The sequence below is a fragment of the Streptomyces spongiae genome (genome assembly GCF_009377185.1).
In the GTDB taxonomy this organism is placed as follows: domain Bacteria; phylum Actinomycetota; class Actinomycetes; order Streptomycetales; family Streptomycetaceae; genus Streptomyces; species Streptomyces spongiae.
This window is the reverse complement of record NZ_VJZC01000006.1, coordinates 1-55426: the sequence shown is the minus strand read 5'-3', so window position 1 is coordinate 55426 and position 55426 is coordinate 1. Positions and strand designations below refer to the sequence as shown.

50 protein-coding genes and 11 pseudogenes (1 of these 61 cut by a window edge) are annotated in these 55426 nt (G+C 69.8%); 34 read left to right on the top strand and 27 right to left on the bottom strand.

Going from position 1 to position 55426, the window contains the following annotated elements; all coding sequences use genetic code 11:
- Both FNH08_RS02205 and FNH08_RS02200 read right to left on the bottom strand, forming a co-directional pair.
- Positions 1 to 2067, bottom strand: the 5' portion of a protein-coding gene (locus tag FNH08_RS02205) for a glycoside hydrolase family 65 protein (protein ID WP_152769512.1). 333 nt of this gene lie to the left of the window's left edge; only the first 2067 of its 2400 coding nucleotides appear in the window; it begins with the start codon at positions 2065 to 2067; its stop codon lies beyond the left edge, outside the window.
- Between the two features lie 60 nt (positions 2068 to 2127).
- Complete coding sequence (locus tag FNH08_RS02200; protein WP_152769511.1) at positions 2128 to 3003, bottom strand: universal stress protein; 876 nt, start codon at positions 3001 to 3003, stop codon at positions 2128 to 2130.
- A 416-nt stretch (positions 3004 to 3419) separates the two neighbouring features.
- On the opposite strand from FNH08_RS02200, the gene FNH08_RS02195 reads away from it, so the two are divergent.
- Together FNH08_RS02195 and FNH08_RS02190 are read left to right on the top strand one after the other, a co-directional pair.
- Positions 3420 to 3821 carry a Crp/Fnr family transcriptional regulator gene (locus FNH08_RS02195; protein WP_152769523.1) on the top strand — a complete coding sequence of 134 codons (402 nt, stop codon included), beginning with the start codon at positions 3420 to 3422 and terminating at the stop codon, positions 3819 to 3821.
- Between the two features lie 24 nt (positions 3822 to 3845).
- The gene (locus FNH08_RS02190) at positions 3846 to 4523 is read left to right on the top strand and encodes a CBS domain-containing protein (RefSeq protein ID WP_322723503.1); all 678 of its coding nucleotides are present in this window, start codon (positions 3846 to 3848) and stop codon (positions 4521 to 4523) included.
- Between the two features lie 58 nt (positions 4524 to 4581).
- Here the strand turns inward: FNH08_RS02190 and FNH08_RS02185 are convergent, their stop codons facing one another.
- Positions 4582 to 5532 (bottom strand): pyridoxamine 5'-phosphate oxidase family protein, encoded by a 951-nt coding sequence (locus tag FNH08_RS02185; RefSeq protein ID WP_152769509.1) that lies wholly within the window; start codon positions 5530 to 5532, stop codon positions 4582 to 4584.
- Between the two features lie 162 nt (positions 5533 to 5694).
- Between FNH08_RS02185 and FNH08_RS02180 the strand changes: the two genes are divergently transcribed.
- Positions 5695 to 6369 carry a CBS domain-containing protein gene (locus FNH08_RS02180; protein WP_152769508.1) on the top strand — a complete coding sequence of 225 codons (675 nt, stop codon included), beginning with the start codon at positions 5695 to 5697 and terminating at the stop codon, positions 6367 to 6369.
- A 173-nt stretch (positions 6370 to 6542) separates the two neighbouring features.
- Here FNH08_RS02180 and FNH08_RS02175 read toward each other — a convergent pair whose 3' ends face one another.
- From FNH08_RS02175 to FNH08_RS02155, 5 genes and pseudogenes are all read right to left on the bottom strand, one after another.
- A complete protein-coding gene (locus FNH08_RS02175) occupies positions 6543 to 7001 on the bottom strand; it encodes an Hsp20/alpha crystallin family protein (protein ID WP_152769507.1) in 459 nt (152 codons plus the stop codon).
- A gap of 3 nt (positions 7002 to 7004) precedes the next feature.
- The gene (locus FNH08_RS02170) at positions 7005 to 7316 is read right to left on the bottom strand and encodes a DUF1876 domain-containing protein (protein WP_152769506.1); all 312 of its coding nucleotides are present in this window, start codon (positions 7314 to 7316) and stop codon (positions 7005 to 7007) included.
- An 11-nt stretch (positions 7317 to 7327) separates the two neighbouring features.
- On the bottom strand, positions 7328 to 8728 hold the full coding sequence (locus tag FNH08_RS02165; RefSeq protein ID WP_152769505.1) for a nicotinate phosphoribosyltransferase: 1401 nt from the start codon (positions 8726 to 8728) through the stop codon (positions 7328 to 7330).
- A gap of 40 nt (positions 8729 to 8768) precedes the next feature.
- Entirely contained in the window at positions 8769 to 9386 is a 618-nt protein-coding gene (locus FNH08_RS02160; protein ID WP_152769504.1) for an Rv1733c family protein, read from the bottom strand.
- Positions 9387 to 9539: 153 nt separating this feature from the next.
- Positions 9540 to 10362 (bottom strand): annotated as a pseudogene (locus FNH08_RS02155) (universal stress protein).
- A 224-nt stretch (positions 10363 to 10586) separates the two neighbouring features.
- Here FNH08_RS02155 and FNH08_RS02150 point away from each other — a divergent pair.
- From FNH08_RS02150 to FNH08_RS02125, 6 genes and pseudogenes are all read left to right on the top strand, one after another.
- Entirely contained in the window at positions 10587 to 11465 is an 879-nt protein-coding gene (locus FNH08_RS02150) for a universal stress protein (RefSeq protein ID WP_152769503.1), read from the top strand.
- A 79-nt stretch (positions 11466 to 11544) separates the two neighbouring features.
- Positions 11545 to 13020: a bifunctional aminoglycoside phosphotransferase/ATP-binding protein gene (locus FNH08_RS02145; RefSeq protein WP_322723509.1), complete on the top strand. Its 1476-nt coding sequence runs from the start codon at positions 11545 to 11547 to the stop codon at positions 13018 to 13020.
- Positions 13021 to 13407: 387 nt separating this feature from the next.
- A pseudogene (locus tag FNH08_RS02140) lies at positions 13408 to 14653 on the top strand (PP2C family protein-serine/threonine phosphatase).
- A gap of 133 nt (positions 14654 to 14786) precedes the next feature.
- Positions 14787 to 15815, top strand: a complete 1029-nt coding sequence (locus tag FNH08_RS02135; RefSeq protein ID WP_152769501.1) for an alcohol dehydrogenase catalytic domain-containing protein — start codon at positions 14787 to 14789, stop codon at positions 15813 to 15815.
- Between the two features lie 91 nt (positions 15816 to 15906).
- Positions 15907 to 16953: pseudogene (locus FNH08_RS02130) on the top strand (AMP-binding protein); the annotation flags it as partial.
- Between the two features lie 26 nt (positions 16954 to 16979).
- Complete coding sequence (locus FNH08_RS02125) at positions 16980 to 17753, top strand: hypothetical protein (protein WP_194238334.1); 774 nt, start codon at positions 16980 to 16982, stop codon at positions 17751 to 17753.
- Between the two features lie 337 nt (positions 17754 to 18090).
- Here FNH08_RS02125 and FNH08_RS50545 read toward each other — a convergent pair whose 3' ends face one another.
- The gene (locus FNH08_RS50545; RefSeq protein WP_194238333.1) at positions 18091 to 18228 is read right to left on the bottom strand and encodes a hypothetical protein; all 138 of its coding nucleotides are present in this window, start codon (positions 18226 to 18228) and stop codon (positions 18091 to 18093) included.
- Between the two features lie 191 nt (positions 18229 to 18419).
- On the opposite strand from FNH08_RS50545, the gene FNH08_RS02120 reads away from it, so the two are divergent.
- Entirely contained in the window at positions 18420 to 19229 is an 810-nt protein-coding gene (locus tag FNH08_RS02120; protein WP_152769500.1) for a hypothetical protein, read from the top strand.
- A 362-nt stretch (positions 19230 to 19591) separates the two neighbouring features.
- Here FNH08_RS02120 and FNH08_RS53850 read toward each other — a convergent pair.
- From FNH08_RS53850 to FNH08_RS51490, 6 genes and pseudogenes are all read right to left on the bottom strand, one after another.
- Positions 19592 to 19979 (bottom strand): annotated as a pseudogene (locus FNH08_RS53850) (TetR/AcrR family transcriptional regulator); the annotation flags it as partial.
- A gap of 433 nt (positions 19980 to 20412) precedes the next feature.
- Positions 20413 to 22026 (bottom strand): sodium/solute symporter, encoded by a 1614-nt coding sequence (locus FNH08_RS02115; protein ID WP_152769499.1) that lies wholly within the window; start codon positions 22024 to 22026, stop codon positions 20413 to 20415.
- Positions 22023 to 22376 carry a DUF485 domain-containing protein gene (locus tag FNH08_RS02110; protein WP_152769498.1) on the bottom strand — a complete coding sequence of 118 codons (354 nt, stop codon included), beginning with the start codon at positions 22374 to 22376 and terminating at the stop codon, positions 22023 to 22025. Before FNH08_RS02110 ends, FNH08_RS02115 begins: the two co-directional genes overlap by 4 nt.
- Before the next feature lie 315 nt (positions 22377 to 22691).
- Positions 22692 to 23738, bottom strand: coding sequence for an NAD(P)/FAD-dependent oxidoreductase (locus FNH08_RS02105; RefSeq protein ID WP_322723500.1), 1047 nt, complete (start codon positions 23736 to 23738; stop codon positions 22692 to 22694).
- Entirely contained in the window at positions 23735 to 23932 is a 198-nt protein-coding gene (locus FNH08_RS02100) for a ferredoxin (protein WP_152769497.1), read from the bottom strand. Before FNH08_RS02100 ends, FNH08_RS02105 begins: the two co-directional genes overlap by 4 nt.
- A gap of 10 nt (positions 23933 to 23942) precedes the next feature.
- Complete coding sequence (locus FNH08_RS51490; RefSeq protein ID WP_228033814.1) at positions 23943 to 24548, bottom strand: cytochrome P450; 606 nt, start codon at positions 24546 to 24548, stop codon at positions 23943 to 23945.
- Between FNH08_RS51490 and FNH08_RS51485 the strand changes: the two genes are divergently transcribed.
- On the top strand, positions 24547 to 25176 hold the full coding sequence (locus FNH08_RS51485; protein WP_228033813.1) for a hypothetical protein: 630 nt from the start codon (positions 24547 to 24549) through the stop codon (positions 25174 to 25176). The two genes, FNH08_RS51490 and FNH08_RS51485, sit on opposite strands and share 2 nt — an antisense overlap.
- Before the next feature lie 282 nt (positions 25177 to 25458).
- On the opposite strand, the gene FNH08_RS02090 is transcribed toward FNH08_RS51485, so the two are convergent.
- Positions 25459 to 27615 (bottom strand): SpoIIE family protein phosphatase, encoded by a 2157-nt coding sequence (locus FNH08_RS02090; RefSeq protein ID WP_322723499.1) that lies wholly within the window; start codon positions 27613 to 27615, stop codon positions 25459 to 25461.
- A gap of 86 nt (positions 27616 to 27701) precedes the next feature.
- Positions 27702 to 28055, bottom strand: a complete 354-nt coding sequence (locus FNH08_RS02085) for a DoxX family protein (protein WP_152769496.1) — start codon at positions 28053 to 28055, stop codon at positions 27702 to 27704.
- Positions 28056 to 28157: 102 nt separating this feature from the next.
- On the opposite strand from FNH08_RS02085, the pseudogene FNH08_RS02080 reads away from it, so the two are divergent.
- A pseudogene (locus FNH08_RS02080) lies at positions 28158 to 28499 on the top strand (AMP-binding enzyme); the annotation flags it as partial.
- Here the strand turns inward: FNH08_RS02080 and FNH08_RS02075 are convergent.
- Positions 28487 to 28874 (bottom strand): annotated as a pseudogene (locus tag FNH08_RS02075) (VOC family protein); the annotation flags it as partial. The pseudogenes FNH08_RS02080 and FNH08_RS02075 sit on opposite strands and share 13 nt — an antisense overlap.
- A 134-nt stretch (positions 28875 to 29008) precedes the next feature.
- Here FNH08_RS02075 and FNH08_RS02070 point away from each other — a divergent pair.
- From FNH08_RS02070 to FNH08_RS02045, 6 genes and pseudogenes are all read left to right on the top strand, one after another.
- Positions 29009 to 29689 (top strand): TetR/AcrR family transcriptional regulator, encoded by a 681-nt coding sequence (locus tag FNH08_RS02070; protein ID WP_152769495.1) that lies wholly within the window; start codon positions 29009 to 29011, stop codon positions 29687 to 29689.
- Between the two features lie 46 nt (positions 29690 to 29735).
- A pseudogene (locus FNH08_RS02065) lies at positions 29736 to 30210 on the top strand (response regulator); the annotation flags it as partial.
- 277 nt (positions 30211 to 30487) lie between these two features.
- Positions 30488 to 31636: a tyrosine-type recombinase/integrase gene (locus tag FNH08_RS02060; RefSeq protein ID WP_152769494.1), complete on the top strand. Its 1149-nt coding sequence runs from the start codon at positions 30488 to 30490 to the stop codon at positions 31634 to 31636.
- Positions 31633 to 31959 (top strand): helix-turn-helix domain-containing protein, encoded by a 327-nt coding sequence (locus FNH08_RS02055; RefSeq protein ID WP_250078730.1) that lies wholly within the window; start codon positions 31633 to 31635, stop codon positions 31957 to 31959. The genes FNH08_RS02060 and FNH08_RS02055 overlap by 4 nt, the downstream gene beginning before the upstream one ends.
- Before the next feature lie 179 nt (positions 31960 to 32138).
- On the top strand, positions 32139 to 33452 hold the full coding sequence (locus FNH08_RS02050) for a hypothetical protein (RefSeq protein ID WP_152769493.1): 1314 nt from the start codon (positions 32139 to 32141) through the stop codon (positions 33450 to 33452).
- Positions 33449 to 34357, top strand: coding sequence for a site-specific integrase (locus FNH08_RS02045; protein ID WP_152769492.1), 909 nt, complete (start codon positions 33449 to 33451; stop codon positions 34355 to 34357). The genes FNH08_RS02050 and FNH08_RS02045 overlap by 4 nt, the downstream gene beginning before the upstream one ends.
- A 309-nt stretch (positions 34358 to 34666) precedes the next feature.
- Here the strand turns inward: FNH08_RS02045 and FNH08_RS02040 are convergent, their stop codons facing one another.
- Complete coding sequence (locus FNH08_RS02040; protein ID WP_152769491.1) at positions 34667 to 35650, bottom strand: NADPH:quinone reductase; 984 nt, start codon at positions 35648 to 35650, stop codon at positions 34667 to 34669.
- 20 nt (positions 35651 to 35670) lie between these two features.
- Positions 35671 to 36249: a PadR family transcriptional regulator gene (locus FNH08_RS02035; protein ID WP_152769490.1), complete on the bottom strand. Its 579-nt coding sequence runs from the start codon at positions 36247 to 36249 to the stop codon at positions 35671 to 35673.
- Positions 36250 to 36282: 33 nt separating this feature from the next.
- Here FNH08_RS02035 and FNH08_RS02030 point away from each other — a divergent pair, with 33 nt between their 5' ends.
- Positions 36283 to 36768 carry an ester cyclase gene (locus FNH08_RS02030; RefSeq protein WP_322723496.1) on the top strand — a complete coding sequence of 162 codons (486 nt, stop codon included), beginning with the start codon at positions 36283 to 36285 and terminating at the stop codon, positions 36766 to 36768.
- Positions 36769 to 37009: 241 nt separating this feature from the next.
- On the opposite strand, the pseudogene FNH08_RS02025 reads toward FNH08_RS02030, so the two are convergent.
- Positions 37010 to 37204 (bottom strand): annotated as a pseudogene (locus FNH08_RS02025) (arsenic resistance protein); the annotation flags it as partial.
- A gap of 406 nt (positions 37205 to 37610) precedes the next feature.
- Here FNH08_RS02025 and FNH08_RS02020 point away from each other — a divergent pair.
- Entirely contained in the window at positions 37611 to 37931 is a 321-nt protein-coding gene (locus FNH08_RS02020; protein WP_152769488.1) for a hypothetical protein, read from the top strand.
- Here FNH08_RS02020 and FNH08_RS50540 read toward each other — a convergent pair.
- The 3 genes from FNH08_RS50540 to FNH08_RS02010 all read right to left on the bottom strand — a co-directional run bounded on the left by FNH08_RS50540 (position 37923) and on the right by FNH08_RS02010 (position 39330).
- Positions 37923 to 38156 (bottom strand): DUF6207 family protein, encoded by a 234-nt coding sequence (locus FNH08_RS50540; protein ID WP_322723495.1) that lies wholly within the window; start codon positions 38154 to 38156, stop codon positions 37923 to 37925. The two genes, FNH08_RS02020 and FNH08_RS50540, sit on opposite strands and share 9 nt — an antisense overlap.
- A gap of 98 nt (positions 38157 to 38254) precedes the next feature.
- Complete coding sequence (locus FNH08_RS02015) at positions 38255 to 38494, bottom strand: hypothetical protein (protein WP_152769487.1); 240 nt, start codon at positions 38492 to 38494, stop codon at positions 38255 to 38257.
- Positions 38495 to 38817: 323 nt separating this feature from the next.
- Positions 38818 to 39330, bottom strand: coding sequence for a nuclear transport factor 2-like protein (locus FNH08_RS02010; RefSeq protein ID WP_152769486.1), 513 nt, complete (start codon positions 39328 to 39330; stop codon positions 38818 to 38820).
- Between the two features lie 1058 nt (positions 39331 to 40388).
- On the opposite strand from FNH08_RS02010, the pseudogene FNH08_RS53420 reads away from it, so the two are divergent.
- Positions 40389 to 41162: pseudogene (locus FNH08_RS53420) on the top strand (hypothetical protein); the annotation flags it as partial.
- A gap of 110 nt (positions 41163 to 41272) precedes the next feature.
- Here the strand turns inward: FNH08_RS53420 and FNH08_RS01995 are convergent.
- Positions 41273 to 41788 (bottom strand): annotated as a pseudogene (locus FNH08_RS01995) (transposase family protein); the annotation flags it as partial.
- A gap of 516 nt (positions 41789 to 42304) precedes the next feature.
- Positions 42305 to 42940: a TetR/AcrR family transcriptional regulator gene (locus FNH08_RS01990; RefSeq protein ID WP_152769483.1), complete on the bottom strand. Its 636-nt coding sequence runs from the start codon at positions 42938 to 42940 to the stop codon at positions 42305 to 42307.
- A gap of 137 nt (positions 42941 to 43077) precedes the next feature.
- On the opposite strand from FNH08_RS01990, the gene FNH08_RS01985 reads away from it, so the two are divergent.
- The 8 genes from FNH08_RS01985 (at position 43078) to FNH08_RS01950 (ending at position 51922) form a co-directional block, all read left to right on the top strand.
- A complete protein-coding gene (locus FNH08_RS01985; protein ID WP_152769482.1) occupies positions 43078 to 44232 on the top strand; it encodes a VOC family protein in 1155 nt (384 codons plus the stop codon).
- Positions 44229 to 45167, top strand: coding sequence for a fumarylacetoacetate hydrolase family protein (locus tag FNH08_RS01980; RefSeq protein ID WP_152769481.1), 939 nt, complete (start codon positions 44229 to 44231; stop codon positions 45165 to 45167). The genes FNH08_RS01985 and FNH08_RS01980 overlap by 4 nt, the downstream gene beginning before the upstream one ends.
- Positions 45168 to 45186: 19 nt before the next feature.
- A complete protein-coding gene (gene mhpA, locus FNH08_RS01975; RefSeq protein WP_152769480.1) occupies positions 45187 to 46767 on the top strand; it encodes a bifunctional 3-(3-hydroxy-phenyl)propionate/3-hydroxycinnamic acid hydroxylase MhpA in 1581 nt (526 codons plus the stop codon).
- On the top strand, positions 46764 to 48773 hold the full coding sequence (locus FNH08_RS01970; RefSeq protein WP_152769479.1) for an acetoacetate--CoA ligase: 2010 nt from the start codon (positions 46764 to 46766) through the stop codon (positions 48771 to 48773). The genes mhpA and FNH08_RS01970 overlap by 4 nt, the downstream gene beginning before the upstream one ends.
- Positions 48774 to 48992: 219 nt before the next feature.
- Entirely contained in the window at positions 48993 to 49337 is a 345-nt protein-coding gene (locus FNH08_RS01965; RefSeq protein ID WP_152769478.1) for a DoxX family protein, read from the top strand.
- Positions 49338 to 49359: 22 nt separating this feature from the next.
- Positions 49360 to 50544, top strand: coding sequence for a cytochrome P450 (locus FNH08_RS01960; protein WP_152769477.1), 1185 nt, complete (start codon positions 49360 to 49362; stop codon positions 50542 to 50544).
- Positions 50545 to 50576: 32 nt separating this feature from the next.
- On the top strand, positions 50577 to 50774 hold the full coding sequence (locus FNH08_RS01955; RefSeq protein ID WP_152769476.1) for a ferredoxin: 198 nt from the start codon (positions 50577 to 50579) through the stop codon (positions 50772 to 50774).
- Entirely contained in the window at positions 50771 to 51922 is a 1152-nt protein-coding gene (locus FNH08_RS01950; RefSeq protein WP_152769475.1) for an NAD(P)/FAD-dependent oxidoreductase, read from the top strand. Before FNH08_RS01955 ends, FNH08_RS01950 begins: the two co-directional genes overlap by 4 nt.
- A gap of 55 nt (positions 51923 to 51977) precedes the next feature.
- Here the strand turns inward: FNH08_RS01950 and FNH08_RS01945 are convergent, their stop codons facing one another.
- Positions 51978 to 52634, bottom strand: coding sequence for a TetR/AcrR family transcriptional regulator (locus FNH08_RS01945; protein WP_152769474.1), 657 nt, complete (start codon positions 52632 to 52634; stop codon positions 51978 to 51980).
- Between the two features lie 121 nt (positions 52635 to 52755).
- Between FNH08_RS01945 and FNH08_RS52950 the strand changes: the two are divergent.
- The 5 genes and pseudogenes from FNH08_RS52950 to FNH08_RS01925 form a co-directional block, all read left to right on the top strand.
- Positions 52756 to 52975: pseudogene (locus FNH08_RS52950) on the top strand (VOC family protein); the annotation flags it as partial.
- 30 nt (positions 52976 to 53005) lie between these two features.
- Positions 53006 to 53173, top strand: coding sequence for a hypothetical protein (locus FNH08_RS52945; RefSeq protein WP_322723507.1), 168 nt, complete (start codon positions 53006 to 53008; stop codon positions 53171 to 53173).
- Positions 53170 to 53520, top strand: a complete 351-nt coding sequence (locus tag FNH08_RS01935; RefSeq protein ID WP_152769473.1) for a DoxX family protein — start codon at positions 53170 to 53172, stop codon at positions 53518 to 53520. The genes FNH08_RS52945 and FNH08_RS01935 overlap by 4 nt, the downstream gene beginning before the upstream one ends.
- The gene (locus FNH08_RS51465) at positions 53517 to 53717 is read left to right on the top strand and encodes an FAD-dependent monooxygenase (protein ID WP_322723493.1); all 201 of its coding nucleotides are present in this window, start codon (positions 53517 to 53519) and stop codon (positions 53715 to 53717) included. Before FNH08_RS01935 ends, FNH08_RS51465 begins: the two co-directional genes overlap by 4 nt.
- A gap of 24 nt (positions 53718 to 53741) precedes the next feature.
- Positions 53742 to 55274 carry an amidohydrolase family protein gene (locus FNH08_RS01925; protein WP_152769472.1) on the top strand — a complete coding sequence of 511 codons (1533 nt, stop codon included), beginning with the start codon at positions 53742 to 53744 and terminating at the stop codon, positions 55272 to 55274.
- Positions 55275 to 55426 lie beyond the last annotated feature (152 nt).

Sequence of the window (55426 nt, the reverse complement as noted above, 5' to 3'; positions counted from 1 at the left end):
CGCTTCAAGGGCTTCCTGGCAGTACGTCCAGGCCCCGGTCTGTCTGGCTCGCGCGAGGACCCAGGCGTGGACGAGGCCGCTCAGGGTGGAGCCGTGGCTGGTGCGCCTCAGGTAGTAGTCGGCGGTCCTGCGCCAGATCTCGTCGTCCACCTCGTAGCCGAGACGGCGGAACAGGTCGCGCAGTTCGGCGGGCGAGAAGAGGTAGCCCAGCATCAGGACGTCGGCCTGTTTGGAGGCCTGGTAGCGGTTGACCGTGTCCCCCTCGGCCTCAAGGATCCGGTCCAGTCGCCGGATGCTGTCGTAGCGGGCTCGGTAGCCGTCCCAGTCCAGTTCGGCCAGGTCGCCGTAGCCGTCGAACTGGCTGATGACGCCCTCGTGGAACGGCACCCGCAACCGCCGGGAGATCTCCTCCCATTCCAGGAGTTCGCCGCTGTCCAGCTCGATGCGCTCCAACAGTTCTTCTCGCCTCCATGCGGGCAGGCGCCGCACCAGGTCCAGGGCGCGGCTGATGACCCAGGCGGCGGTGACGTTGGTGTACGCGTTGTCGTCGAGGCCCGGGCGGGCGCTGTCGGGGTAGCTGTCGTGGTACTCGTCGGGGCCCACCACTCCGCGGATGCGGTAGCGGCCGTGCTCGGGGGCGAACTCCGCGCGGTGCGCCCAGAAGCGGGCGATCTGCAGCAGCATCTCCGCGCCCTTGGTGTGCAGGTACTCGGTGTCGCCGGTCGCTTCGCAGTACTGCCACACGTTGTAGGCGATGGCCGAGCCGACGTGGTACTGGAGGCGGGAGTTGTCAGGAAGCCAGCGTCCCGAACGGGGATTGAGGTGCAGCTGCTGGGTCTCCTCGCGCCCGTCGCTGCCGGACTGCCACGGGTACATCGCGCCGGCCAGGCCCGCCTTGCCTGCCGCGCGGCAGGCCTGCGGCAGGCGCCGGTAACGATAGTTCAGCAGCGCCCGCGAGACCTCCGGGAAGTGCAGGTTCAAATACGGCAGCACGAACAGCTCGTCCCAGAAGACGTGGCCCCGGTACGCCTCGCCGTGCAGCCCGCGGGCCGGCACCCCCACGTCCAGCTCCGCTGTGTGCGGCGACAGGGTCTGCAGGACGTGGAACAGGTGCAGGCGCAGGATGCGGCCCGCCTCGCTGGGCACCTGGATGTCCGCGCGTCGCCACAACCTCGCCCAGGCCGCGACGTGGGAGTCCACAAGGGCCGGGAAGTCCGCAGCCGCGGTCACCCGGTCGACGGCCGCGCCGAGCGGGTCGCTGATCGCTGGGTCGCGGGAGGTGTGCAGGGCCACGGTCTTGTCCACGACGGCGGGCCGCCCCGGAGCGACCGGGAGCACCAGCCGCTGTACCGCGCGGTGACGGGTCGGATGAACCTCCGACAGCGTGGGCCGCTGTCCGATGACGACCGTACGGGCTGCCATGGCTATGCCGGTGTCGGAGGCGCTGGTGCGGCAGTGCAGCCACGTTGTGTCGGCCCCGGCCGCACCGGTCCGCACATGCGCCAGGTGGTGTCGGTTGAGGGACCGGTAGCGGTGCACGTTGCCGTTGGTCACGTCCCCGTCGAGGACGGACTCGACCTCGATCTCGCCCGACCACTCGGCCGTGAAGACGGTCCGCAGCGCGGCCAGGTGAGGATCGGTCATGTGCACCAGGCGGATCTGCTCCACCCTCAGCACTCCTGCCGCCGTCTCGTCGCGGTAGCGGAACGTGCGCGTCAGCGTGGCACGGCGCAGGTCCAGGGTGTGCCGGTAGTCGAACGGCTGCCGAGTGTCGGGAGAGAACCACGGGCTCGCCGATCCGTCGGGGAAGCGTGGACGGAACCGCAACAGCAGCCAGTTCGGGAGGTTCACCAGGTCCTCGTTCACCACCTGCCTCCCCGCCATGGCCGACTCCAGGCGGTTGTAGACTCCGGCCGCGTAGGTGGCCGGGTAGTGCACGAGACCCGCCCGGCTCTCGGGCACGGCGCCGCGGGTGGCGAAGTAGCCGTTGCCGAGCGTGCACAGCGCTTCGCGCAGCCGCTCGGCATCGGGGTCGTAGCCCTCGTACTCCCAGGTCCACTCCGACATCCGCCGTCCTCACCCACTTCCTCCACAGGGCGCCCGTATACGGAGCCCGCCCGCCGGAGGTCAAGCTCGCTGCGGGACGACGGCGACCGGGCACGCGGAGTGGTGCAGCAGGGCGTGGGCGATCCTGCCGAGCTGCAGACCGAAGTGGCCGTGCCTCCTCAGAGCACCGACGACGAGCAGGTCGGCGTCGGCCGACGCGTCCAGCAGGACCCTATGGGCGGCGCCGTGGATCGCTTGGCGGTGTACGTCGACCCGGGGATGGTCCCGTGCGGGATGGCGCAGCGCGTCGGCGAGTCGCGTGGAGGCCCTTTCCTCGTGGACACCAACCACTTCGTCCGCGGCCAGATAGTCGTCCGCGGGGTCGTGGGCGGGTCGGCGCCAGGCCCGTACGGCATGCAGGGCGCAGCCGCGCGACTCGGCCTCCCCGAAGGCGAACCGCACGGCGGCCGAGCCCTCGGAGGCGTCGCCGACACCGACGACCACCCGGCCGAAGGAGCCCTGCCGGTTCCGCTCCCCGCCGCGGACCACGACGACCGGGCACACGGCGCGCGCCGCCACCGTGAGGCTGACCGACCCCAGCAGCATCCCGGCGACCTCGCCACGGCCGCGGGAGCCTGTGACCAAGGCGAAGGATTCATGCGCCGCGTGCAGGAGCGTGGACACGGCGTCGTCGGGTAGCACTTCGCCCGACGACTTCACCTCTGGGTTGCGAAGTCGGGCACGTTCCGCGCAGGAGGCGGCGATGTGCTCGGCCATGACCTCCTCGGCAGGACGACCAGTGCTGAAGGACGGACGGCCCCCCTCATACCGCTCCCAGAGGGAGGCGTGGACGAGCCGCAAGGCCAGCCCGTGGCGTGCCGCTTCGTCCACCGCCCAGTCCACGGCTTCAAGACTGGAATCCGATCCGTCGACACCCACCACCAGCGGGAGCTCCATGGTCCCCACCGCCTTCCTGCCCGGCCACGGCCAGTGCGAGAACCTCCTGTGAATACCGTCGCACCGCCCCGGGGCCGTCGCGACATGTGGGCGGGCTCTCGGAGGGGAGACCGCGGCCCAGGTTGCACAGTGCCGATTTGCGACGATCGTGGAGTCATGCGGCCCGGAGCACAGTGCTGGGTGCCACTCGGCATCGCCGCCACGGCCTTCGCGTCGGCCTGGGTCCGTCGTCCTGCCGACCAGAGGCGGCTGGGGGCTCCCGCCGACCAGACCAGGCACCGCGTGGTGAGACGTCCGTGACCTGATACGAGCCCGCCTCCACTTCGAGGTCATGGGGTCATGGAGAAAGGAAGGCCATTGTGGTTGCGAGGAGCGGCGTTTTCGGCGCACTGGCCAAGGAACATCGCGAGCAGCTCATGTCGCTGGCTCGCGAGGTGTCGTTCGAGATCGACGAGCGCATCTTCGACGAGGGCGGCAAGGCCGACCGCTTCTGGGTGATCCACACCGGCACGGTCGCTCTCGACCTGCGCGTGCCCGGTCGGCGCGCAGCGGTCGTCGAGACCCTCGGGGCCGGGGAAGTGCTCGGCTGGTCATGGCTCGTCCCTCCCCATCACTGGCACCTGGGGGCTCAGGCCACCAGCCCAGTGCGCGCCTACGAGTTCGATGCGGCTGCGGTCCGTGACCTGTGCGGGAAGAGCCCGGAGCTGGAGCACGAGCTGTGTACCTATGTCGCCGGGGTGATCGCCGGGCGCCTGAGGTCCGCGCGGGTGCGGTTGCTCGACCTGTACGCGCCCTACGGCGCGGGCGAAGTGCCCTGACGAGGCGAGACGAGGAGGCCCGAAGTGCCTGAGCCCCCGCACATCGTGAGTGATGTGATGACCCAGACCGTTGTGGCCGTCGGGCGCGACGCCCCGTTCAAGGAGATCGTCCGGACCATGGAGCAGTGGAAGGTCAGTGCCATGCCGGTGCTGGAGGGCGAAGGGCGTGTCATCGGCGTCGTCTCCGAGGCCGATCTGCTGCCCAAGGAGGAGTTCCGCGACAGCGACCCGAACCTCTTCGAGCAACGTCGGCGCCTGTCCGACCTCGCCAAGGCGGGAGCGGCGACGGCGGGGGAGCTCATGAGTACGCCCGCGATCACGGTCCACGCCGATGCCACGTTGGCCCAGGCGGCCAGGATCATGGCCGTCGGGCACGTCAAACGGCTGCCCGTGGTCGATGCCCTGGACATGCTCCAGGGCATCGTCAGCCGTGCCGATCTGCTGAAGGTCTTCCTGCGGTCGGACGACGACATCGAAGAGGAAGTGCGCCGGACGGTGGTGTCCTACCTCTTCCCAGCCTTCAGCCACGCCATCCACGTGAACGTGCACGACGGAGTCGTCACCCTCCGCGGACACATCCGCGACAGCTCGCTGATCTCGGTCGCCGTACGCCTCGTACGCGCCGTGGAGGGGGTTGTCGACGTCGAGCCCCATCTCACCGGCGAGTCCACCACCCCGGCCGGACCGGGAGGCGAGCAGTAAGGGAGCCGATCCGGCGCGTACGACGCACAAGGTGAGCCGGCCGGCCAGTGGTCCTCCCTTACCGGCCGGCCGGGGTAATACGACGCCCCGTGATGCGCGTGGGGAGAATCGCCACCCACATCTCGCGTTCGCCCCCTGCCCACGGCTCTGTGTGGGCGCCGTCGACCAGCCTCCGCACAGCGTCAGGCTCGGTAACCGCCCGCGCAGGCCCGACGACGAGCACGCTCCAGCCCTTGCTCATGGCCTCGTCGACATGGTCGACCTCGAAGGCCACGTCCGTTCCCACGGCCGCCGCCGGGACCGAGTCCGGCGCGGTCCGGAACACGATCGCATCCTCGACGACCTCGTAGTTCACCGGAACCACCGCCGGGCCGTTCGGTGTCGACACCGCGATGCGCCCCACACCGTGCGTGGAAAGCAGGACGCGGCACTCATCGGGGCTGAGGTCCCGCAACTGAGGGTGCAGGAGCGCATGACCTTGGCCGGGTGGCAGATCGGTTCCACCGCCACGTAGAACGACAGTGGTGGTGCCCAGGGCGTCGGCCAGGCGGATGAGGGTCGCCACGGTCGGGTCGGCAGGCTGTTCCTCGAGGTATGCCAGGTACTCCGGCGCCATGCGGGCGCGTCGGGCCGTCTCTTCCCGGCTCAGTCCTTGGCGGGTGCGTTCGGTGGCGACACGACGGCCGATGTCACCGGGGTTGGGCGGCCTGCCCGGCCGAGTCCGGCGGGACTCGTCACCCTTCGGACCTCCTTCGGCCCTTCCCAGACCGCCTGTCTGGTCCGTGGTCGGCCGGGAAGGCTCGCGCGGGCTGGCGGGCCCGTGCTCGAAGTGACGGATGTGTGCGTCGGGGCCGGGGAAGACGAGGGTCACCTCGTTCGTGTCCGACCAGCGCACCTCGTAGGGAGGCGTTCCATCCTCATGGTGGAGTGCAACAATCTCGCCGTCGCGCCTGGTGGCGCCGGTGGTAGCGCTCTCGACCACGAGTTGATCGCCGAGTTGAGCTCGCATGATCGCCGCCGTTTCCTCAGAATGCTGCTGTAACCCAACGTCCCACGCGCGGAGTGCCGCCGCACGGGGACGACGACCCTGTGATCCGTTGCCGGACGGCCGGTCCGGGGCCGGATCCAACCCCTTGCCCCTGGCTGTCTCCGCCCGGAAGGGAGAGGCGACATGCACCACCGCACGGTCGCAGAGCTCATGACCCGAGACGTTGTGCGAGCACGGCGCGACATGCCGTTCAAGGAGATCGTCAAACTGCTCGCGGACAACGGCGTCACCGCCGTACCCGTGGTCGACGAACTCGACCGCCCCATCGGGGTGGTGTCCGAGGCCGACCTACTGCGCAAGTCCTCCGCCCAGGCCGATCCGTCCGGCCTGACACCGGTCCCGCATCTGGAGGCGTGGGAGCGCGCCAAGGCCGAGGGTGCCCGGGCCGAGGAACTGATGTCGGCCCCCGCCGTGTGCGCGCGCCCGGAGTGGACCGTCGTCGAGGCGGCCCGTCTCATGGAGGTCCAGAGCGTCAAGCGACTGCCCGTCGTGGACGAGACGGACCGGCTGCAGGGCATCGTCAGCCGCCGTGACCTGCTGCTGATCTTCCTGCGCCGTGACGACGCCGTCCGCGACGAGATCGTGCAGGACGTGCTGCGGCGAACGCTGGGACCTGTCGCCTCGGACGTGACGGTCGAGGTTCGCGAAGGGCACGTGAGCCTCGGTGGATCCGTCCAGGTCAAGAGCCTGATCCCGGTGATCGAGCGGCTGTGCCGGAGCGTTGACGGAGTGGTCTCCGTCGCGGAGCACATCACGCATCGAGCGGACGGCTCCGGGAATTCCGCAACCGGCGGGTGAGGGCAGGGCGCGACCGAGTTCGGACAATGCGATCTCACTCCCTCACCACTTCCCGTGGAGGGTGCCCGGCACCGCTCGGTTGCCCGTTGGGGGCCCGGAACACCCTGCTACGAACCAGTCCCTGAACCCGCACAAGCAGCCTCTGCCCTGCTCCCGCGCCTGGATCAGTCGGTTCAGTCGGTGATCTCGATGCGGTGCGGTGTGGCCTTCTCGGCCTTCGGGACGCGGACGGTGAGCACCCCGTTGGTCAGCTCGGCGCTGATGTGCGCGGTGTCCGAGTTCGGCGGCAGACTCGTACGGTAGTCGAACTCCCCGACATGGCGGGCGCGCCGCCGGACCACGCCGGCACGTTCCTTCTCCTTGATCTCGCCGTGGACGTCGATCTCGGATTCGGTGACCTCCACGGTGATCTCGTCCTTGTCCACACCGGGAAGCTCCAGCTCCACCAGGTACGCGTCCTCAGTGTCCGCTATGTCGGCCGGCGGCGCCCAGGCCCCGGCTGCGCCGAGTTCGGCGCCGCCGGGAAAGGCGGACTGCATGAGCCGGTCCATGCGAGTGTGCAGGTCCTCAAGTTCGCGGAAGGGGTCCCATACCGGAAGTGAACCCCTGGCACGGCGGGCAGGCTGCGTCATCGGTCATCCTCCTTGTATCTGATCCGGCCGCGGCCAGCCGGGCGCCGGGCGCGCCCTCCGCCCGGTCGCCCCTGCGCCGAGGCCTTCGATGTCGCGCTCGGCGATGTCGACCAGTTGCCGGCCGAGGTCGTGCAGAGCTCTGCCGGACGCCAGCTCGTCACCGATCTCCGGTACGTCCGTGTCCACGGGGTTCCTGTGGGCGGTCCCGTGCCCGGTGAGTGACGTGCTCCCGGTGTCCAGCACCACTCGCGCCTTGGTCGTTCCCTCTGCCTCGAAGAGGTAGAGGCGTACCTTCCATTCCACGGTATGCGGCATCACTGTTCTCCTCATCTCGGTACGGAGCGCCGCGATCCGGTGGCGCTCCGCTCGTGGTCGCGCAGGTCGGCGGATGAAGCCAGGACCTCGTCTTCGATACGGCGCCGCACCTGGTCGGCGAGGGCGGTCAGCTGTTCGGAGGTCCTCACCCGGGGTGCGAGGGGGGTCTGGACGCGGCGTGCCGCGGGCTGGAGCGCGGCAAGGTCGGCGGCGAACCTCTCCCCGCTCTCGCCCAGGGTGGGGCGATGGACGGTGCGCCTCCCGTTCCGCATCACCGTTTCCAGCATCGGTACGCCCCCGCTCGGCGGCTGTTCCTCACGGAGCGCGATCACGTCCGCGTGTCCGGGGCGGCGGTACACCTGCTTCTGCCCGGGGGCGGTGACCTTGGCCGAGGAGAGCTTCATCACTGGTCGTCCGTCGTACTCGACCATCTTGTAGGCGGAATCCAGGAACGGGGCGTCGGCGGAGACCCCGACGCGCGTGCCGACGGCGTAGACGTCGATCGGCGCTCCCGAGCGGACCAGTTCGTCCACGGCGTACTCGTCGAGGCCGCCGCTGGCGACGATTCGCACGTCGGGCAGCCCGGCCGCGTCGAGGATGCCGCGCGCCCGCTCTGCCAGGGCCCCCAGGTCGCCGCTGTCCAGCCGCACGGCCGAGCCGGTCCCACGAGCCGCGTGGTCGAGGTCTCGCAGCACGCGGGCCGCGACACGGACCCCCTCCTCGGTGTCGTAGGTGTCCACCAGGAACGTCACGGGGCCGGGGTGGGACCGGGCGAAGGCCCGGAAGGCCGCCTCCTCCGTTCCGAACGCTTCGATGTAGGAGTGGGCCATCGTGCCGACGGCATGCAGCCCCTCGGCGGCGGCCGCAGCGACATTGCTCGTTCCCGAGAATCCGACCATCGCGCTCAGGCGCGCGGCCTCGTAGCCGGCCTGGGGGCCGTGGGTGCGTCGCAGGGAGAAGTCCACGACCGGGTGTCCCGCCGCTGCCAGGACACACCGTGCGGCCTTCGAGGCAATCGCCGTCTGGTGGCTGACTTGGTTGAGCACGTACGTCTCGACGAGCTGCGCCTGCGGAAGGGGCGCGGTCACCTCCAACAGCGGCTCTCCCGCGAGCACGATCCGTCCCTCCGGCACGGCCCGCACCTGGCCGGCGAACTCCAGGCCGAGCAGCGGGGCCAGGTCACGCGGAGGCCGGTGCAATACCGAGGCAAAGGCGTCGACGTCCTCGGGGCCGACCCGGAAGCCGGACAGGAAGTCCAGCGACGACTCCAGGCCGGCGGCGGCCAGGAAGCCGCGGTCGGGTGGCAGGTCGCGGACGAAAAGACTGAACGTCGCCGGGCGGTTCATCCCCTCCCGCAGGTACGACATCGCCATCGTGACCTCGTACAGGTCGGTGGTCGTCGCATCGGACATCAACGTCACCTCCTCGACGCCGCTCGGGGCCCGGGGCCTGTCACATGTGGAACCGCGCGGACCAGAGCGGCTCCACCAGGTCCCATTCGGCGTCCCACTGTGCGTACCTTCTGCGGTCCAGCACCAGGCGCATCCCTTTGCGCGTGGCGACGACGCCGGCGTACACGCCGACCGCTGTCATTCCGCCCATCAGCCAGCCCGCGGCCTTCGCGTTGACCGCGGACATCGGCGGGTCCTGAACGGTCCCTTCCCGGTCCACCCAGATCCGCACGGTCGAGCCTGCGGTCTTGTCCAGCGACACGCGGGCGGTTCCCGTACGCTGCCGTCCGTCCTCGCCGGTCCAGCTGAGCCGCACTCTCTGCTTCTCGACTGAGGCACTGCCCGGTGCTGCTTCAGGGGCCGAGGTCACCCGAGCGGTGACCTGGAACCGCTCCGCGGACTGCGCTTGAACCGTGCGCATCGTGGACGCGTGGACCGCCAGCCCCGCGCTCACCGAAGCCACCGGCAGTCCGAGGACAAGCACCACCAGCAGGAGGCCGGAGCACCAGGCTTCGACCTGATCGGATGTACGCCTCAGTGGGTTCACGCGCTTGGACGAGCGCCGCTCCTGGTGCGGTCGCTGCGGGCCGGATGCGCGCGGCGAGCCTTGTGCGCTCATAATCTGGCCTCCGGCTGTCGCTGGTGCTTTCCCCACACAACGCCTGCTTCCTCTACCATTTTCCGACGGCGGCAGAGCCCGGTCAGGGGGCCCAAGGTCCCTGCTGACCGGCTTCTCGTCCCGTCCTGCTCTTCCCGCTTCGCTCGTCACTGGTCATATCTGTGGGACGACCGCGACAGGACATGGCGCGTGATGCAGCACCGCATGGTTGGTCAGGCCCAACTGCAGGCCGACGTGCCCGTGTCTTCTGCGGGCCCCGACGACGAGCAGATCAGCGTCGGACGCGGCCTCCAGGAGCGCCCGTCGGGCTGAGCCCTCGACCACTTCCCTGCTCACCGGCACGTCCTGACCGATCCCCAGGGCCGAGCAGCGCGTCCGCGAGCACCTGCGCCGGTGGGCGCCGCATGGCCTGGAGCGCGTATCCGGACAGGCCCGGAGGCCCGGGGTTCCCCACCGGGGTGATCCAGGAGTGCACGGCCACCAGTCGACAGCGCCGCACGTGGGCCTCCCGGAACGCGAACTCCACGGCCGTACCGCTGCCCTCCCCGTCCTCGACTCCGACGACGACGTTCCCGAACCGGCCGTTCCTGTGCCCCACGCCTCCGCGCACGACGACGACCGGGCAGTCTGCGTGGGCGGCCACAGCCAGGCTGACCGACCCCAGGAGCAGGCCGGCGAGATCGCCGAGCCCCCTGGAGCCGAGTACCAGTGCGAGGGCGTTGCGCCCTCTGCCGATCAGGGCGGACGCCGCGTCCTCGTGGGGTACCTCACTCGACAGCCGCAGGGCCGGTGCGTTCTTCCTGGCTCGCTCCGAGGCGTCGGCGACCAGGCCGGACGCGGGCGTCTCGTGGTCCGGTGCGGCCGCGTGCACGAGATGGAGCGGCACCTCGTGACGGAGTGCCTCGTCCGCGGCCCAGTCCACCGCCTCAAGGCTCGCCTCGGACCCGTCGATACCGACCACCAGGGGAACCGCCACCGCTCCCACCTCGTTTGTTCCGGACTTCTCGCGAGCGCCGCTTGGCCGGGCACCACATGCGCCGCGAGGAGATCTGCGGTAGTCCTCGACGTAGAAGCGCAGTGCTCGGCGCCGAGCACGCCCCACGGCCGGCCTGCACAGCCACCCATTCACAGGGGGGCGGAGCCCGGACGGTGGCCATGCTCACCGTCCTTCCAGCTTCGTACGAGACAGAGGCAGTCGCCATGGAACGAGTCCTCACCGTCGGCCTCGACGGCTCTCCTGAGAGCCTCGCCGCCGCCCACTGGGCCGCCGACGAGGCCGAGCGGCGAGGCCTCACCCTGCGCCTGCTGCACGCGTGGCCCCTCCTCGCACCGGAACCGACCCGCATCCCCTCGGAAATGGACCAGAACTACTGGGCGAAGCGGCTCGTTCACCATGCCCAAGCGGAACTCCAGGCGCGGCACCCTGGCCTCATCGTCGTCGGCAATCTGGTCGCCGACGACGCCCAGGACGCACTACTCAACGCGGCGTCGGAGTCCGAGATGCTCGTGCTCGGTTCACGGGGCCTGGCCCCCGTGGAAAGCTACTTCCTCGGTGACATCAGCATGATCGTCGTGGGGCGCGCCGAGCGGCCCGTGGTCCTGGTGCGAGCCCGCGGGCAGGCAGAAGGGCTGTCGGCACCGGAACGAGACGCGCCCGGCGAGGTAGTCGTGGCGGTGAAGCCGCATGGCCCGGTCGACGAACTGCTCGAATTCGCCTTCACCACCGCCGCGGCCCGGGACCTGCGTCTGCACGCCGTCCATGGCCGCAGTGTGCCGCTCCACGCCTACGCCCCTTGGGGTGTGGACCACACCGTGACCCAGGAGATCGTCGAGGAGGCGCAGAAGCACCTCCGTCAGGCGCTCCGCCCCTGGTGCGAGAAGTTTCCGAGTGTGGTCGTGGCTGACACGGTCCGCCTCGACAGCCCTGCCAGGGCCATCGCGGGAGCCGCGGAGGGCGCCGAACTGCTGGTTGTCGGCCGTCGCAAGCACCATCCCAACCTGGGATCCCGACTGGGGCCCGTGGCCCAGGCCGCCGTTCACCACGCCCGCTGCCCGGTCGCCGTCGTCCCCCATGACTGAGCCGAGCCGCCGCAGGGAGCCGAGGGAGGCGGCGCGACGGGCCGACGTCCCCGGGACTCCGTCCCTCCCGCGCGCCGAGGTGCGCGAGACCCACACCGCGGTGGTGCTCTTCATCGGGGAACGCGCGTACAAGGTGAAGAAGCCACTCGACCTGACGTTCCTGGACTACACCACGGTGACCGCCCGGCGCGCCGCCTGCGAGAGGGAAGTCGCCCTCAACCGCCGCTTCGCCCCCGACGTCTACCTCGGCGTCGGCGAATTCCGCAGCCCGGACACGGGCGTCTCAGAACCCGTCGTGGTGATGCGGCGGATGCCCACCGAGCGCCGCCTCTCCCGGCTCGTAGGGGAAGGCGCCGCCGTCGACGACGTCCTTCGCGCGGTCGCCCGCCTGCTCGCCTCCCACCACGCGAGCGCACCTCGTAGCCGGGAGGTGGACGAGCAGGGCACGCGCGACGCGCTGTCCTCGCGCTGGGAAGCAAGCTTCACCCAGGTCCATGCCCTGTCCGACGACGACACCGCGCCCGACGGCGTGGAGGAGACCGAGCGCCTGGTGCGCCGCTATCTCGCCGGCCGCGAGCCCCTGTTCGCCACGCGGATCGAGCAGGGCCGGGTGGTCGACGGCCACGGAGACCTGCTCACCGAGGACATCTTCTGCCTCGACGACGGCCCTCGCGTCCTGGACTGCCTGGAGTTCGACGACCACCTTCGCTACGTCGACGGCCTCGACGACGCCGCGTTCCTCGCCATGGACCTGGAACAACTCGGCGCCCCGGAGGCCGCAGCGTTCTTCCTCGCCGAGTACAGCGAGTACTCCGGCGACCCGGCACCGTCCTCCCTGCGCCACCACTACGTCGCCTACCGCGCGTTCGTCCGCGCCAAGGTCTCCCTGATCCAGGCACGCCAGGGCACGCCGGGTGGGGAGGGGGCAGCACGCCGACTGATCAGCACTGCCCTGCGCCACCTGCGCGCCTCCGCCGTCGGCCTGACCCTCGTCGGCGGCCTCCCGGGCAGCGGCAAGTCGACGCTCTCCGGCGCGCTCGCCGACCGCCTCGGGGTCACTCTGCTCAGCAGCGACCGTCTCCGCAAGGAGCTGGCGGGCATCCCCGCGGAGCAGCCGTCAGCAGCTGCCTACGGCGAGGGCCTGTACTCGACCGAATGGACCAGCAGGACGTACGCCGCACTGCTCGACCGCGCGTCTACGCTTCTGTCCCAGGGTGAGTCCGTCGTCCTGGATGCCACCTGGCACGACGCCGCACAGCGCGAAGCCGCCCTGCGCCTGGCCGAACGCACGCACACCGACCTCGTCGCCCTCCACTGCCAGGTTCCGGGCGAGGTGACCACGACCCGCCTCGCCACCCGCGCGCCCGGTGCGTCCGACGCCGGCCTCGACGTGGCCACCGCCATGGCTGTCACGGAACCGCCATGGCCCGAGGCTGTCAGGGTCGATACGAGCGGCTCCCTGGAAGCCGCGGTGGTCCAGGCGCTGGCAGCGATTCGCCCGCGCGCCGACAGCCCGGCCCCGCTCTTCCGCCGCCCCTACATGGAGCCGGACTAGACGAGTTGGTACGCCACGCCGGCATGGCCGGGCTGAGCGGCTGGCTGTCTCTGATCGGCGCAACAGCGTCCCCATCCGGCCGACCACGACCGCTGGGTGACGGTGTCCGATTGTTTCTCGGTCCTCCCGGTGATCAGACATCGTTGATCTCGGCGTGGGTGGCCAGTTATGCCTGGTGAGGGCTGGGAGACGGGCCCGAACTGCCATCAGCGCGGACGCGTGTACGCACATTCGCGGGATCACGCGTGCACGTCGTTACGTCTGCGGCTACGAGAGGCTCCCGAGGGTGCCGGACCCGCTTCCTGGTCCCCGTCAGGTGAGCCAGGACGTGGTCGCTTCTAGATTGGAAGTGCAGGCAGTCGCGCTCGCAGGTCACGGGAGCGGGTTATGACAACGGACATCGATTTCACGGCTTTCTTCGAAGCCACATCAAGCCCGTACCTGGTACTGGACACGGACCTGGTGATCCGCTACGTCAACCCCGCATGCCTGCAGGCCACTGGACGGAGCAGGGAAGAACTGGTCGGTAACTACTTCTTCGACGCCCTGCCGGAAAACCCCGGCGTCCCGGAGGACGACGCAGAACGGAACCTGAAGACGTCACTGCGCCGGGTCCTGGACACCGGGAAACCGGAAACCCTGGTGCTGCAGCGGTACGACATCCCCGCCCCCGGCCAGCCGGGCGGGTTCGAGGAGCGGTGGTGGTCCGAGATCCACACACCCCTTCCCGGGCCGGACGGCAGGGTGAAATGGATCGTTCAGCGGGCCGAGGACGTTACCGCCTTCGTCCACTCACGCCGGGCACGCCGGCTCACCGAGGAATTCACCGAGCGGGAGAAAGGCATGGCGGCCGAACTGTACGTGCGGGCCCGCGAGTTGCATCGGCTGAACCAGGAACTACGCCAGGCCCACGCCCGCGAACGACAGATCGCCGTCGCCCTGCAGGAAGCCATGCTCTACGTCCCCGCCCTGAACGAGCGCAGAGAGAACATCGCCGTGCGGTACCTGCCCGCGACCACATCACTCAACGTGTGCGGCGACTGGTTCGGCATCGTCGACCTGCCGCCCGGCCGCTACGCCGCGGCAGTCGGAGACGTCGTCGGCCATGGCTTGGACGCCGCGGCCGTCATGGGCATGCTCCGCAGCGCCCTGAGCGCAGCCATACGTGCCGTCCCCAGCCCTGCCCAGGCCCTGGAATTCCTTGGCCTGTACTCCCGCTCCCTGGAAGGCGCCACAGCCGCAACCGCGGTCAAGGTACTCGTCGACTCTCGCACCAGACTGATCATCTACAGCAGCGCCGGACATCCGCCGCCCGTCCTGCTCCACTCCGACGGGGCCTGCGAGCTGCTGGACAAGGCCACCGATCCGCCCGCTCGGCGCACGCCTGCACCATGTCCCCCGCCACCAGGCCAGCCTCACCTACACCCGAGGGGACACCCTCGTGCTGTACACCGACGGCCTCATCGAACGCCGCGGCGAGGACATAGACGTCGGCCTGGAACGCCTGACCACAGCCCTGGCTCAGGAGATCGGCACCCGCGCCCCCGAGCAACTGGCCGACGCACTGCTGGACCGCCTCGACGTCACCGGTGGAGGCCCCGACGACATCGCCTTGGTCGTCATCCGCCTGTAACGGTCCCGCCCGTGGCGAGCGGGGCCGTCGCCGGGCAGCACCCGGTTGCCACCCAGCGGTTCCGAACTTCCCCGGTTGCCCGCACCTTCTGGGAGAGCGACGGTGGAAGGAGGCAGCCAGGGAGTGGGTGACCATGCGAGCACTCGTCTACCACGGCCCCGAACAGATCTCCTGGGACACGGTCGCTGATCCGGCGATCGAGGATCCGACCGATGCGGTCGTGCGCGTTGAAGCCACCACCATCTGTGGCAGTGATCTGCACATCCTGCGTGGCGACCTGCCCGAGGTGAAGCCAGGAACGGTCCTCGGTCACGAGGCCGTGGGCGAGGTGGTGGAAGTGGGCCGCGAGGTGCACTCCATGGCCCCGGGGGACCAAGTGATCGTGTCGTCCGTCTCGGCCTGCGGGCGCTGTGAGTTCTGCCGGGACGGCATGTACGGGCAGTGCCGCGGCGAAGGCGGGTGGATCCTCGGAAACCTGCTCAACGGGACACAGGCCGAGTTCGTACGGGTGCCGTTCGCCGACTACTCCACCCGGCGGCGGCCCGGATCCCTGGCACTCGATGACGCCGTACTGCTCGCCGAAGTGCTCCCCACCGCCTACGAGGTCGGCGTGCGGAACGGACACGTGGGCCCCGGGGACACCGTCGTCGTGGTGGGCGCCGGCCCCGTGGGACTCGCCGCGGTCGTCATCGCTCGGATCTACTCGCCCCGCAGAATCATCGCCGTGGACCGGTCCCCCTCCCGGCTTGAAGCCGCCGCTCGTCTGGGGGCGGATTCCGCCGAGCTTCCCGGGCGACTGATCGCCGATCTGGCCGAGGGACCCGGCGCCGACGTGGCCATCGAGGCCGCCGGAGATCCGGACAGCTTCATCCTCTGCACACGGGTCATCCGCTCGGGCGGCCATATCGCCAACATCGGCACGCACGGCAAGCCGACCACGCTGCACCTAGAGGCCCTGTGGCGCAAGAACATGACGATCAGCACCGGTCAGGTCGACACCTCCTCCCTGCCCTGGCTGCTCGACCTGGTGGCCTCCGGGCGCCTGCACGTCTCCCAGCTCGTCTCCCACACCTTCGGCCTCAGCCGGATGGAACACGCCTACGACGTCTTCTCCCACGGCCCCGACACCGGCGCCCTCAAAGTCGTGCTGCACCGCGAGTGAGCCCGCTCGGGCCTGAGGGAGCCCGAACGGGCCGTCCGGCCCCCAGGCCAGGGCCGTCCGGCCCTACGACTCGCCGGTCAGCGACGGTGGAATGGAAATGAGCCGAGGGCCATCAGGAGACACGGCGAAGCGGAGCGAAACCGCGCACCGTGCAATTCGGGCCCGCAAGAAGCGGGCGGCCCTCGGCCCCCAGATTGCCGGCAGGATGCCGCGGCCCGTCGGGTCGGGCCGTGCCTGCGACCGACATGCGGCCAGGGCTGGGCTCGGCGACTCTGGAGATCAGGGGCAGTGCCGGGATGAGCAACCCATGCACTGGGAAACGATCCACAAGGACACCGCACCGGTCGTCCTTCCCCGTCTCATCGACTACGACCGGGCCCGCTCCGCCTTCACATGGCCGCAGGCGCGCACCGCACTGGCCGGGCTGCCCGGCGGCGGACTCAACATGGCCCACGAGGCGGTTGACCGGCACGCGGCGTCGGACCGCGCGGACAGGGCCGCGTTGCGATGCATCGCCCGGGACAATTCCGTCCACACCGTCACGTACCTGGAACTTGCCCGCCGTACGGCCCGCGTCGCGAACGTCCTGCGATCACTCGGCGTCGGCCCTGGAGACCGGGTGTTCACCCTGCTCGGCCGCTGCCCCGAGCTCTACACGGCAGTGCTCGGCACGCTGAAGAACGCGAGCGTGCTGTGCCCGCTCTTCTCCGCGTTCGGCCCCGATCCGGTGGAGCAGCGCCTGCGGCTCGGCGACGCCCGTGTGCTGGTGACCACCGCGGCCCTGTACCGGCGCAAGATCGCCGACCGGCGGGCGGCGCTCCCCGATCTCGACCACGTCCTCATCGTCGGGCCCGGCGCCGACGAGCATCCCGGCACGCTCTCCTTCGACGAACTGATGTCCGCGGCCTCGGACGCGTTCACCGTCCCGCCGACCTCGCCGGAGGACATGGCGCTGCTGCACTTCACCAGCGGAACCACCGGCACCCCCAAGGGCGCCGTCCACGTCCACGAAGCGGTGGTCGCCCATTGCGCCACGGCGGCGTACGCGCTCGATCTGCACCCCGAGGACGTGTACTGGTGCACGGCCGATCCCGGCTGGGTCACCGGCATGTCGTACGGCATCATCGCCCCGCTCGTGCACGGCGTGACAATGGTCAGCCACCGGTGGAGGCCCTGGAGATCGTCAGTCTCATTCTGGACGCGCACCATGCCAACGACAGCAACCTGCCCAACCTGGAGGCGCTGGCACGTAAACGGAAGAGCGGCGGTGACACACCGTTCGACCGGCAGGTTCTCAGCGTCATCGCGGCCCGCAACAACTGGCGTTCCCAGCTTCTGGCTTGGCACAAGGAGTCCGGCCGTACCAGCTTCCAGCGCAACTTCCTGCTGGCCTGCGCCACCTTGCGCGGGGCGTCCGTTGCGCACGTCTACGCCAGCACAGCCGACCTGGCATCCGTCTTCGGGGACGGTGACCCATCCCTGAGGGGACAGCAGGAACCCGGCGTCATCGAGATGGTCGACTCGATCGAGGCCGAACTGCTGGCCGACGACACCGTCACCTTCAACCGCCCCGAATGGGACGACGCGGCACTGGAGTACTTCTGGGTCGATCGGCCCCTGTCCCGGGTGAAGTTCCTGGAGTGGCTGGCCGACGCCCCCTTGAAGAAGCCCAAGGCCGCGCTCGAAACGCTCACTGACGCAGAACGGCAGACGATGGCCGAGCGCATCGGGAGCTTCGCCCTGCGGTGGGCGGTACGTCATCGTCGACAAGAACCACTGCGCCAGCTGGTCTGGCGTTGGCACAACACCCCGCTGTGGCCATCGGCCGTGGAACTCCTCACGTCAGCCTGTCTACAGACGGCCAGCGCCTCCTACATCCACGAAATGCTGCTGCAGTGGGCCAGGACCGGCAACGCCGTTCGTCGGCAGGCTCACTGAAGACAACGCGCAGGACTTCCTGAAAATCCTGCGCAGCGCGATGACCACACTCGGCCACCGGCACCTGGCCGAGGAGATCGCGGCCGTCGAGGAAGCGGAGTGAGTCTAAGCCTGCTGCGCTGGGTACTGGCCCCGCGCACGAGCCTGCTCGCGCGCCGCATCCGCAAGAACAGGGATCACGAAATGTCCCCGGACACAGCCTGGCGGCCGGCCCGTTTACGGCTGCACCCCGACGAGGTGCCACCGCAACCATGGCCACGGTCCGCCGTCTTGACCGTCGCCGGCTGACCGGGCTCAGCGCCTTCACTCGCACCTTGCTGACGGCTTGAGCTCCGAATCACACGGCGGGGATCGGATTGCGCGCGTGGATCTCGTGGACAGACCAGCCGCGGGCCGTCATCGCCTCGACGTACGGTTCGGCTCGTGTGCGGTGCGCGGCGAAGGCGAGCAGGTGAGTGGGGCGGGTGGCGCCCACGAAGACGAGTTGCGCCGCGCGCTGGATCGTGACCAGGGCCTTGGAGGCATCCTGCTGTCGGCTCAGCAGTCCGAGGACCTCGTGTACGTCGTGCTTTTTACCGCTGCGTTCCAGGCATTCGAGGATGAGTGTGGCCGTGTGGGTTTCGCCCTTGGCGCTCTGGATCGATCCCGCACCGACGCCACCACACCGTGGTCCGCATCAGCCGACGCCTCGGGCACGGGCGCCGGCTGGGCGATGTACGGGATGTGGGCGAGGGGATCTGCGAGACGGGCGACACCTTTCAGGGGGCTCTTAGTCAGGTCGGGCAGCAGCCGCAGAAGGCGGGCGGTGAGGACTGCCCATTCGAGGTGGCTGTCGAGTGGGCTCGTCAGCAGATCGTGCAGGAGCAGGCGTGCCCGGCCTCCGGCGGTGGCCGGGTCTCGGTCCAGTCGCCTCAGCGGGGGCAGGCCGCCGACACTGGCGAGTCGGGCTACGTCACGGATTGCGTTCCACAGGAGTGTGATCGCTGCGTGGTTGTCGCCGGATTGCCGCTGGGCCTGGGCGGTGCGTGTCGTCGTGCTGAGACTGCCGGTTGTCTGGACCGGCGTGGTGGTGAAGCCGGGTACGTAGCAGGAGAGGGATTGTGGAAAGGCCTTGGCGCTTCCCCGTGTGAGGCGGGCGCCCAGGACGCGAGGTGGGCTGTCCAGCAGCAGTTGGCGGGGGACCGTGGCCGCTGCCATCCGTTCGAAGGCCGGTACGACCTCGGCGACGGTGTCGTCGTCGAAGAGCAGGAGGGCGACGGTCCCCTCATGGCCGGCGCCGTCGATGCGTTGGTTGCGGTGGACCGTGAGGTCGCTGGCGAGTGCTGCAATCTTGCTGCCGAACCGGCGGCTGACGGGGAGTTGGGCGGCGTGCGGCAGCGGGAACGACGAGGGCTGTGCGGCATCCGGTGCGTCGGCGAAGATGCGCTGGTTGAACTAGCTGACGGGCCTCATGCATCGCGGTCGGAATCTGGCTGACAGTGAGGTGCAGCATCGGATGCTCCGCTTCCCCCTCGGTGATCAGTAACACCAAGGACAGGTCGGCGCCGGGTCGGGCGGAGGGCCTTCGAGGAAGCGGCGAACGGCCGGACGGCTCCGGAGCAGGCTTGTGGCTCCATGGGTTCGCGCGGGCGGCGCGGTGACGCTCATCAGTCCCGTCGGGTGACGAAACGGGCTCGACGGCAGGCATGGGGAGATCTGCGGATTGGTGCCTGCCGGCGGGGGCTGTGTGGGGTAGCACTGGGCCCTATGCCTGTTCTCGGCGCTGCAATCCCGCGAGCTGTGCCGCCGCGTCCTCCGCGCCCTGGATGCCGCCGTGGACCGGCAAGCCATGGTCGACAAGCCGACGCCAGCACCTCCGCCACCCGCTCCGCACCGAGGTCCCGCTTGACCAGCGCCAGGAGCGGCCGGCATCGGTCACCTACGGACCGCATCGACAGCACGAGGCCGGCCCTACCCGCTCGACCGGCGCCGCCTGTGCGCGTTCGGCACCGGCGACCACCGCGGACCGAAGCCTCTCGGAGGCTTCGTCGGCGAGGGCCTCCGGCAGTGCGGCACGACCGGGGAAGTGGCCGAACTTTGTGCGCCGCACGACACCCGCAGCGCGAGCCGGCTCCTCCGACGTCACATCCGGGTGGGGCCCGAGGTCCCGACGGGCCGTGACCAGGATGCACGCTCGGTTCGCCTGGAATCGTGGCCCAACGGTTCACGGACGACTGGCGCGGACACGGAGACCTCGATGGATCAATGCTGAGATGACGGCTCCGCCCGGACAGGGAGCGCACGCATTCTCGCTCGGAGGCGCATCACGCTGCCGAACGGCCTTCTCAGGCGCCCACACCGCCGCGCCGCTGCTCAGCCTGCGGGCGCGGAGGACCGTTCCAATGCGAAGCGCTGATCCGGATCGTCGGCCTCCTCGCCCCAGAGGCGACGTATCTGGCGAAGTCGATAGGGGAGGTGAATCGCCCAGCCGCTCCGCGACCTCAGGGACGCCGGCACGGGGGGGCCGATACCGAGATCGTGTGCCGCTCCTGCCTGATGGCCTCACCAAGGCCATCAGGCAGAGGCCTCGCTCCCGAACATCCCGGCGACGCCCGGCCCAGTGAACTGCTGCTCCGACGTGAACCGCGCGATGTCCGGGTCTTGCCACGGCACGGGAACCTCACGGGGAGCCGGGCGGCTTGCCACCGATCAGCAGTGCGGTCTGCGTCTCGACGTAGCGGTCATGATCGGCGTCGGACCGACGGCTGAGCAGACTGCCCGCCCAGCCGAGGAAGAACCCGACGGGGACGGTTACCAGCGCGATGTTCTGCAGCGGAAACCAGTGGAAGTCCCGGTGGGGGAAGAGGGCTAGGGGGCCACCGGAGACAGCAGGGCCGAATGCTTCGAGGACAACGCAGCAGGCCAGTGATCCGTAGAGCGTCCACAGAAGTCCGGTTCTGGTGAGGCCCTTCCAGAAGAGGCTGTACACCAGTGCGGGGAGAATCACTGAAGCGGTCAGTGCGGCGGCGAACAAACTCAGGGCCACGATGCTCCAGTGGTGCAGCACAACAGCCAGGTACACGCTGACCAGGCCGAAAGTCATCACCGCTGCACGCGCCACGTTCAGTTCGCTCCGTTCACCACCGCCACCTCGACTGCACACCCGGGCGTACAGGTCGTGCGCCAGCGACGCGGAGGCGGCCATGGTGAGCCCGGCGACGGTGCCGAGGACGGTGACGAACGCGGCGCAGGCGACCATGGTGAACAACAGCCCGGTGCCGCTTCCGGCAAGGGCATTGGCGAGCAGGAACAGCGCTGTGTTTCCCTGCGGGTCGTGCGAGGCGATGACCGCGGCGCCCAACGTCGCCGTCGCGCTCAGCCCGGTGAGAACCATGGCGCCATAAAACAGCGTGATCATGACGACGGCGGCAGTGGAGGCCCGTCTGGCCGACGTCCCGTTACGGGAAGCGCTCACCCTCAAGAGGATGTGCGGAAACACGGCGGACCCCAGGACGATGGTGACGCACAGCGAGACCAGATCCAGTCGGCCCGTCATCGTGTCCCCATACAGCAGGCCGGGGGCATAGAAGGATTGCGCCCTGCCGCTGTGTCCGGCGGCGGTCTCCAACAGGATGCCCAGATCCCAGTGGAAACGGCTGAGGGCGGCCCAGCTCACCGCCACAACCGTGCCGAAGACGACGATCACCTTGACGATCTCGATCATGCTGCTCCCCCGCATCCCGCCGAACGCGGCGAAGGAGACGATCAACGCTCCGATGAGAGCCGTGCAGACCTCGGCTGCACCGGGTCTGTTCAACCCGAGGACGTATGCCGTCACATCACCTGCCACCGTGAGCTGTACGACCATCACCGGCATGCATACGGCCAACGTGATCACGGTGCCCGCGACCCTGGTCGCCGTGCCGGTCACACGGCTTTCCAGGATGGCACCGAGGGTGAAACGCCCGGTGTTGCGCAGGGGTTCGGCCAGCAGAAGAAGCACGCCGAGTGAGGCGATGGCGCTGATGGCGACGAACATGCCGTCGTAGCCCGCGAGGGAAACGGCGCCGACAGCGCTGAGCAGCGCGGTGGTGAAGATGAAGTCGCCGGACAGAGCCAGAGCGTTTTTCGTCACGGACAGGGACCGGTTGGCGGTGAAGAAGTCGGCGACCGTGTCGTTGTCCATACCCGCGACCAGGCAGAGCAGGAATGAGACGATGACGACCAGCAGAAATGCCATCAAGGGTGCGAACAGGCCGGAATCGCCGGCCGCGAGGATTGCGCCGGACGTCATGATCTCCCCCAGAGAGCCGACTCGGACGCCGCTGCCCGGCCACGCAGTTCCTCGGCCCTCGGATCGCAGTGGACGCGACAGGCGCGCTCGTACCACAGGGCCGCGACCACCAGGGTCAGCGCAGCGGTGCCGAGCACCAGCATTCCGAGGGTGAACGGGCCGAACACAGGGGCGGCTAGGCGGATCCCAGGGATCAGGTCCAGCAGGAGGGGAACGCCGACAGCGGACAGGTTGAGCACGAGCAGGCGGACCCTGAGCTTCCCCGAGGTCCGTCGCAGGTGCTGCAGAGCAAGGTGGTCAGTGGCTGCTTGCGGTGGTCTGGAACCGGGCGGACGGTCGTGGATGTACATGATGCGCGCTCTCTGGATGGAGGGAGGTGGAACTTCCGGGCTGTCCGGGCCTCTGAGCGCAGCGTTCGACGCTCCGAGGCAGGCGTGGTACTCGATCAGGGAGGGCTTGTCCCCAGGGGCTGGGTTGATCGGCCGGGTGCGCCGTGGAAGAGAACCCCGGCGATTACCGCGCCCCGTGGCTCCCTTACGCCGCGACGCTCATCGCCGCCGTCAGGTGACGGCGGCAAAGACGTGGCGGCCAAGGCCCGTAGCGCGGCGACCGGCTTGCGCAGTCCGTAGGCGACGCCGTCGACGTTCCGTCGGCATGGCTCCAGGTCAGCAGTGCGCGTCCGTCGGGCACACTGCCCTGCACTGTGGTCGGTTCACCGAGGAGCGGCAGACGGCCGACGATCTTGACGGTGAGATCAGCGACCTCGGTCCAGAAGTAGTCGTCCTGCGCTGATCCCGGCGGAGGAAGACCGAGTGCCGAGGCCGCCGCGGTCCTGCCCTGGGCGACGGCGTTGGACCAGAAGGGCGCACGCCGGTCGGGCTGTGTGCCTTGCCACGGAGGTAGGTGACGTCGCCGACGGCGAACACGCCGGGTGCGGTGGTGGCGCAGGCACCGTCAATGCCGACGCCGAGGCGGTCGGCGAGGCCGGTCCCCGTCAGCCAGCCGACGCACGGTACTTCTCCGGCACAGGTGACCACGAGGTCCGCGGTGAGTTCGGTGCCGTCCGGGAGCGCCGCGCCGCCCACGGGGTCGCCGGTCAGGGTGGCGAAGCCGGTGGCCTGTACGAAGCGGATGCCGTGTGAGACGGCACGTGCGGTGATCTCGGCGGACAGGTGGTCGCCGAGGATGCGTTCCAGCGGCCGGTCGGCGTCCACGACGGTGACCGGGATGCCACGGGCCGCGCAGGCGCTGGCCACCTCCATGCCGAGGAAGCCGGCGCCGACCACGATCGCCGACTCGGCGTCCGCCAGGCGGGTGCGAAGCAGGCGGGCGTCGTCCAGGGTGCGCAGGACGAGTTCGCCCCGCTGCCGGGGGGCGGCGAGCCGGCGGGCGTCCGCGCCGGTGGCGACGATCAGCGCGTCGTAGCCGACCTGGCGGCCGTCGGCGGTCGTGACGGTACGTCGGCGGGTGTCGGCGGCGACGGCGGGCGAGCGGATGATGTCGGCGTCGAGGCCGTCGCGGGCCAGGCCCAGGGGCTGGTCCGCTGCCGGGCCCTTCAGGACCACCTTGGAATGGGGCAGGCGAGAGTACGCGCCGTGCTCCTCGGCGCCGATGAGCGTGACCGGTCCGGTGTGGCCAGTGCGCAGGTGGCGGGCGGCGGTGGTGCCGGCGAGTGACTCGCCGACGATGAGCACCGAGCGCGGTGCGCTCACGACAGGACTCGCAGGACGGCGACCGGGCAGGCGTTGAGGGCCGCGCGGGCGGCGAGCTGATGCTCGTCGGGGACTTCGGTGCCCTCGAAGCGGTAGGTGAGTTCGGCGTCATCGTCCAGGCTGAAGACGTCAGGGGCCTGGTCGGCGCACAGGCCGTGGCCTTCGCAGCGTGGATAGTCGACGGAGATCTTCATGGTGCTGTCCTCAGCTGTCCTGGAACGGGCGAGCGGCGGGGTTCAGGCGCGGATGAGTTCGAGTGGCAGGCGCTCGAGGCGGTGGATGACGTTGTTCAGGGCCCACTCGGGTGGGCCGGTCACCTCGATGCGGTCGACGCGTTCGACCAGGGCGCGCAGGATCGCGGAGGTCTCCAGGCTGGCCAGGCCCTGGCCGGCCCAGCCGCTGGGTGCCCTGTCCGAAGCCGAGTTGGCGGGCGGCGTCGCGGCGGATGCCGAAGGTGTCCGGGTCGTCCCACTCGAGCGGGTCGCGGTTGGCGGAGCCGTACAGGACCAGCACCCGGGAGCCCTTGGGGAGGGGGGTGCCCGCGAGTTCCGTGTCCTGGGCGGCGGTCCTGGAGAAGGCCCGGATCGGGGATTCGTAGCGGACGACCTCGTTGACCGCTTTCGGGACATGGTCCGGGTCCGCCTTCAGCATGCGCCACTGTTCGGGGTGAACGGCGAACAAGTACAGGGCACTTGAGATGGCGCTGATGGTGGTGTCCAGGGAGAGCGCCAGGTAGTCGATCATCATGGTGGCGCACTCCGCGGGCATGATCCGGCCCTCGTCGGCGGCGCGGAGCAGGTCGTGGCCCATGCTGCCCTCCAACACGGACCGGTCGCGCACGGACACCGCGCGCGTAGCGCAACATGCCGAGGGACGCGGGAAGTGTGCGTACCGCCTGGCAGTTGAGCGGGCCCAGCGCGTCGAAGGTGGCACCGGCCCAGCGCAGCAGGTGCTCACGGCCCTGCTGGGGCCAGCCGACCAGGTCGGGGACGACGGACATCGGCAGGGCCGTGGCGACCTCGACGGCATCCGCCGTCCGGCGGGCGACGGCGGCGGCGACCACGGCGGCGGCCTGCTGGTCGACGGTGTCCTTCATCGTGCGCAGCGCCCTGGGGGTGAGGCGGTGCGCGAGGAGGGAGCGGCGGCGGGCGTGGTCGTCGCCGTCACTGAACAGGGTGGTGCCCTGGCCCACACGGTTGGCGACGGGGTTCAGGGCGACGCCGTCCGAGGAGCCGAAGGTCTCGTCGTCCAGCAGCACCTGCTTGCATTCGGCGTAGCGCGGCAGGGCGTGGACCTTGTGCTTGCTCAGCCAGACCACGGGGCCGAGTTCACGGAGCGCGGCGTAGTGCGGATACGTGTCGCGAATGGCCGACGCCGAGTACAGGTCGGGGTGGTAAACGGGAATCTCCTTACGCATGGGCAGGAAGAGCCCTCCTGAGTGAACCGTGCGAGAGCGAGGGGGCATGACGGTGCATGTGGGGCGGGCTGGTCTGTGGACAGCCGTTAAGAGCGCAGCCTCGGTGAGTTCCCGCTCCTCGTCCCGTTGCACAGACGGGCGCCGTCAGCGCTACAACGCCGTAATGACGAAATAATCAAGCGTGATGAATTGCGCCGTCAAGGGTTACGGCAGAGGAAACGATGAACTCATCAGATCTGCGGGAGCTCCCCTTGCATGCCGCGGCCAGTGGCTGGTCACGCAGCTCACCCCACCAGGCGCCGACTAAAGGACGGAAGCCGGCTCCGAGTGCTCGGCGTGGTGCTCCTCGACCAGCTCGGCCCAGACCGTCTTGCCGTGCCGGACGTGGCGCGTTCCCCAACGCTCGGCGAGCTGGGCGACGAGGAGCAGGCCGCGTCCGCCCTCGTCGGAGGCGCGGGCCCGGCGCAGGTGGGGGGTGGTGCTGCCGGCGTCGGACACCTCGCACAAGAGGGAGCGGTCACGGATGAGGCGCAGGCGGATGGGTGGCCGGCCGTAGCGGATGGCGTTGGTGACCAGTTCGCTGACCACCAGCTCGGTGATGAAGTCGAGGTCCTGCAGTCCCCAGGTGGACAGCTGCCGGACAGCGCTCGAACGGGCCCGGGCGACGGCTGCCGGGGCGGCGTCCACGTCCCAGGCTGCGACTTGGTGGTCCCCGAGGGCGCGGGTGTGGGCGAGCAGCAGGGCGGCGTCGTCGTGGGGTCGGCCTGTGGGCAGCAGGGCTTGGAGCACGGTGTCGCAGGCGGCCTCCAGGGAGGCGGAGGGTTGTGCGAGGGCGCGGCGCAGGAGGGTGAGGCCCGCCTCGATATCACGGTCGCGGGCTTCGACCAGGCCGTCGGTGTAGAGGGCGAGCAGGCTGCCTTCGGGTAGGTCGACCTCCGCCGCTTCGAACGGCAGTCCGCCCAGGCCCAGCGGGGGGCCGGGCGGCAGATCCAGGAGTTCGACGGTTCCGTCGGCGCTCACCACGACGGGCAGCACGTGCCCCGCGCGGGCCAGGGAGCAGCGGCCGTCGACGGGGTCGTAGACGGCGTACAGGCAGGTGGCGCCGACGTCTCCGGCCGTTTCCGTGTCCGGGTCGGCCGAGGCTTCGGCGGAAAGCCGGATGACGACGTCGTCCAGGTGTGTCAGCAGCTCCTCCGGAGGCAGGTCGATGTCAGCGAGGGTGCGCACAGCGGTCCGCAGGCGCCCCATCGTGGCGGCGGCGTGGATGCCGTGGCCGACCACGTCGCCCACGACCAGGGCGACCCGGCCTCCGGACAGCGGGATGACGTCGTACCAGTCACCGCCCACACCGGTCTGGGCACTGGCGGGCAGGTAACGGCAGGCGACATCGACAGCGGACTGCTCCGCCGTGCGCCGTGGCAGCAGACTGCGCTGGAGAGTGAGGGCTGTGGCCCGGGCGTGTGTGTAGCGGCGGGCGTTGTCGATGGCCACGGCCGCCCTGGCCGCGATCTCCTGGGCAAGGAGCAGATCCTCGTCATCGAAGGGAACCGGGTTGCGGTGACGGCAGAACCGCGCGACGCCAAGAGTGGCGTCGCGGGCGCTCAGCGGCACCACGAGTGTCGAGCGGGCAGGGTGGGCGCCGACGGCGTCGGCCGGATCCGGCGGCGTCGCCGTGTGCCGGGAGGGCCGGCCGGTGGTCAGGGCGCGAGCCGTGACCGATCCGTCCGGGCAGGTGTGAACCGCCCCCAACTCGACCGTCGACTCGGGGCCGCCTTGCGCCGACGACGCCTGGGCGACCCGGTGCAGTACGAGGGGGCCGGGCACCGAAGTGCTGTGCTCGTGGACCACGGAGTCGAGCAGGTCGACGGTGACCACGTCGGCGAAGTGGCCGAGGGCGAGGTCCGCCAGCTCCTGGGCGGTGCGGGCGATGTCCAGGGTGGTCCCGATGCGCAGGCCGGCCTCGTTCACCAAGGACAGCCGCCACTGCAGTCGCCGGTCCCGCTCCTCCTGGAACGCCGTGACACCCTGCTCGGACGCGTCGTCCACGTATCCGTTCGCCATCGCGAGCAGGAGGCGCGATGCCGCGCTGATCAACTCCGCATCCTTCGTCAGCCCCGGCATTTCAGCGAGCAGTCTGTCCAGGATGACGCCCTGACCGAGCCGGAAGGCCCGCAACAGAACGGTGACCGGCGTGCCATGCCAGGCCAGCCGACGCGCGCGTTCCAGCTCGGCGGCCGGCGGATCCATCTCGCTCGGCTCGATGCCGTATTCGAGGCCGGCCAGCACCCCTACGACATGCTCGGCGACGTTTTCGGACGTCATGCGGACGAGATCCGGGTTGCTCCACAGTTCGGGAACCTCACGCCGCAGGCACCGCACCACATCGGCGATCACCTCGTCCGCAACCGACCCGAGGTCGCCGGCGACACGGGACACAAGGCTGGCGGCCGTGTACTCCACACTGTCGACGGTACGCCGTACAAGAGGCCCGTGAGTTGTCGGGCATCGATACCGTTTCCTGCTCGATGCGGCGCGCACCCGGGCCGTCAGCCGGTCGCGATCGCCGTCCCGGCGTACGCGCCTGCCGTCAGGGCCAGGACGGCGGCGGGCAGGGCCTGCACGGGCGGGTCGCCGTGGCGCAGGTGAACCACCGCGGCTGCCACCATGAGGACAGCCAGCCCGGCAGCGGCGGCCACCCCGAGCGGGGCCGACGCCAGGCCGAGCAACAGCCCGGCGGCTCCCGCGACTTCCAGGGTGCCGATGACGCGGTAGAGGCCCGGCGACATGCCCAGGTGCGCAGCTGCCTGCCGCATGAACGGCACCGCGGCGATCTTCGCCAGCCCCAGTGGAAACAAGACCAGGGACAGCGCGACGGCGAGGGTGCTGTGTGCGGTTGTCATGACGATCGGTCCCTGCGTTCGGCGCCCAGGCGGGCGTAGTAGGCGATGAGTTCGGGGGCATCCACGGAGGCCAGGTTGACGACCTGCTCGACCGGGGCGCCCTGGATCACGGTCACGGGACACGGCTCGGTGATCGTGCACAGCCGCTCCGACAGCACCTTGAACCGCAACGGCGTACGCCTGGGCAGCGCCGACATCCACGACGTCGTCGAACGCCTCCCCGAGGTCACCGAGGCCCTAGTCATCGGCGCAGAGGAACCCGACGGCGGCTACTGGATGCCGCTGTTCGTCGTCCTCGCCGCCGGGGGGACCCTGGACGACCCGCTCCGCGAGAAGATCAAGGAGGCGATCCGGACCGGGGCCTCCCCCCGTCACGTCCCCGACGACATCCTCGAAGTGCCGGGTATCCCGCACACCCACACCGGCAAGAAACGGCCGCCGCCCGGCACGTCCGCGTCCCGCACGTCGGCAGGTGGAGCGCGCCAGCCGGTCCAGGTCGGTCCGCTCCGCCGCGCGGTACGCCGGGCCGATGAAACGGGACGTACGCCCGCACCGGATCACCATGCAAGGCGTACCGGCGAAGGTGCCCCGCAGCCACAGCGCACTCTCCGTGCACGCGGCGACCTGGAAGCCGAAGCCCGGGCGAAGACCTCGGCCCGCTCCAGATCCGGCTTCTCGAACTCCAGCCAGGCCGAGTCCGCCACCTTGATCACGGGATTCCGGGAGCGGCCGGGATGCTCCCCGCAGAGCGCCCTGTTCGCCGTACAGGTCCTGGTGGGCCGTCCTGACATCGGGCTCGTGGACGCGGGTTTCAGACATGGCGCCTCCGAGCAACAACACCGCAATGAGGAAAGCATCAGATTTGACAGGCTCGTCATCAACGTGTTCGCCGCAGGAAATGATGAACTCATCAGAGCTGCTGTCGTCATCGCCCGGGCAGGTAGACTCTGTGCATGTCTACGTCTGCTCCGCCCAGCAACCGGTTCGAACGGCGCCGCGCCGAGACCCGTCGCGCGCTCATCCGTGCCGCCCGCCAGATACTCGCCGAGGCAGGGGACGCCGGTGCCAGCATCCAGGCGATCGCCGAGCGCGCCGACGTCGGCTTCGGCTCCTTCTACAACCACTTCCAGTCGAAGACCGAGCTGTTCGACGCGGCGGTGGTGGACGCTCTCGAGGAGTTCGGCCAGAGCACCGATGAACGCCTGGCAGGCATCGACGACCCGGCCGAGCTCGTCGCGGCGGGCTTCCGGCTCAGCGCCCGTATGGCCGACTCCCACCCCGAGCTGATGCAGGTCCTGCGCCGCCGCGGCCTCGGACACATCCACTCGGACAACGGTCTGTCCCGGCGGGCCCTGCGTGACCTCGGGGTCGGCGTGGCCTCCGGCCGCTTCACCGCCGTCGATCCGGCGGTCGCCCTGACCGCACTCGGCGGAACCCTGCTGTCCCTGGTGGAGCTGAGATTCGCCCGCTCCGACCTGGACGGCGACGAGGCCGCGGTGAACCTCGCCGAGATGGTTCTGCGCATGCTGGGCCTCCTACCGGACGACGCCCACGAGGTCGCCCGGCGCCCCCTCCCCGACCCCGCCTCACCGGCCCCTCCCACGCGGGTAGCGACGAACTCGGCAGGAGAGTGAGCGATCGGCCGGTGAAGCCGGCGCCGATCGCGTCCCCCGGCGGGGCGTGACGGCGCACAGGCGCAGCCCCTCGGGAAGGTTCCGCTCGGGCTTCGAACTCATCCTGGTCTCGGCGGACATCGAGGTCATCGCGACCGCGAGCGGGTGCGACGCCGTGGAGACCGTCCGTCGGGAGCGGCCCGATGTGTTGCTGCTGAATGTCTGGATGCCGGACGTCGACAGGCTCACCCTCCTGCGCGAGCTGCGGGCGAGGCCGGATCCGCCGGTGGTGGCGATGCTGACGACGTTCGACGCCGACGCGTACATCCTGACCGCACTGCACTGCGGCGCTGCCGGTTTCCTGCTCAATGACACCGAGCCGGAGCGGCTCGCCCAGCCGGTGCGCACCCTGGCCGCGCGCGGTGTGGCGCTCTCCCCCCAAGGCGTCGCGGACCTTGCTGCACAGTCACCCCGGGACGGGCCCAGCCGTCGATGAGGAGGCCGCCCGGGTCCGGCTGCTCACCGCGCGGGAGCGTGATGTGCACGAGGAGCAATCCCTGGCCAATCGCGTTGACTGGCTCGGCCGCTTCCCACTCTTTGCGCGACAGACGCGTGCGCCGGGCGGCCTCCCGGGCCTTCCACATTCGCGGACACCGCAGTGGCGCAACTGGAGTACGCACGGGTTCCTGAGTGGGGACCAGGGGCACGATCGGGTGAAGTCAGCAGGTAGGAGACCCATGTTCGAGCCGTCCCTCAGGGGTGTGAGATTCCCGCAATCACTCGCAGATTCTGCGAGTGGCACTCGTAATCTGCGGGTTCATGGGGGAATCCGAAACCCGTTCCCTGCCCCCTGGACGTGATGCGGTGGGTCTGGCGGAGGTCTCCTCTCTCCATACCTACCGGAACCGTTCGGGGCAGCAGGATGAGCGGTCGTACTTCTTCGACACACTCGCGGAGTACCAGTGGGCGCGGGATGCGGCGGGGTTGATGCCGTCGTCGATTGACCAGCTGGTCAAGCCGGTGATCGAGCTGTGCGAGCACTACGACGTCGTGCCGTGGCAGCTCACGCCGGCCGCGTTGGACCGTTACTTCGCGGGTCCGGGCAAGCGTGCCCGGTCGACGGTCCTTGCGAAGATCAGCAAGATCGATGCGTACTTCGCGTTCCTGGAGCAGCGGTACGCCGGGGAGATCCATCGGCTGTTCGGGGCGGTCGTGGAGTCGCCGGTTGACCCGTTCAACCGGCCCCGTCATCGTGGCGACTTCGGGTTGCGGGTGCCTCCTTCGCCGCGGGCGATGCGGGAGTTCTTCACGGCGTGGCGGAGTGCTTTGCCGCAGGCCCGTAAGGAGGCGGTGGCGTGCCGGGACTATGTGATGGCGAAGATCGCCTACGTGTCCGGGGTGCGGGCTGCGGAGCTGTGCGGGGTGGCGCTTGGTGACGTGCACTGGGAGTCGGGCCGGTGGGGCCGGTTCGTGGTCCAGGGCAAGGGAGCCCGCGGGTCCGGTCCGAGGCCGCGGGAGGCATTCCTGTTCGAGGAGGGCCGCGAGCTGCTGTGGTGGTACGTGGAGGAGGTCCGCGGCCTGTTCCAGGATGACCCGGAGCATCCGGCGGCGCCGCTGTTTCCCTCCGAGCGGCTACCGAAGCCGGTGGCGGCGCTGAACCTTCCGATCGCGCCGGCGATCGTCCCGGCGACGTTCCGGCGGGCGTTGAAGTCGGCGTCGCGGCTGTATCTGCCGGGTCCGGTGCCGGAGTTGTTCCCGCATCTGCTGCGCCACGCGTGCGCCACCCACAACTACGAGCGCGGCATGACGTTGTGGGAGGTGCAGCGGATGCTCGGACATATCTGGACGACTACGACGGTCAATTACCTGGCAACGGCCCAGGCCGATCCTGAGCAGGCGGACCGCTGGCGGCAGTCGGCGGCGCGGGCCGGGCAGCGGCTGGTCGCGGATAGGGGGAGTTTGCGGTGAAGTGGAATCTGCGCTGGGCAGCGGCCAAGCGCGACATCTGGCGGCCGGTCGACCTACAGGCGGCGTTCGCGAAGGTGGGGTTCACGCCGTCGCTGAGCAAGGTCGCCGCTCTGTGGGGCGGCACTCCGGTGACGGTGCGGCTGGAGGACCTGGACAAGATCTGTGCGGCGCTGGGGTGCACGGTGGCCGACCTGATGGAGGCCGAGCCGGTGGCTGCCGCCGGGGGCCAGGAGGAGCAGGAGCGGGCGGTTGGCGGCGAGGCGGGGCCGGTGCGGCCGGTGCCGCGCCGGGACGGCCCGCGCCGGCTGCGGCCGCCGAACTGACGGTGGGGGCTGCGGTGGTGGTGCGGCAGTGTGGGCTCTGCCTGGACTGGGGCGTGTCGCGTCTGTGGGAAGGGCTGTGCTGGAGCTGTCGTGGCTGGCTGGAGAACCGGGGGACAGCGCGGTGTCCGCGGTGCTGCCGGGTCGGGGCTGTGGACAGTGACGGACTGTGCCGTCCGTGCGTGATCGCGGTGCGGGAAGAGACCCGGGCAGGTATCGATGCCGTCTTCCCGGGGCCGACCCAGCTGCACGTCTTCGTGCTGGGTCTGGGGCAGCAGGGTGCACGGAACCTGCCGCGTCCCCGAGGTGCTGCTGCTCCCTATCTGGGGCCGCGTGAGGTGCGGCAGCTGGTCGACGACCCGAGGATCTGTCCGGCGGTGATGCGCGGGCAACTGATGTTGTTTCCGGTCCGGCGGCGCCTGGAGCGGAGCGATGCCCGGCGGATCAGTGGCCGTACGTGGCCGGAGGAGGAGGTCCTGCAGGCGCTCGCCGGGCAGCGGGCGGCGAATGCGGGGCTGTCCGGGACGTGGCCGAAGATGGTGCTGCGGCTGATCAGGTGTGCGCTGGCAATCCGGGATGCCGAGGGGGAGGAACTGATCGCGCAGGAGATGCTCGATCAGGTGCAGTTGCCGTTGAAAGCTGCCGCCGCTGAACTGCTGGCGCAGGCAGGGATGTTGAGGCCGCGCACGACCCCGCCCTCGGCGGCTTGGCCGGTGCGGTCCTGCGCGGACTGTGCGTGCTGGGGCGTTACGGCAACCCGGTGCCGTGGGTGTCGCGAATGGCGGAACAACCGTGAGCGCTACCGGGTGGACCGATGTCCGAGATGCCGGCGGGACGATCTGCCGGTGCACGCGGAGGAGGGCTTGTGCCGCGCCTGCCTGGCCTACGTGCGCGAAGTCGGCGCTGAGTCGGCGGCGGTGCCCTTCACGCAACTCGCCTTCGCCGGACCGCTCGCGCACCAGCTCAATCGGCGGGCCGGGGAGCTGGGCTTCGTCGTGCACAACCGGTCCGGCCCAGCCTCTCGTTCACGCGCCCGGCCCCGCACGACGCCCTCCCCGGAGGGACAGACGGTGGCTATGCCGGTAGGCCCGGGGCAGCTTTATCTGTTCTCGATGCCGCGGACCTGGCAGCGCAAGCAGCGCGCCCGCGTCATCGCGCTGCCACCGTTGTCTCCACTGCCGGCTCCGGCGCAGGAGCTGTTGGATACCTTCACTTCCGCCTACCCGCGGTCCTGGCTCGCCGACAAACGCAACGTGCCGGGCGGTGCGGCCGTGGTCTTGCATACTCTGCTGGCCCGGCTGGGGCCGCACGTGCCGATCCCCGAGCGGGACGTACGTTCCCTGGCCGGGACCGTTGCGGCCGGCACCGCTGCCACGCGCCGCGTGATCTCCTTCCTCCTCGCACACGCGCTGCTGGAGGCGGACGAACTCTCCGAGACACCCGCACAGCTGCTCACCGCATTCAGCACCAAGCACCCTCACACGTACCGGACTTGAGCCAGGAACGGCGCGACCGGTACGACGCGAAGGCCCTGCACACGCGGATCGCTCAGCTTCCCGCTCCGATGGCCGACCAGCTGAGCGCCTGGGTGCGGGTGCTGCGCGGTCGCGGCCGCTACGGGCACGCCCCGGCCGGCTTCCGGCGCATCCGTCACTATCTGCGCATCGCCTGGCCGACCCTGACCGCGTGGACGGGGGCCGGGTTGGACCTGCAACAGGTCACCGCCGATCACATCACGAGCGAACTCGCCCGCCATCAGGGCAACGTGGCCCGCGGGCTGCTCAGCGTGCTGCGCAGCATTTTCCGGGCCCTGAAGCAGGAGCGGCTGATCTTCCTCAACCCCACGGCCGGGCTGCAGTTGCCTGCTGGAGTACACCTGCCGCGGCCCTTGTCCGGCGATCGACTGGCCGGAGCCCTGGACCGGCTGGATGGTCCCGCCGCGCGCCTCATCGTCGCCCTGGTCGCCATCCACGCCGTGCGTGCCGTGGAGGTCGCCCGGCTCGACCTGGCCGACCCCGACCTCGCCCGCCGAACACTGGCGGTGCGCCGGGGTGAAGGCATCCACCTCGTCTACCTCGACGACCTGAGCACCGACCTGGTGGCCGACTGGCTGCGCGAGCGCCGCCGCCGCTGGCCCCAGGCCACCAACCCGCACCTGCTCATCACCTCCCAGACCTACCGGCACCCGGCCTCTCCTCAGATCAGCTACTGCGCGATACGGGCCGCGTTCGACCAGATCGGGCTGCTGCCACGGCAGGTATGGGCCGACCTCATCCTGGACGAGGCCCGGGAGACCGCCGACCCGGTCCACCTCGTCCGCCTCTTCGGCATCCACCCCGGCATCGCCGTGAAGTACGTACACGCCGCGCACCCGGACAAGGCCCTGCCCCGGATCCGCTAACCGGGCGACACCGTCCAACCCCACGGCGTGCGGTGGAAGACGTCCACCATGCCTTCGACTTGGTCCCTGCCGGATCATGCGGCGGAGCCCAACTGGGACGGCTACCGGGCACTCGTGGGCCGGCGGGCCGACGGCGTGTGCTGATCCGCTCCCGCGTCGGCGGTGACGTGACCGGTGCCTTCCCAGATCGTTGCCGCCGACCTGCCCGCCGACACCGCGCTCGATGGAGAGCTCATCCGATTACCTGGCAGCGCGACGGGCCGCCCCGTAGGGCTAGGCAGTTGAACAGAGCAGTGTTCCGAGTCTGCGCTACTGGGGGATGGTGAGCAGGATGCGGCCGTGGCCACCGCCAGCGTCGACGTGGCCGTGGGCCTTGGCGATGTCGTCCAACGGGTGACGGTCGCCGACGGCGACGGTGAGGGCGCCGACGGCGGCGGCGGAGGTGAGGTCGCGGGCGGCCTGGCGTTTGGCCTCGGCGGGGAAGTCGTCGCTGCCGAGCAGCCGCAGAGTGACGTTGTTGAACAGCAGCGGCCAGAAGGGGATCTCGGTGCGGTCCGTGCGGGTGGCGTAGGCGGCGATGACGGCGTTGTTGGCGGCGACGGCGTTGTCGAGATCGGCGTTGTCGGACAGCGCGACCTCGATGATCCGGTCGACGCCCCGTGGCGCGTACGAGCGGATGGCCGCGGCGGGGTCGCCGGTATCCAGGGCGACGACGTGGGAGACGACGGCCGGGTCGACGCGGTCGAGGTCCGCGGTGCGGCGGACGGTCGCGATCACAGTCGCGCCGGCCCAATGGGCGAGCTGGGCGGCCAGGGAGCCGACGCCGCCGAGAACTCCGTGGACCAGGACCAGTCGGCCGTCGACCGGGCCGTCGGCGAAGACGGTGCGGTGGGCGGTGATGCCGGGGATGCCGAGGCTCGCGCCCAGATCGTCACTGAGGTGGTCGGGCAGAGGTACGGCTTGGTGGTCGGGTACGACGGTGTACTGAGCAGCTGTGCCGAAGGGGCGGTAGGACTGGGCGCCGTATACCCAGACCCGCTGTCCGACGCGGCGGGCGTCGACTTGGGCGCCCACAGCGTCGATGACTCCGGCGGCGTCGCTGTGCGGGATCACTCGCGGGAAGGGCATGGACGAGCCGAGCCAGCCGCGCCGTTTCTTGGTGTCGCCGGGGTTGATGCCCGAGACGGTGACGCGGACGCGGACCTCGCCGGGGCCGGGGGCGGGATCAGGGAGTTCACCGACATGCAGGACATCGGCGGCGGGGCCCTGGTCGTCGTACCAGGAAGCAAGCATGGGGGTACCTCCGTGGACAGTCAGCCCGCGGGAGCGGCGGGCGCATGCGGATCGCTGTCGGTGCCCGTGGTGTCGGATGCGGGCGGTTCCTCGCCGAGGGTCTCGCGCAGCCAGGTCCGTTCGGCGCGGCTGGTGGCGCGGGCGGTGAGCAGCATGCCCCGCCGGTAGGGGTCGGCGATCTCCTCGGCACGCAGGGGCCGCTCGTTGTCGTAGAAGAAGCTCGCCGGTTCTTCCAGGAACTCCAGCCGCCTGCGCAGCACCGCATGCTGTTCGGCCACGTCGGGCAGGTGGGAGAGGAAGGCCAGGACAACGTAGAACCGGGTGAAGTCGGTGATCTCGTGGTCGGCGGGCTTGCGCAGACGCTGAAGCATCTTAGCCCGCCCGGCCGCGGTCGGGCTAAGCACGTACCGGGCCGCCCCCGCGGCCGGGTCTGAGCGCCGCTCGATCAAGCCCGCCCTGGTCAGGCGATTGATCGCCGGATACAGGCTGCCGTCACTGACCGGCCGCGTATAACCGGTCAGCTGTGAGATACGGCGGCGCAGCTCGTGTCCGGGCAGGGGTCCCTCGGCGAGGAAGCCGAGTATCGCGAGTTCCAGCATGAGTCCATCTTCGCACGCGAACATCGAATCGATGTGAACATCGATTCGATGTTACGCTCGCCGGTACCCGCCCAAACGTCTCCGGAGAGGCACAGCAAGATGCCATCGCAGTCCACCGAGTCAGTGATGAACCGTTTCGTCGAGTTCATCAACACGGGCAACGAGGATCTCGCCCGCGAGGTCATTTCTCCGGACGCGGTGTTCCACGCGCCAAGCCACCCGGAACCACTGCGGGGGCCCGATGGGTACTTGGAAGTCATCGGGATGATGCGCAGCGCCTTCCCCGACGTCCAGTGGACGCTGGAGGAGACGGTCACCGAAGGCGACACCGTGGCCGCGCGGTTCACCATGCGGGGAACCCACGACGGTGAATTCTTCGGGATCCCGGCGAGCGGCAACAAGATCTCGGTGCAGGCCATGAACTTCTACTACCTGGCCGACGGCCGGATCGTCGGTGAACGGGGCCAGCCCGATCTCCTCGGGGTGATGCAGCAGATCGGTGCCGTACCGGTGCCGTGAACCTCGTAGCGCCGGGTGAGCCTTCCGCCGCGCAGGACTGCCGCTGCTGGGAAGGGGCCGTACCGCGCGGTGGCAGAGGGCGACAGCCCGCACCGGAGCGCGGGCGGCCGGCGCGGGTTCACCGCAAGAGGCCGGTCTTCTTCTTGCTCCGGCGTCTTCGCGCCGACAGCGCCCGTTCAGCGAGAGCTCTACACCTTGTCACCGTTGACGTGACCGAGTCGGGTACGGAACTGCTCGCTCTACGGCGAATACTGCAACCCTCGAATACAGACAGGAAGACGACGTAGAACGGGACGACTGCGGCGACATCGGCGAGGCTGTCGCCGAGCTTGGGGACCCTGGAGGCGACCACCACCAGCACAGTGGCGGCCATCAGCGGCACCGTCGTGGTGATCGTCGCGTCGGAGACCTTCTGCCCGGCCGGACGGCGCGCGCTCGACGGGTAGCAGCCCGGCATCCTCGTAGAAGCGCAGCATCCTGGCCGGAACGCCGGAGTTCTCGGCGAACTGCGGCATGTCGTCACACCATCGACGCCACACCTTCAACCCGACTCGAAGGTCAACCCGCATCGGGACAGCCACCAGTCCCTCACCGGCGTACGGGTTCGCACTCGAACTGCTCCAGGATTCCGCGAACCCGCGCGCTTCGGCGTTCGACGTCCTGGCCCATCCTGCGGCGGGCTTTCCTGACCTGCGCCCGCGTCCGTACCTGGAGCGCCGCCAGGTCCTCCTGGACGTGCTCGCCGACGCCGGTCCGTCGATCGCGGCGGTGTGGTCGACCACCGACCTGGACGAGGCCCTGCTCTGGTACGCGGCGCTCGAAGGAACAGGCGTGAAGGGATCGTGGCGAAGCCGCTGCGAGGGGCCTATAAGGCGGGCCGGGTCTGGGCGAAGATCAGGCACGCGGACACAGTCGACGCGGCCGTGGTCGCGTTCACCGGCACCGCCCTGCACCCGAAGGCGCTCGCTGTGCGCCTGCCCGACGGACGGGTGGCGCTGTCCCAACGGCTGACCACGGCCCTGTCCTCGGTCGTGGCCCCGCGCTTGGTCCCCCAGGCCCGGCGGGCGTTCACGAAGGCCGGCGACTCCTACACGCCCGCCGGGGGGGCGGTGCCGGGGTGGAGGTCGTGGCGGGCACGACCCGGCACGCGGTCGTCACTGTGATGCGGCTGCGCTGACCGGCGCGGCGTCGGCCGACGCAGCGGTCAGGTCGGTGGGCTGACGCAGGTCTAGGTAGCAGCTCAGCCGTACACCGGGCTTGCCCGCGTCCCGGGTCGTGTGCTCCGCTTTCGCCGTCGCCCACCGGTCGGCGAGCAGCTGCTGGAAGGGCAGGGCGGTGGCGTCGTCGGCGCCCGCAACGTCGACGACGACCAGGCTCGGCTCACTCACGTGCACCTCGTTGATCGGGTTCATGTATGGCACTACGCCCGGGCGCCCGGGGAGAGTTCCGCCGCTGCGGCGTCTTCACCCGACCGAGCGGCAGGCTGTCAGGGGCTGTCGCCGCCCCGGTCCCAGCAGGCTGGGCCGCCGGGGCGCGGGTCGTAGAGCGCCCGGCCGCCGGAACCGAACCGCCCGAGCTCCGTGAGGAGGGAGACACCGTCGTCGATCTCCTCCGGCCTCCAGCCGGTGATGTCGAGCAGCAGTCCGTCCAGCGGCCCGCCCACCAGTTCGGCGTAGCTGCGTCCCGGCTTCGGGCCCCGGCGGGTGATCGTCGGCGCACTGGCCATGCTCACCGCCCTCGCCGGCAGCAGGCCCCTACTGCGCAAGGTGACAGCGGGCCCGGCACGAGCGGCGGACGGACGCCGTACCGACGGTCGAACCGCCCCTCGACACGGACCCGACGTCATGCCCGCAGGCGTCGGTGGCCCGGGCGTTCGGCGCGCACTCGGGCTCACCGAGCGCGCCGACGACCCCCAGTCCGCGACAGAGCAGCGGACGCGTGACCGACTACTAGAGCACCGGCACGTTCCGCCGCCAGCCTGTCCGCCAGTCCCCTCACTCGGCACTCCTTTCGCCGGAGTCCATTTTGGCGTGTCGGGGCCGGATGGTTTCATCGCTCCAATGTTTGTCCCAGCAAGGTGAGGATCTGAGCATCAGTAAGGCGTGAACCGTCCCACATCGACGTGAGACGGGTGATCTTCTGCTGGGAATCCAGCTCGAATGACACGATCCCGTGCGTGGGTGTCCCGTTGGGACGCATCCACTCGAAGCCGCCGCCCTGATCACTGCCGACCGTATGCCGGATCGCGCCTGATCGGTACGGCACCGATGTCGACGCCCGGTCGAGGTACCCGGTGATCGACTGCCGACCCACGAGCTCGATCCGCAGCGTCAGATCCTCGAACACCGCATCCTCGGCGAACAGGCCGGCGACTTCGCCTGCGATCAGCTTCGCCGCCACCTCCCCGATGATCGGCGCGGACTGGCTCGGAACGACATCCTCGCCGAAAGTGTGCGGGAACTGGTCATCGGGCACCCGCAGCTGGTTGGTTCCCTCCACGGTGGCATGCCTGCCGTCCCAGTAGTCGACCTGCCGAACCACCTTTCCGTCGTAGAAGTCCACAGCGGCCATGATCCGCAACTCGTGACCGCTGGCGTGTCGGTGAACAGCACGATCGCACTGTGCTTGTCTCCGATCAGCCGGGTCGGGTAAGAGCGCGCCGACGCGGGCCAGGCCGACATGAACTGCTCGAACGCCGTGCGCAGACTCTCCCAGGACGGGCTGTACCAGCCCAGGGTGGCGTCGGTGTAGTACATCGGCCGGCGAGCGAAATGCGCCATCGTCCGGTCCACGGAGTGCGCTGACTTGTCCCGGAACAGGCTTGTCACTTGGTTGACCAGACGCTGCGTGGCATGACTCGCGTCCAGGACCGGGTCCGGACGCGTGCTCGCACTCGCCGCGGCTGGCACCGCACTCAGTGTCGCGGTCGCCGCCAACCCACCCAGCACAACCCGCCGTGTCACAGCACTCACGAAAACCTCCATAGTTGAAGCTTCAAGCAAGCAGAGCATGTCGCCTTGACTTAGGAGTCTCAGAGCGACGACTGTCGCACTGAGGAAATCATCATCTTTGACGGAATGCTCCGTCAGCCGACAGAGAAGCACGCGAGCTGATCGGCGTCCTGTTCAAGGTCCCGGCCGTGTTCGACACCGAGATGCGCAACCGGCTGGGCTTTGCCCACTTCGAACGCCTCGCTCTCACGCCTGTCACACGTGATCAGCAGGCTCGAACGTGCTGGCTAGTCACCCGAACCGCCAACCCCTACAACGGCCAGATCACCAACGCGACCCTGACCGACGCCGTTTGCGACACCGTCGTGCACGCGACCCCGATCCATCTCAGGGAATCAAGCCTCCATCTGACCCGGAGCGCTTCATCTTTGGCGTCTGTTGTACTTGTTGACCGAGGGTGCGCTCGGCGGCACGGACTGGTCGCTGTGCTTCGGTCCCGGACGGAGGTGGCGAGGGCCAGTGGGCAACGTGGGCGGATGGATTCGTGAGCTCGCGCCGCGCGGCCAGAATGTGTTGTCCCGGTCGGTGCTGCCCTCGGCCCAGGTCAACCGGCTAGTCGACCGGGTCGGCGCGGGTCCGGTGGCCTGGGCCATCGAACTTGCCCAGGGCATGACTGATCACGTGACCACACAGATCCCGCAGCTCGGCGTGGACGGCCTCGTGCAGGAACTGCGGAAGGGATGCGAGGCCGTCGCGTTGAGCATCGTGGCTGCGCTGGCCGAGAATACCGAGGTCACGCCGGAGCCTCCGGCGGAAGCGCTCACGGGCGCTGTGGAGGCTGTGGGACGGGGAGCCGGTATCGAACACCTGCTGCAAAGCATCCAGCTCGCTCATGCCTACGCCGTCAGGGAGCTCCTTGCCGAGGCCGAACGACACCTGCCTGCCTCCGACCGGTTCGCGGCGGCGGGGCATGTCTCAGAGGTGCTGTTCGCGATCGTCAACCAGCTGTCCGCCGAGATGACTCGCGAGTTCTCCCAGGCGCACGCCGCCTGGGTGACCAGTTCGGCCGCCGTGCGCATGGAGCTGGTGCAGGATGTCCTCGACGGAAAGCCGGTCGCTGCCGATCATGCGCACCGCGTCCTGGGCTACGACCTCACCCGCCGGCACACCGCATTGGTGGTGTGGGCTGACGACCTCGAACAGGCCGATCCCGGCCGGTTGGCAGGGTGCGCCGAGCAGCTGCTGCGGGCGGGCGGAGCGACAGGCACCTTGATCCTGCCTGTCGGCCGGCAACGGGTGTGGGCGTGGGGGTCCAGCGTCCACGGTGCCTCGGCGGGACCGCCGACATCGACGGGCACGCCCCTGTCCGGGATCCGGGTAGCGGTCGGGCTGCCCGAGTCCGGCGTCGAGGGGTTCGCGTCCAGTCACGGTCAGGCCCTCGATGCCGTCCGGGTCGGGATGCTGTCCCGCACCGACCGGTGGCTGTTCGACTACGCCGAGCTCGACCTGATCGCCATGCTCAGCACGCATCTCGATGAGGCGCGCCGGTTCGTGTGCGTGCGGGCGCAGGTGGTGTCGTGCTCGCGCCCGGAACGGACCGGGGAGACCCAGATTCGCCAGCCGTCCGGAGCGGCGATGACCTGCACGTTCCCGCCGGGTTGCTGTGTTTCCCGGACCACCACAGGTCCGCGCCGTCGGGGCCGGCGGCGGCCACGCGGTCGGTGCGGATGGCCGTGCCGTCCAGGTTGAGGTGTGGTGTACCCGGCCGCCGCCGCGCGCTCCAGCGCGGTGGACAGGTCGGGTGCGTGGTCGGCGAGCACGGTCAGCCCCTCGTGCGGGTAGCGGTACGCGGTCGGGGCCGATATGCCTTTGTCCCCGGCGAGTTGGACCAGGCGCGTGCCGTCGATGAACCAGGACAGCACCAGCACCGCCTGCTTGAACGGGCCCAATGGCCGGGTGCCCTTGCGGGTGCCGAGTCGCTCGCGGTGTTCGCCGAGCGGCTTCGCGAGGTGCTGGGCGGTGGCCCTGCTGACATCGAGCACGGCGGTGTAGGTGATACTCGTCCACACGTGAAGCCGTGCGCGAGGGCCGGCGGAGCAGCGGGCAATCGTGCAGCGTCCCAGCCGGTGGCCGGGAGCGGGTGAGAACGGCTGGCGGCTCGGCGGTCCACAGCGCATGCCGGGACATGTGCAAACCGAGGAGGCCGGCACAGCGAGCCAGCGCCTGGGAAAGCACTCCCGGAACCACACCGCATCGACGTGAGCCGAAGCCTTCCGCCGTATGTGCGGCCGGGTCGGCGTTCGCCGACCGGCGACAGGGAACCCGCGAAGCCGATCTGGGCGCTCGGCACGGCGACGATGATCTCGGCACCGGCGCCCTGGGTTGCCCGGAGACCGCCGGGGGCGGGGCCCTGCAGCGCGCCGCCCCGAGGGATGCCCGCCGCGTACTGGGCTCCGACTGCCTACGGGCCGCGCTCGCGCAGCGCAGAAACGAGCCGTACGGAGGGCCGGTAGCGCTGCTGCGTGTGCGCTGTTCGACGTCATCACTTCGCCCGGGGACGCTGCCGAGGGGCGGCCAGAGGGAAGTCAGTTCCTGGGGGCGGGCAGGGGACGCCAGGCAACCTCGTGCGCCTCCTCAAGGGGAACGCCGAGCATGCGCAGGGTTATCTCGGCCAGGTTCGAGGCCGCTTCCTCGCCGTCGAGGTCGGGCCGGGAAAACCGCAGCTCCACCAGGGACAGTAGGGCTCCGCCTGTTCCAGACAGAGCGTAGATCGGGTCGATGGGGGCAAACCGGCCTGCCTCGATCCCACGTTGCACGTCGCGGCGGACGCTCGGGGCGAGGCCGCGATCGGAATGGATCTGGGACAGTCCGCGGTGTCGCAGGATACACATGAGCTCGGGGTGCGAGTCGGCCATACGAGCCACGAGGCGAAACCCCCCTGCCATCAGCTCGGCCGGGTCCTCCGTCCCTGCGAGCTGCTCGTCAATGACCTGGCCGAACTCCTTCAGTGCGTCCGCCACCGCAGCGTCGAACAGCTCCGCCTTCGACTCGAAGTGGTTGTAGAAGGAGCCCAAGCCGACATCTGCCCGATCGGCGATGGCCTGGATGCTGGCGCTGGCGTCACCGGCTTCGGCCAGGAGCTCCCGGGCGGCACAGATGAGCGCCCTGCGCGTCTCGGCACGGCGCCGCTCGAAACGATTACTGGGGCGTACCGAGGACATGCAGCGAGTCTAGCAACAGGAACGATGACTTCCACGTTCTTGATGATCGCATCAGAATTAACGCCTCTGAACTATTGACGACGAGTTCAGCAATGTTGATGATTTCTTCATTAAGGCAGCGTTGCTAGGAGGACGCCATGTCCCAAACCCGTGCCGACGAGATCGGCGGCAGGGATCTCAAGACGGCTCACCAGGACCTCCACAGTGAGCAGGGCGCCGTGCGCGGCGAGCATCCGGGGCGGTCCCGGAATCCTGTGATCAAGGTGGTGGACCTGGCCTGGCTGGAGTTCGAGAAGCCGGACCTGAGTCGGGCCGAGACCTTCGCCCGTGACTTCGGCTTCCAGATCGCCGCCCGCACGGAGCGGGAGCTGTGGCTGCGCGGGACCTTCTCCGGCCCGCCCTGCATGGTCATCCGCAAGGGGCGCGCCTCCCGCTTCATCGGCCCCGCCTTCCGCGCGGCCGAGCGGACCGACCTGGACCGGCTGGCCGGCGCGACCGGCACCTCAGTGCGGGAGTCGGACGTACCCGGAGGAGGTGCGGCGGTCGGCCTGCTCGACCCCTCCGGCCTGCCGGTGCGGGTGGTGCACGGCGGCGAGACGCTGCCCGCCCTGCCCGAACAGAAGCCGCTGCTTTTGAACTTCGGCACCGAGCACGGCCGCAGGAACGCCACGCAGCGCCCGCCGCGCGAGCCCTCCCGTATCCAGCGGCTGGGACATCTGGTCCTGGAGACGAGGGTGTTCGCACGCGCCCTGGACTGGTACCTGGACACCCTCGGCATGATCGTGTCCGACTTCCTGTTCCTGGACGGGCAGCGCGAACGGGGTCCGACCATGGCGTTCCTGCGCTGCGACCAGGGCAGCCTCGCGGTGGACCACCACACGCTGGCGATGCATCTCGGTCCCGGCACCGGCTACGTGCACTCCGCCTACCAGGTCACCGACCTGGACTCGATCGCAGCCGGCGGTGAGTACCTCAAGGAGCGCGGCTACCAGCGCAGCTGGGGCATCGGTCGGCACATCCAGGGCAGTCAGCTCTTCGACTACTGGCGCGATCCCGACCACTTCATGCTGGAGCACTTCGCCGACGGCGACCTGTTCTCCTGCGACGTCGAGCCCGGCTGGGCACCCATGTCCGCGAGCGGTCTGGCGCAGTGGGGGCCGCCGGCCACCCGTGACTTCCTCGGGGTGAATCCGTCCCCGGCCAAGGTCCGCGAGGTGCTGCGCGCGCTGCGCGGTGACAACGAACTCGACCCGGCGCGGCTGCTGGGCCTGATGAAAGCGATGAACTCATGAGCACCAACGTCCTGCGTACTGCCGACGGCTGGTGGGTGGTGCGCGGCCAGCGCGCTGTCCGCGTCGACAGCAAGGCCGTCACCACAGCCGAGTTGCTGGCCGACCGCGCCGCGATCCGGGAGGCGGCCGCCTCCGGCGAGGTCGGCACGGCGGTGACCGACCTGGCACCGCTGTCTCCGGTCACCGCTCCGTGCCGGGTTGTCGCACAGATGGTCAACTACCGCAGCCATGCTCGGGATTCTGGTTTCACCGGCGACATCCCGCCCACCTTCTTCCGCAAGGCCTCCGGGTCCATCAGCGGTCCGCAGGACACCGTCGTCCGGCCCTCCCACGTCAAGTTCCTCGACTACGAGATCGAACTCGGCCTGGTCATGGGCGCACCGCTCCCGGTAGGCACGGTGGTTGAGGAACGAGACCTGTCGTCGTACGTCGCCGGGCTGGTCGTCACCAACGACGTCAGCGCCCGTGACGTGCAGCTGACCAAGACGCAGTTCTACGAGAGCAAGTCGTATCCGACCTTCACTCCCACCGGCCCGTACCTGGCCCTGTTGGAGGAGGAGGACTTCGCCCGTCTGCTGGACCTGCGGCTGAAGCTGAGTGTCAATGGCGACCTGCGGCAGGACCGGACCCTGGCCGACATGATCGTCCGCCCGGCGCAGGCGCTCACCCTGCTGGCCCGCTTCCAGACCCTGGATCCGGGCGACGTGCTGCTGACCGGCACGCCCGGCGGCACCGCTCTGAAGGCCCCGCCGAAGGCCGTCGAGAAGATCGGTGCGCTGCTGCCTCCCGCGGTGAAGTGGAAGGCGTTCTTCAAGAGCCAGGCGAAGAACCCGCACTACCTGAGCCCGGGTGACGTGATCACGGCGACGATCGCGACCCCTGACGGCCGTATCGACCTCGGCGAGCAGCGCACGCCCGTCGCGGGCGCGAACTAATACCCGAGGTGAGCCGCACATGACCGTCGATGAAGCCGCACGTGTGCCCGTCGTGATCGTCGGGGCCGGGCCGGTGGGTGTAACCGCCGCCCTTCTCCTGGCCCGGCATGGGATCCCCAGTGTCGTCCTGGAACGCCACCGGGACATCTATCCGCTCCCGCGCGCCGTCGCAGGCGACGACGAGATCCACCGGATCCTTCAGGCCGCGGGCGTCGGCGAGGAGTTCACCGCGATCTCCCGTCCGGCGGGTGGGCTGCGGCTGCTGGATGCCCGGCACCGGGTGATGGCCGAGTTCCGGCGCTCCCAGCAAGGGCACCATGGCTATGCGCAGTCCAGCATGTTCGACCAGCCCGAGCTGGAACGCGTGCTGCGCGACGCCCTGGCGAAGCGCCCGGAGTGCGAACTGCGGGGCGGCGTCGAGGTCACCGGCGTCGGCCCGGAGACCGCGGGCCCGGTCCGGGTCACCTACCGGGACGACGACGGCGAGCACCATCTGTGGGCCGACGCTGTCCTCGGCTGCGACGGCGCCAACAGCCTCTCCCGCGAGGCGATCGGCGCTGTCTGGGAGGACCTTCACTTCGAGGAACGCTGGACCGTCATCGACGCCGAGACGACGGGCCCCGTTCGTTGCTGGGAGGGCGTCGACCAGGTCTGCGACCCGGAGCGGCCGGGGACCTTCATGCGGGTGAACGAGACACGCTACCGCTGGGAGTTCCGGCTCCGGGACGGGCAGGAGACGGTCCGCGAGCTGATCGCCCCATGGGTGCCGCCCTCGTACGACGGTGACTTCGAGGTCGTCCGCGAGACGCAGTACACCTTCCGGGCACGCCTCGCCGACCGCTGGAGCAGGGGACGGGTCTTCCTCCTCGGCGACGCCGCCCACCTCACCCCGCCGTTCATCGGACAGGGACTGTGCTCGGGCCTGCGGGACGCCTACAACCTCACCTGGAAACTCGCCCGCGTCCTCCGACAGGGCGCCGACGAACGGCTGTTGGGCACCTACGAGAGCGAACGCAGGCCGCACGCACGCCATGTCATACGGCTCGCGGTCATCATGGGCTGGGCCATGACCGGCGGCCAGGACGGCGCCGCCGCGATTCGCCGCCGGGCGCTGGCCGCCGCCTGCCGCATACCCGGCCTGACCGAACGGGCCGGCCGCGACCTCAGCCCGCCCCTCACCGCCGGACCGCTCGTGCGGCGCGGTATCCGCCGACGCCTGGCGGGCACGCACTGCCCACAACCCTGGGTTAGCGGCGACGGACGGCGCACCCGTCTCGACGAGCTGCTCGGCGACTCCTTCACCATCCTGACCACGGCCGTTCCCTCGCCGTCCCTGACCGCGCTCGCCCAAGGCCTCGGCATCAGGACGGTCTCCGTGGCCGACCTCGGCGACGACGGCACCCTGGCCGCCTGGCTGCGCGGCGGACGCGCGGACGCGGTCCTGCTGCGCCCCGACCGTGTCGTCCTGGACGTCGTCCCGACCGGTGGCCGTGACTTCACAGCCACCGCGGCCTGGGCGTCCCTTCTGCACACCACGCGCAGCCCCAACCCTTCCCCTCGGACCGCCGAGCAGAGCCTGCTGAGGAGCGCCGCACGATGACCAGGCCGTACCCGGACCCCTTCACGACGCCCGATCCGCAGGCCGTCGCCGACAGCCGCATCATGGACTTCGCCCGTCACGTCGGGGTGGACGGCACCGACTACGCCGCCCTGCACCGGTGGTCGGTCACCGACCTGGAGGGCTTCTGGGGCGCGGTGTGGGAGTACTTCGACATCGACGCGGACACCCCGTACGAGCAGGTGCTGGCCGAGGAACGCATGCCCGGCGCCCGCTGGTTCACCGGCGCCACCCTCAACTACGCCCACCACGCCCTGCGCAACCTCACCGACGACCGGCCCGCGATCATCGCACTGGACGAGAACGGCTCCGGTTACCAGCTGACCGGCGAACGCCTGCGCCGCCTGGTCGCATCCGTCGCCGCGACCTTCCGCGACCTCGGCGTCGGCCAGGGCGACCGGGTCGTCGGATACCTCCCCAACACCCCGCACGCCATCGTCGCGTTCCTCGCCGCGGCCAGCCTGGGCGCCGTGTGGTCGGTGTGCGGGCAGGACTACGCTCCCAAGGCCGCAGCCGACCGGTTCGCCCAGCTCGAACCCACCGTCCTGATCGCCGCCGACGGCTACCTCTTCAACGGCACCACCCACGACCGCCGCGACGCCACCCTCGAACTCGCCGGATCCCTGCCGACCTTGAAGGCCACCGTGCTGGTCGACCACGTCGGCCTGCCCTGGCCGTCGCAGACCTACCCGTCCCTGGTCGTCCCCTGGGAAGACGCCTCGACCCGTACCGAGGAGCTCGCCTGCCAGCCGGTGCCGTTCGACCACCCCCTGTGGGTCGTCTTCTCCTCCGGCACCACCGGTCTGCCCAAGGGCATCGTCCACGGCCACGGCGGGGTCCTGCTCGAACACCTCAAAACCCTCGCCCTGCACTCCGACCTCGGCCCCGGCGACCGTCTGCTCTGGTACACCACCACCCACTGGATGATGTGGAACCTGGTCGCCTCCACTCTGCTGACCGGCGCCACCACCTGTACCTACGACGGCAGCCCCGCCCCCTCTACCCGCCCGGACGTCCTGTGGGAGCTGGCGGCCCGTCATCGGGTCAGCGTCTTCGGCACCAGCCCCCAATACCTGCTGGGCATGGCCAAGTTCGGCATCGACCCCTCCGCGCACGACCTGTCATCGGTACGCGGCATCGGCTGCACCGGCTCCACGCTGCCGGCCTCCGCCTACCCCTGGACCCGCGACCACGTAGGCCCACGCGTCCAGCTGGCCTCCACCAGCGGCGGTACGGACGTCGTCTCCGGCTTCGCCGGCAGCGCGCCCAACACCGCGGTCTGGCCCGGGGAACTGTCCGCCCCCTACCTGGGTGTCGCGCTGGCCGCCTACGACGAGGAGGGCCTCCCCGTCGTAGGCCGGGTCGGCGAGCTCGTGATCACCCGCCCGATGCCGTCCATGCCGCTGTACTTCTGGAACGACCCCGACGGAAGCCGCTACCGCGACGCCTACTTCTCGACGTATCCCGGTGCGTGGCGGCACGGCGACTGGATCACCGTCACCCCCCACGGGTCGGTGATCGTCCACGGCCGCTCCGACTCCACCCTCAACCGCAACGGCGTCCGCCTCGGCAGCGCCGATATTTATGACGTCGTCGAACGCCTCCCGGAGATCACCGAGGCGCTGGTCATCGGCGCGGAGGAGCCCGACGGCGGTTACTGGATGCCCCTGTTCGTCGCCCTCGCTGACGGGGCCGTCCTGAACGACGCCCTCTGCGAGAAGGTCCGCGAAGCGATCCGCACCGGCGCCTCACCCCGCCACGTGCCCGACGAGATCCTCGCCGTCCCCGGCATCCCTCACACCCGCACCGGCAAAAAGCTCGAAGTCCCCGTCAAGCGCCTCCTGCAAGGCGCCCCCGTCGACCAGGTCGTCAACCCGGCCACGGTCGACATCCCCGACCTCATTGACCACTTCGCCCGCCTGGGAGCCGAACGCCACCGCCTGCTCACCCACGACACGGCCATGGACGCTCCCCGGAGCCAGGCATGACACCACTGACTGCGCGCCCGCCGCCCGAGCGGCCGCCAACACACACGTCACACCCGGCCGCAGTCCCTGCGCAACCCCGCTCGCTGAAACCAGCCGACGCCGGTCCCCCTTCCACGGAGACGCAGCCCCCGACAGCCGGACTTACAGGCCGCCGGAGATCCGCATCGCCGGCCGCGTCAGCACACCCCCCGCAACCATCCCGGCCCCCCAGGACAAACCATGATTCTTTCCATTGTTCTCGCCTGCCTCGTCGCCGTGCCCTTTCTGGCCATCGGTATGACCAAGGTGCTCGCCCTGAAGCCGATGCGTGAGAAGGCCGCCGAATCCGGCCACTCCGTCAGTGCCTATCGCGTCATCGGTGCCCTGGAAGTCGCAGGCGCCGCCGGGGTCGTGCTCGGGCTGGCCGTACCCCTGCTGGGCGGCCTGGCGGGTGCCGGGCTGTTGCTGCTCATGGCCGGAGCCGTGATCACCCATGTGCGCAACGGTGACGCGCGCGGTGCCACACCTGCTCTCGTGTGCGCCGCACTGGTCGCCGCCTACCTCGCAGCCCTGTTCACCGCGTGACCTTCCTCGAAGGGGGAACACGATGCCCACCCGCACGGACATCCCCGCCTACCGGCCCGACCTCTACTCGGCCGCAGCCATCCGCGACACCCATCCGCACTACGTCCGGCTGCGTGCACTCGGGCCCGTGGTCTGGTTGACCAAGCACAAGGTCTACGCTCTGCCGAGATATGAGCAGTGCAAGGCCGTTCTGCTCGACGACGACACCTTCGTTTCCGGCGAAGGCGTCGCTCTCAACCCCATCGCCAACCGCCTGGGGCAGGGCACCACCCTCTACAGCGACGGCGACGACCATGCACGTCGCCGCGCTCTCGTCGCCCACCGTCTCACCCCTCGGGCGCTGCGTTCCTTGACCGCCGCGGTGGAGGAAAAGGCGGCCGAGGTCGTCGAGGCAGCCATCGCGCGCCGGGCCGTCGACGGGGCCGAGATGGCCATGGCACTGCCACTGTCCGTCGTACCCGACCTCGTCGGCTGGCCCCAGGAGGGCCGTGAACACCTGCTGCGCTGGGCCGGCGCCGCCTTCAACGGCCTGGGTCCGTTCAACCGGCAGGCCGTGCGCACCCTTCCGTCGTCCCTCGGCATGATGCGCTACGCCCGCCGCGTCGTCCGGGAACGATCGGTTCTCGAAGGCAGCATGGGGCATGACCTGCTCTGCGCGGCCGACCAGGGCGAGCTCCTGCCGGCCGAATGCGCCACGCTGATGATCGACTACCTGTCGCCGTCGCTGGACACCACCATCAGCGCCATTGCCAGCGCCCTGCACCTGTTCGCCACCCACCCCGAACAGTGGCGGCTGCTCAAGGAGGACCCCGGACGCATCCCCAACGCGGTCAACGAGGTCGTCCGCTACGAGTCCCCGATCCGGGCCTTCACCCGCACTGCCGCCCGCGACACGACCATCGCCGGCCACGCGATCCCCAAGGGCTCCCGGGTGCTCGTCCTCTACGGCTCCGCCAACCGCGACGCGCTGGAGTGGGAGGCCCCGGACACCTTCGACATCCGCCGCGACGCCGCCCGCCAACTCGGCTTCGGACAGGGCACCCACGGCTGCGCCGGCCAAGGACTGGCCCGCCTGGAGACTTCCGCGATACTGCGCGCTCTGGTCGCACGCGTGGACCGCATCGAGCTCACCGGCACTCCTGAGTGGGCCCTCAACAACATCATTCACCGCTACGAGCGGCTCCCGCTCCAGTTCATCCCCGCCTGACACCCCGCACATCCCCGCTCAAGGACAGCCCCATGAAGATCTCCGTCGACTACGCCCGCTGCGAAGGTCACGGCCTGTGCGCCGACCAGGCCCCCGACGTCTTCTCCCTGGACGACGACGCCGAACTCACCTACCACTTCGAGGACTTGGAAGTACCCGACGAACACACGCCCGCAGCCCGTGCGGCTGTCAACGTGTGCCCGGTCGCCGCCTTGCGGGTGCAGCCATGACATCCGCCCGTTCGGTGCTCATCGTCGGTGAGTCGCTGGCCGGCACCACCGCCGCGCGGGAGCTGCGCGCACTCGGCCACAGCGGCCGCGTCACGATCATCGGCGCCGAGACACACGGGGCCTACTCGCGCCCGTCCCTGTCCAAGACAGTCCTCAAGGACCCCGCCACTGACGACACCATCAGACAAGACCTCGACGGGCTCGATGTCCGGGTCGTCCGCTCGGCCGCCACCGCGGCCCACACAGATCGCCGCACCGTGACGACCGACGATGGCCGCGAGTTCGGCTACGACGCGCTGATCATCGCCACCGGCGCAGCGGCCCGCAGGCTCGCAGCGCCCGGCCAGCGTGGCGAACTGGTGCTGCGCACGCTGGACGACGCCCGCCGGCTGCGCACCCGCCTGGAAACCGCACGCTCAGCCCTCGTGGTCGGAGCGGGCTTCCTCGGCATGGAGGTGGCCACGGCCTGCGCCGCCCGCGGCGTCCCCGTCACCGTCCTGGACGTGGACCGTCCGCTCGAGCGGATACTCGGCAGTCATCTGTCCGTCGCGATCACCGAACGTGCCGCGGCGCACGGTATCCGCTTCCTGCAGACCGCCGGCTTCGCGACGCTCGCCGGTGACCCCGTCCACGGCGTCACGCTGCCCGACGGAACCGAGCTGACCGCGGACCTCGTGGTGACCTGTGCAGGGGAGACGCCCTGCACCGACTGGCTGCCGCGCACGGGCCTGGCCGACCGTCTCGGAGTCGGCATCGACTCCGCTTGCACCACATCCGTCCCCAACGTGTTCGCCGCCGGTGACGTCACCTACCTCCGCGCCGACGGCACCCACCCCGAGCGGCGCGCACCGTTCTGGTCCAATGCTGTCGCCCAGGGCAGGCTCGCCGCCGCCTCCGCCCTCGGGCTTTCGCCGACAGGACCGGTTCAGGATGACTACTTCTGGACCGAGATCGCAGGCCTCACTCTCAAAGTCGTGGGCCCCCTACCGCTCGTCGGTGAGCCCACCACGGTGGACGGCAGGGTGACCGACGGGCGGGCCCTGCTCACCTGGCGTCACTCCGGCGGCCACTCCACCGTCGTCGCCTACGGCCTGCGCAAGCCTGTCGCCGCGCTGCGCGCACTGGCCGGCTCCGTCCCCGCGCGGTGAGGCAACCATGGCCGTTCTGCTGGACAGTGTGATTCTCTTCGAGGCGCGGCTGCGTTCAGGCGACGGAGTCCGGCCCGGTCGCGGTGGTGTCGAGGTCGGGCAGTGGTCGGCTGCAGATCTCGTGGGCTTCGGCCGCGGTGAGGCCGAGCATGTGCAGCAGGTCCTCGGTCACACGGTCCGTTGCCGCGGCGTCGTCGCGCTCGGGCTGATGGTGTAGCAGTTGAGCGAGGCCGAGGACGGCCCCGGCGACCGTGACCATGGCGAGTTCGGTGTCACCGACGGTGAAGCGGCCCGCGCGCACGGCTGCCTCGATGTCGCGGCGGGCGCGGGGAGCGAGCCCGTTCTCCGAGGTGGCGAGTTCAAGCCCGAAGTGCAGGAGGACCTTGCTGAGTTCCGGGTGTCTCCGGTGCAGGCGCCCGGTCAGCCGGAAGCCCTGCGCGAAGACCTGTGCCGGGTCGTCGAGGCCGGTTGTCAGCTCGTCCAGCAGGGCGCCGAACGTGTCGAGGGCGTTCTCGACCGCGGCCTGGTAGAGCTGCTCCTTCGTCTCGAAGTGGTTGTAGAACGTCCCCATCCCGACGTCCGCGGCCTGGGTGATCTCCAGGATCGGCACCGCGGTCTTCCCCTCCGCGATGAACGCCTGGGCCGCTCGGATCAGGGCTGCGCGGGTGCGCGCCTTGCGCTGTTCCACTCGGCTCGGAGCGTGCTCCGGCATCCGTGCTCCCGTCTCAGCTCGTCGTCGCCGCATCGTAGCCCATCGCGTCACCATTGATTAAATCGTCAGAAACTCTTGACTGACGATATGCTCGTAACTGACGATGTCGTCATCAATGTGAATGGAGGGAGTAGCCGTGGGAGATCTACACAGCGGGCACGCCGCGCTCGCGGGCGAGCACCCCGGCCGGGGCGCGAACCCGGTGATCAAGGTGCGGGACCTGGCCTGGCTGGAGTTCGAGAAGCCGGACCTGGAGCGGGCGGAGGTGTTCGCCCGGGCCCGGGTTCACCGTGCTCAGCACCAGGCACGAGCTGCACCTGCGGGGCACCGCTGACGGCGCGGTCGCTCGTCCCGACGAGCACGCCGGTGAGGTGCCCGTCGCCTATGTGACCCTCACGCCCGGCGCCACGGCGGCCGAGAACGACCTGCTCGGTTGGGCCGCCGACCGGGTACTCGAGCACGCCGCCGCGCCGAAGGCCGTCACGGTGCTATACGCACTGCCCGTGACCGCCGCTTTGACGTTCAAAGGAAACTCATGACCGTCCTGATCGTCCTGTCCGTCCTCGTGGCGGCCGTCTTCTTCCTTTTCGGTGCGGCCAAGCTGTTCGCGCTAGCGCCCATGCGGGAACGCGCTGCGCATGGCGGGTTCTCCGTCACCGCCTACCGAGGCATCGGTGCGTTGGAGATCGCCGGAGCCGCCGGGCTCCTGCTCGGCTTGGCCGTGCCGATGCTAGGCGTCCTGGCAGGTGTCGGCCTGCTCCTCCTGCTCGTCGGCGCCCTCATCACGCACGTGCGCAACCGGGACCGTGGCCGCGACCTCGTGCCGGCGCTGGTCTGCGCGGCGCTCGTCGTCGGCTACCTCGTGGCCCTCGGGGTGTCGCCGTGAAGGTGCCCGTGGTCATCGTCGGTGCGGGCCCGACCGGGCTGACCGCCGCGGCGCTGCTCGGCCGGCACGGCGTCGAGTCCCTGGTGCCTCGGTGTCGAGGCTTCCGCGCATCCTGCGATTGGCCGCGCGCACCCCTAGGTCCCGGTGGCCCGAATCACCTCCAGGACCAGCCAACAGCCCCAGCTAGCCGTGGCTAGCCGCAAACGAACCGAGGTGGATCCATGTCCCAACGCACACTGATCACCAACGCCAACCTGCTGACCTTGGCCGAGCCAGCCCCTCCCGGAGTCGGCCAGCTCCTGATCGAGGGAGGGCGCATCGCCGCAATCGGGCGCGACCTCGGTGTCACCGATGCCGAGATTGTCGACGCCGGCGGTGGCATCGTGATGCCGGGCATGGTCGATACACATCGACACACGTGGCAGTCGCTGCTGCGAGCCAGGTTGGCGGACGGGACGCTGTACGACTACATGGCCTTGGCCCGTTACGGCTACGCCCCCCACTTCACAGCGAGTGATGCTGAGCTGGGCAACTACGCCGGCGCCTTGGACGCGCTGAACGCGGGAGTGACGACGGTGGTCGACCACTCCCATCTGGTTGCCACGCCCGACCATGCCGACGCATTGCTGACGGGTCTGGAGAAGACAGGGATCAGGGCGGTCTACTGCTACGGCTTGGCCGACGTCCCGGACCCAGGCGTACCCATCGACACCGAGCGGGCCTACACCTCCCGCTGGCGACACCAGGACGCCGAGAGGTTCCGCACCGAGCGGTTGCCCGCCAGCGATGGGCTGATCCGATTTGGTATCAGTGGCAGCGAATTCCTCTTCGCCCCCCTGCACTACACCGTGCCCGAGGTGGAACTGGCCCGGAGCCTGGACGCGCATCGCTTCACGGTCCACGTCGCCAACGGCCCCTTCACGCGGGGCACTCGGTATGTCACCCGACTGCTGGCGAAGGGGCTCGTTGATGACCGCACACTGTTCGTGCACGGCAACGCCCTCACCAGCGGCGACCTGGCACGCATCGCAAGCGTCGGAGCGTCGATCTCGGTGGCCCCGGAGAGCGAGATGCAGATGGGCATGGGGACCTCCATCTGGCCCAGTGCACGCCATGCCGGAGTGGCCTGCGGTCTGGGAGTAGACATCGTGTCGGGAGGTTCCGGCGACCTTTTCACCCAGATGCGACTGGCCCTGGCGGCCGGGCGTATGGCGGTCAACGACAAGCTCGGCAAGCGCGGGATCATGCCCGAGAAGCTGCACCTGACGGCCGACGACGCAGTGCGCGCCGCCACGATCGACGGCGCTCGCGCGGCCGGCCTGGACCGCGAGGTGGGTACGCTGGAAGTGGGCAAGTGCGCCGACCTCATCCTTGTGCGCGCGGGCGCAACACATCTGTCGCCGGTTCTCGACCCGGTGAAGACCGTGGCCCTGCAAGCCGGAGCCGGCGACGTCGAACTGGTGATGGTCAATGGCAGAATCGTCAAGAGGGACGGGCAGCTGGTAGTCGCCGGTTCGAAGGAGCTTGGGACACGTCTACAGGTGGCTGCCGAGCGCATCCTCACGGCGGCAACCGACCAGAGTCTCGACGAGGCCTACTCCTACGTCCGAGCAGCCTTTCCCCTGGACAGGGCCTCCGCTATGGGAGCTCGGGTCGTCGGAAAGGCCCTGCAGGTCCGCAGCTTGGACGACAAAGTGTTCCGCATGATGCTGGCCCAATCAGCCAAAGCCCAGAGGCCCGCGGGAGTTCGGTGACGGAAGTAAGGTCTTCTCGGCAAAGTGATGGTTGGGTGCGTGACCATGTGCGGGTGTCGGGGCGGTGACCCGACGTCAGATATGCGCGGGGGATGCCTCGGCCGCCCCGGGGACCTCCCCACGTCCCCCACGGGGCCGGGTCAGTCTCCAGC

What these genes read in the sequence shown, in the direction of transcription:
- FNH08_RS02200 (WP_152769511.1), bottom strand. Translation starts at nt 3,003, where the DNA reads ATGGAGCTCCCGCTGGTGGTGGGTGTCGACGGATCGGATTCCAGTCTT.
- FNH08_RS02195 (WP_152769523.1), top strand. Translation starts at nt 3,420, where the DNA reads ATGTCGCTGGCTCGCGAGGTGTCGTTCGAGATCGACGAGCGCATCTTC.
- FNH08_RS02185 (WP_152769509.1), bottom strand. Translation starts at nt 5,532, where the DNA reads ATGCGAGCTCAACTCGGCGATCAACTCGTGGTCGAGAGCGCTACCACC.
- FNH08_RS02180 (WP_152769508.1), top strand. Translation starts at nt 5,695, where the DNA reads ATGCACCACCGCACGGTCGCAGAGCTCATGACCCGAGACGTTGTGCGA.
- FNH08_RS02175 (WP_152769507.1), bottom strand. Translation starts at nt 7,001, where the DNA reads ATGACGCAGCCTGCCCGCCGTGCCAGGGGTTCACTTCCGGTATGGGAC.
- FNH08_RS02170 (WP_152769506.1), bottom strand. Translation starts at nt 7,316, where the DNA reads ATGCCGCATACCGTGGAATGGAAGGTACGCCTCTACCTCTTCGAGGCA.
- FNH08_RS02165 (WP_152769505.1), bottom strand. Translation starts at nt 8,728, where the DNA reads ATGTCCGATGCGACGACCACCGACCTGTACGAGGTCACGATGGCGATG.
- FNH08_RS02160 (WP_152769504.1), bottom strand. Translation starts at nt 9,386, where the DNA reads ATGAGCGCACAAGGCTCGCCGCGCGCATCCGGCCCGCAGCGACCGCAC.
- FNH08_RS02150 (WP_152769503.1), top strand. Translation starts at nt 10,587, where the DNA reads ATGGAACGAGTCCTCACCGTCGGCCTCGACGGCTCTCCTGAGAGCCTC.
- FNH08_RS02135 (WP_152769501.1), top strand. Translation starts at nt 14,787, where the DNA reads ATGCGAGCACTCGTCTACCACGGCCCCGAACAGATCTCCTGGGACACG.
- FNH08_RS02115 (WP_152769499.1), bottom strand. Translation starts at nt 22,026, where the DNA reads ATGACGTCCGGCGCAATCCTCGCGGCCGGCGATTCCGGCCTGTTCGCA.
- FNH08_RS02110 (WP_152769498.1), bottom strand. Translation starts at nt 22,376, where the DNA reads ATGTACATCCACGACCGTCCGCCCGGTTCCAGACCACCGCAAGCAGCC.
- FNH08_RS02100 (WP_152769497.1), bottom strand. Translation starts at nt 23,932, where the DNA reads ATGAAGATCTCCGTCGACTATCCACGCTGCGAAGGCCACGGCCTGTGC.
- FNH08_RS51485 (WP_228033813.1), top strand. Translation starts at nt 24,547, where the DNA reads ATGCTGCCCTCCAACACGGACCGGTCGCGCACGGACACCGCGCGCGTA.
- FNH08_RS51490 (WP_228033814.1), bottom strand. Translation starts at nt 24,548, where the DNA reads ATGGGCCACGACCTGCTCCGCGCCGCCGACGAGGGCCGGATCATGCCC.
- FNH08_RS02085 (WP_152769496.1), bottom strand. Translation starts at nt 28,055, where the DNA reads ATGACAACCGCACACAGCACCCTCGCCGTCGCGCTGTCCCTGGTCTTG.
- FNH08_RS02070 (WP_152769495.1), top strand. Translation starts at nt 29,009, where the DNA reads ATGTCTACGTCTGCTCCGCCCAGCAACCGGTTCGAACGGCGCCGCGCC.
- FNH08_RS02060 (WP_152769494.1), top strand. Translation starts at nt 30,488, where the DNA reads ATGGGGGAATCCGAAACCCGTTCCCTGCCCCCTGGACGTGATGCGGTG.
- FNH08_RS02040 (WP_152769491.1), bottom strand. Translation starts at nt 35,650, where the DNA reads ATGCTTGCTTCCTGGTACGACGACCAGGGCCCCGCCGCCGATGTCCTG.
- FNH08_RS02035 (WP_152769490.1), bottom strand. Translation starts at nt 36,249, where the DNA reads ATGCTGGAACTCGCGATACTCGGCTTCCTCGCCGAGGGACCCCTGCCC.
- FNH08_RS02015 (WP_152769487.1), bottom strand. Translation starts at nt 38,494, where the DNA reads ATGGCCAGTGCGCCGACGATCACCCGCCGGGGCCCGAAGCCGGGACGC.
- FNH08_RS01990 (WP_152769483.1), bottom strand. Translation starts at nt 42,940, where the DNA reads ATGTCCTCGGTACGCCCCAGTAATCGTTTCGAGCGGCGCCGTGCCGAG.
- FNH08_RS01985 (WP_152769482.1), top strand. Translation starts at nt 43,078, where the DNA reads ATGTCCCAAACCCGTGCCGACGAGATCGGCGGCAGGGATCTCAAGACG.
- FNH08_RS01980 (WP_152769481.1), top strand. Translation starts at nt 44,229, where the DNA reads ATGAGCACCAACGTCCTGCGTACTGCCGACGGCTGGTGGGTGGTGCGC.
- mhpA (WP_152769480.1), top strand. Translation starts at nt 45,187, where the DNA reads ATGACCGTCGATGAAGCCGCACGTGTGCCCGTCGTGATCGTCGGGGCC.
- FNH08_RS01970 (WP_152769479.1), top strand. Translation starts at nt 46,764, where the DNA reads ATGACCAGGCCGTACCCGGACCCCTTCACGACGCCCGATCCGCAGGCC.
- FNH08_RS01965 (WP_152769478.1), top strand. Translation starts at nt 48,993, where the DNA reads ATGATTCTTTCCATTGTTCTCGCCTGCCTCGTCGCCGTGCCCTTTCTG.
- FNH08_RS01960 (WP_152769477.1), top strand. Translation starts at nt 49,360, where the DNA reads ATGCCCACCCGCACGGACATCCCCGCCTACCGGCCCGACCTCTACTCG.
- FNH08_RS01955 (WP_152769476.1), top strand. Translation starts at nt 50,577, where the DNA reads ATGAAGATCTCCGTCGACTACGCCCGCTGCGAAGGTCACGGCCTGTGC.
- FNH08_RS01950 (WP_152769475.1), top strand. Translation starts at nt 50,771, where the DNA reads ATGACATCCGCCCGTTCGGTGCTCATCGTCGGTGAGTCGCTGGCCGGC.
- FNH08_RS01945 (WP_152769474.1), bottom strand. Translation starts at nt 52,634, where the DNA reads ATGCCGGAGCACGCTCCGAGCCGAGTGGAACAGCGCAAGGCGCGCACC.
- FNH08_RS01935 (WP_152769473.1), top strand. Translation starts at nt 53,170, where the DNA reads ATGACCGTCCTGATCGTCCTGTCCGTCCTCGTGGCGGCCGTCTTCTTC.
- FNH08_RS01925 (WP_152769472.1), top strand. Translation starts at nt 53,742, where the DNA reads ATGTCCCAACGCACACTGATCACCAACGCCAACCTGCTGACCTTGGCC.